This is a genomic window from Leptospira idonii (assembly GCF_004770995.1).
Lineage (GTDB): Bacteria > Spirochaetota > Leptospiria > Leptospirales > Leptospiraceae > Leptospira_A > Leptospira_A idonii.
The window spans coordinates 1-57,671 of the sequence record NZ_RQHW01000028.1; the positions used below are offsets into that span (position 1 = coordinate 1).

51 protein-coding genes and 2 pseudogenes (1 of these 53 running past the window's edge) are annotated in these 57,671 nt (G+C 42.2%); 31 read left to right on the top strand and 22 right to left on the bottom strand.

The genetic code is table 11. The annotated features are described in order from the left end of the window. Window positions 1-65: 65 nt before the first annotated feature. Window positions 66-1,286 (top strand): sensor histidine kinase, encoded by a 1,221-nt coding sequence (locus EHS15_RS07060; RefSeq protein ID WP_167884180.1) that lies wholly within the window; start codon window positions 66-68, stop codon window positions 1,284-1,286. Here the strand turns inward: EHS15_RS07060 and EHS15_RS07065 are convergent. Continuing rightward, complete coding sequence (locus EHS15_RS07065) at window positions 1,283-2,311, bottom strand: zinc-dependent alcohol dehydrogenase family protein (RefSeq protein ID WP_135759860.1); 1,029 nt, start codon at window positions 2,309-2,311, stop codon at window positions 1,283-1,285. The two genes, EHS15_RS07060 and EHS15_RS07065, sit on opposite strands and share 4 nt — an antisense overlap. Window positions 2,312-2,397: 86 nt before the next feature. Between EHS15_RS07065 and EHS15_RS07070 the strand changes: the two genes are divergently transcribed. From EHS15_RS07070 to EHS15_RS07075, 3 genes and pseudogenes are all read left to right on the top strand, one after another. Further along, window positions 2,398-3,204: an SDR family NAD(P)-dependent oxidoreductase gene (locus tag EHS15_RS07070; RefSeq protein WP_135759861.1), complete on the top strand. Its 807-nt coding sequence runs from the start codon at window positions 2,398-2,400 to the stop codon at window positions 3,202-3,204. 86 nt (window positions 3,205-3,290) lie between these two features. After that, window positions 3,291-3,956 (top strand): annotated as a pseudogene (locus EHS15_RS19335) (DUF1295 domain-containing protein); the annotation flags it as partial. 108 nt (window positions 3,957-4,064) lie between these two features. Then, entirely contained in the window at window positions 4,065-5,090 is a 1,026-nt protein-coding gene (locus tag EHS15_RS07075) for an SAM-dependent methyltransferase (RefSeq protein ID WP_246051977.1), read from the top strand. On the opposite strand, the gene EHS15_RS07080 is transcribed toward EHS15_RS07075, so the two are convergent. Further along, window positions 5,069-6,616 (bottom strand): DEAD/DEAH box helicase, encoded by a 1,548-nt coding sequence (locus EHS15_RS07080; RefSeq protein ID WP_135759862.1) that lies wholly within the window; start codon window positions 6,614-6,616, stop codon window positions 5,069-5,071. The genes EHS15_RS07075 and EHS15_RS07080 overlap by 22 nt on opposite strands. An 81-nt stretch (window positions 6,617-6,697) precedes the next feature. Between EHS15_RS07080 and msrA the strand changes: the two are divergent. Both msrA and msrB read left to right on the top strand, forming a co-directional pair. Continuing rightward, window positions 6,698-7,309, top strand: a pseudogene (gene msrA, locus EHS15_RS19490) (peptide-methionine (S)-S-oxide reductase MsrA); the annotation flags it as partial. 39 nt (window positions 7,310-7,348) lie between these two features. Beyond that, window positions 7,349-7,786 carry a peptide-methionine (R)-S-oxide reductase MsrB gene (msrB, locus tag EHS15_RS19495; protein ID WP_425460634.1) on the top strand — a complete coding sequence of 146 codons (438 nt, stop codon included), beginning with the start codon at window positions 7,349-7,351 and terminating at the stop codon, window positions 7,784-7,786. On the opposite strand, the gene EHS15_RS07090 is transcribed toward msrB, so the two are convergent. Both EHS15_RS07090 and EHS15_RS07095 read right to left on the bottom strand, forming a co-directional pair. After that, window positions 7,770-8,576 carry a hypothetical protein gene (locus tag EHS15_RS07090; RefSeq protein WP_246051927.1) on the bottom strand — a complete coding sequence of 269 codons (807 nt, stop codon included), beginning with the start codon at window positions 8,574-8,576 and terminating at the stop codon, window positions 7,770-7,772. The genes msrB and EHS15_RS07090 overlap by 17 nt on opposite strands. Continuing rightward, window positions 8,573-8,779, bottom strand: a complete 207-nt coding sequence (locus EHS15_RS07095) for a hypothetical protein (protein WP_135759864.1) — start codon at window positions 8,777-8,779, stop codon at window positions 8,573-8,575. The genes EHS15_RS07090 and EHS15_RS07095 overlap by 4 nt, the downstream gene beginning before the upstream one ends. A 148-nt stretch (window positions 8,780-8,927) precedes the next feature. Between EHS15_RS07095 and EHS15_RS07100 the strand changes: the two genes are divergently transcribed. Next, window positions 8,928-9,488: a DUF1564 family protein gene (locus tag EHS15_RS07100; RefSeq protein WP_135759865.1), complete on the top strand. Its 561-nt coding sequence runs from the start codon at window positions 8,928-8,930 to the stop codon at window positions 9,486-9,488. Here EHS15_RS07100 and EHS15_RS07105 read toward each other — a convergent pair. Together EHS15_RS07105 and EHS15_RS07110 are read right to left on the bottom strand one after the other, a co-directional pair. Continuing rightward, on the bottom strand, window positions 9,485-10,117 hold the full coding sequence (locus EHS15_RS07105; RefSeq protein ID WP_135759866.1) for a hypothetical protein: 633 nt from the start codon (window positions 10,115-10,117) through the stop codon (window positions 9,485-9,487). The genes EHS15_RS07100 and EHS15_RS07105 overlap by 4 nt on opposite strands. Then, window positions 10,101-11,165, bottom strand: a complete 1,065-nt coding sequence (locus EHS15_RS07110) for a KamA family radical SAM protein (RefSeq protein WP_135759867.1) — start codon at window positions 11,163-11,165, stop codon at window positions 10,101-10,103. The genes EHS15_RS07105 and EHS15_RS07110 overlap by 17 nt, the downstream gene beginning before the upstream one ends. Before the next feature lie 69 nt (window positions 11,166-11,234). On the opposite strand from EHS15_RS07110, the gene efp reads away from it, so the two are divergent. Genes efp through EHS15_RS07135 form a run of 5 tightly spaced genes read left to right on the top strand, consistent with a single transcriptional unit; the run spans window position 11,235 to window position 15,765 of the window. After that, window positions 11,235-11,801 carry an elongation factor P gene (efp, locus tag EHS15_RS07115; RefSeq protein WP_135759868.1) on the top strand — a complete coding sequence of 189 codons (567 nt, stop codon included), beginning with the start codon at window positions 11,235-11,237 and terminating at the stop codon, window positions 11,799-11,801. Window positions 11,802-11,803: 2 nt separating this feature from the next. Further along, window positions 11,804-12,436: a methylthioribulose 1-phosphate dehydratase gene (gene mtnB, locus EHS15_RS07120; protein ID WP_246051928.1), complete on the top strand. Its 633-nt coding sequence runs from the start codon at window positions 11,804-11,806 to the stop codon at window positions 12,434-12,436. Then, a complete protein-coding gene (locus EHS15_RS07125; protein WP_135759869.1) occupies window positions 12,433-13,182 on the top strand; it encodes an SDR family oxidoreductase in 750 nt (249 codons plus the stop codon). Before mtnB ends, EHS15_RS07125 begins: the two co-directional genes overlap by 4 nt. Further along, a complete protein-coding gene (locus tag EHS15_RS07130) occupies window positions 13,183-13,920 on the top strand; it encodes an SDR family NAD(P)-dependent oxidoreductase (protein ID WP_135759870.1) in 738 nt (245 codons plus the stop codon). A 6-nt stretch (window positions 13,921-13,926) separates the two neighbouring features. Then, a complete protein-coding gene (locus EHS15_RS07135) occupies window positions 13,927-15,765 on the top strand; it encodes a hypothetical protein (RefSeq protein ID WP_135759871.1) in 1,839 nt (612 codons plus the stop codon). An 83-nt stretch (window positions 15,766-15,848) separates the two neighbouring features. Here the strand turns inward: EHS15_RS07135 and EHS15_RS07140 are convergent, their stop codons facing one another. From EHS15_RS07140 to EHS15_RS07155, 4 genes are all read right to left on the bottom strand, one after another. Continuing rightward, window positions 15,849-16,805 carry a magnesium transporter CorA family protein gene (locus tag EHS15_RS07140; protein ID WP_135759872.1) on the bottom strand — a complete coding sequence of 319 codons (957 nt, stop codon included), beginning with the start codon at window positions 16,803-16,805 and terminating at the stop codon, window positions 15,849-15,851. Between the two features lie 6 nt (window positions 16,806-16,811). Next, window positions 16,812-18,614 (bottom strand): M61 family metallopeptidase, encoded by a 1,803-nt coding sequence (locus EHS15_RS07145; RefSeq protein ID WP_246051930.1) that lies wholly within the window; start codon window positions 18,612-18,614, stop codon window positions 16,812-16,814. 246 nt (window positions 18,615-18,860) lie between these two features. Then, the gene (locus EHS15_RS07150) at window positions 18,861-20,921 is read right to left on the bottom strand and encodes a methyl-accepting chemotaxis protein (protein WP_135759873.1); all 2,061 of its coding nucleotides are present in this window, start codon (window positions 20,919-20,921) and stop codon (window positions 18,861-18,863) included. Between the two features lie 66 nt (window positions 20,922-20,987). Beyond that, window positions 20,988-21,341: a VOC family protein gene (locus EHS15_RS07155; protein ID WP_135759874.1), complete on the bottom strand. Its 354-nt coding sequence runs from the start codon at window positions 21,339-21,341 to the stop codon at window positions 20,988-20,990. 67 nt (window positions 21,342-21,408) lie between these two features. Here EHS15_RS07155 and EHS15_RS07160 point away from each other — a divergent pair, with 67 nt between their 5' ends. Then, window positions 21,409-21,687 (top strand): TIGR04454 family lipoprotein, encoded by a 279-nt coding sequence (locus EHS15_RS07160; RefSeq protein WP_135759875.1) that lies wholly within the window; start codon window positions 21,409-21,411, stop codon window positions 21,685-21,687. A 35-nt stretch (window positions 21,688-21,722) separates the two neighbouring features. Here the strand turns inward: EHS15_RS07160 and EHS15_RS07165 are convergent, their stop codons facing one another. Continuing rightward, a complete protein-coding gene (locus tag EHS15_RS07165) occupies window positions 21,723-22,010 on the bottom strand; it encodes a hypothetical protein (RefSeq protein ID WP_135759876.1) in 288 nt (95 codons plus the stop codon). A 44-nt stretch (window positions 22,011-22,054) separates the two neighbouring features. On the opposite strand from EHS15_RS07165, the gene EHS15_RS07170 reads away from it, so the two are divergent. The 11 genes from EHS15_RS07170 (at window position 22,055) to EHS15_RS07220 (ending at window position 37,858) form a co-directional block, all read left to right on the top strand. Then, window positions 22,055-22,984: a DMT family transporter gene (locus EHS15_RS07170; protein ID WP_135759877.1), complete on the top strand. Its 930-nt coding sequence runs from the start codon at window positions 22,055-22,057 to the stop codon at window positions 22,982-22,984. Between the two features lie 57 nt (window positions 22,985-23,041). Further along, window positions 23,042-24,169: an Lsa36 family surface (lipo)protein gene (locus EHS15_RS07175; protein WP_135759878.1), complete on the top strand. Its 1,128-nt coding sequence runs from the start codon at window positions 23,042-23,044 to the stop codon at window positions 24,167-24,169. A gap of 93 nt (window positions 24,170-24,262) precedes the next feature. After that, complete coding sequence (locus tag EHS15_RS07180) at window positions 24,263-26,815, top strand: methyl-accepting chemotaxis protein (RefSeq protein ID WP_135759879.1); 2,553 nt, start codon at window positions 24,263-24,265, stop codon at window positions 26,813-26,815. 111 nt (window positions 26,816-26,926) lie between these two features. Then, window positions 26,927-29,476, top strand: a complete 2,550-nt coding sequence (locus tag EHS15_RS07185; protein WP_135759880.1) for a methyl-accepting chemotaxis protein — start codon at window positions 26,927-26,929, stop codon at window positions 29,474-29,476. Window positions 29,477-29,524: 48 nt separating this feature from the next. Next, window positions 29,525-30,049, top strand: a complete 525-nt coding sequence (locus EHS15_RS07190; RefSeq protein WP_135759881.1) for an SRPBCC family protein — start codon at window positions 29,525-29,527, stop codon at window positions 30,047-30,049. A gap of 61 nt (window positions 30,050-30,110) precedes the next feature. After that, the gene (locus EHS15_RS07195; RefSeq protein ID WP_135759882.1) at window positions 30,111-31,121 is read left to right on the top strand and encodes an ArsR/SmtB family transcription factor; all 1,011 of its coding nucleotides are present in this window, start codon (window positions 30,111-30,113) and stop codon (window positions 31,119-31,121) included. Next, on the top strand, window positions 31,105-32,415 hold the full coding sequence (ahcY, locus tag EHS15_RS07200) for an adenosylhomocysteinase (protein WP_135759883.1): 1,311 nt from the start codon (window positions 31,105-31,107) through the stop codon (window positions 32,413-32,415). Before EHS15_RS07195 ends, ahcY begins: the two co-directional genes overlap by 17 nt. Before the next feature lie 59 nt (window positions 32,416-32,474). After that, window positions 32,475-32,774 (top strand): DUF362 domain-containing protein, encoded by a 300-nt coding sequence (locus EHS15_RS07205; RefSeq protein WP_135759884.1) that lies wholly within the window; start codon window positions 32,475-32,477, stop codon window positions 32,772-32,774. A gap of 77 nt (window positions 32,775-32,851) precedes the next feature. Further along, window positions 32,852-36,574: a methionine synthase gene (gene metH / locus EHS15_RS07210; protein ID WP_135759885.1), complete on the top strand. Its 3,723-nt coding sequence runs from the start codon at window positions 32,852-32,854 to the stop codon at window positions 36,572-36,574. 38 nt (window positions 36,575-36,612) lie between these two features. Next, window positions 36,613-36,921, top strand: coding sequence for a hypothetical protein (locus tag EHS15_RS07215; RefSeq protein WP_135759886.1), 309 nt, complete (start codon window positions 36,613-36,615; stop codon window positions 36,919-36,921). A 169-nt stretch (window positions 36,922-37,090) separates the two neighbouring features. Beyond that, window positions 37,091-37,858: an Lp29 family lipoprotein gene (locus EHS15_RS07220; protein ID WP_135759887.1), complete on the top strand. Its 768-nt coding sequence runs from the start codon at window positions 37,091-37,093 to the stop codon at window positions 37,856-37,858. Between the two features lie 44 nt (window positions 37,859-37,902). Here the strand turns inward: EHS15_RS07220 and EHS15_RS07225 are convergent, their stop codons facing one another. Next, on the bottom strand, window positions 37,903-38,691 hold the full coding sequence (locus EHS15_RS07225) for a hypothetical protein (RefSeq protein ID WP_246051932.1): 789 nt from the start codon (window positions 38,689-38,691) through the stop codon (window positions 37,903-37,905). A 125-nt stretch (window positions 38,692-38,816) separates the two neighbouring features. On the opposite strand from EHS15_RS07225, the gene EHS15_RS07230 reads away from it, so the two are divergent. Further along, window positions 38,817-40,124, top strand: coding sequence for an ATP-dependent 6-phosphofructokinase (locus tag EHS15_RS07230; protein WP_135759889.1), 1,308 nt, complete (start codon window positions 38,817-38,819; stop codon window positions 40,122-40,124). On the opposite strand, the gene EHS15_RS07235 is transcribed toward EHS15_RS07230, so the two are convergent. The 3 genes from EHS15_RS07235 to argB are packed head-to-tail and all read right to left on the bottom strand — an operon-like array spanning window position 40,121 to window position 43,358. After that, complete coding sequence (locus EHS15_RS07235) at window positions 40,121-40,711, bottom strand: hypothetical protein (protein WP_135759890.1); 591 nt, start codon at window positions 40,709-40,711, stop codon at window positions 40,121-40,123. The two genes, EHS15_RS07230 and EHS15_RS07235, sit on opposite strands and share 4 nt — an antisense overlap. Window positions 40,712-40,726: 15 nt before the next feature. Further along, the gene (locus EHS15_RS07240; protein ID WP_135759891.1) at window positions 40,727-42,472 is read right to left on the bottom strand and encodes a SpoIIE family protein phosphatase; all 1,746 of its coding nucleotides are present in this window, start codon (window positions 42,470-42,472) and stop codon (window positions 40,727-40,729) included. A gap of 13 nt (window positions 42,473-42,485) precedes the next feature. Beyond that, window positions 42,486-43,358, bottom strand: a complete 873-nt coding sequence (gene argB, locus EHS15_RS07245; RefSeq protein WP_135759892.1) for an acetylglutamate kinase — start codon at window positions 43,356-43,358, stop codon at window positions 42,486-42,488. A 14-nt stretch (window positions 43,359-43,372) separates the two neighbouring features. Here argB and EHS15_RS07250 point away from each other — a divergent pair, with 14 nt between their 5' ends. Further along, entirely contained in the window at window positions 43,373-44,236 is an 864-nt protein-coding gene (locus EHS15_RS07250; protein ID WP_425460632.1) for a carbon-nitrogen hydrolase family protein, read from the top strand. On the opposite strand, the gene EHS15_RS07255 is transcribed toward EHS15_RS07250, so the two are convergent. Beyond that, the gene (locus EHS15_RS07255) at window positions 44,233-45,126 is read right to left on the bottom strand and encodes an alpha/beta fold hydrolase (RefSeq protein WP_135759893.1); all 894 of its coding nucleotides are present in this window, start codon (window positions 45,124-45,126) and stop codon (window positions 44,233-44,235) included. The two genes, EHS15_RS07250 and EHS15_RS07255, sit on opposite strands and share 4 nt — an antisense overlap. Window positions 45,127-45,134: 8 nt before the next feature. After that, window positions 45,135-46,265, bottom strand: coding sequence for an alanine racemase (gene alr / locus EHS15_RS07260; protein WP_135759894.1), 1,131 nt, complete (start codon window positions 46,263-46,265; stop codon window positions 45,135-45,137). 57 nt (window positions 46,266-46,322) lie between these two features. On the opposite strand from alr, the gene EHS15_RS07265 reads away from it, so the two are divergent. From EHS15_RS07265 to EHS15_RS07285, 5 genes are all read left to right on the top strand, one after another. Then, complete coding sequence (locus tag EHS15_RS07265; RefSeq protein ID WP_135759895.1) at window positions 46,323-47,519, top strand: aminotransferase class V-fold PLP-dependent enzyme; 1,197 nt, start codon at window positions 46,323-46,325, stop codon at window positions 47,517-47,519. Further along, window positions 47,520-48,461 carry a bile acid:sodium symporter family protein gene (locus EHS15_RS07270; RefSeq protein ID WP_135759896.1) on the top strand — a complete coding sequence of 314 codons (942 nt, stop codon included), beginning with the start codon at window positions 47,520-47,522 and terminating at the stop codon, window positions 48,459-48,461. A gap of 34 nt (window positions 48,462-48,495) precedes the next feature. Next, window positions 48,496-48,657 (top strand): 50S ribosomal protein L33, encoded by a 162-nt coding sequence (gene rpmG / locus EHS15_RS07275; RefSeq protein ID WP_135759897.1) that lies wholly within the window; start codon window positions 48,496-48,498, stop codon window positions 48,655-48,657. Between the two features lie 9 nt (window positions 48,658-48,666). Continuing rightward, entirely contained in the window at window positions 48,667-49,131 is a 465-nt protein-coding gene (locus tag EHS15_RS07280) for a TraR/DksA family transcriptional regulator (RefSeq protein ID WP_135759898.1), read from the top strand. Window positions 49,132-49,242: 111 nt separating this feature from the next. Then, complete coding sequence (locus tag EHS15_RS07285) at window positions 49,243-51,330, top strand: glycosyltransferase family protein (protein ID WP_135759899.1); 2,088 nt, start codon at window positions 49,243-49,245, stop codon at window positions 51,328-51,330. Here EHS15_RS07285 and EHS15_RS07290 read toward each other — a convergent pair. From EHS15_RS07290 to EHS15_RS07310, 5 genes are all read right to left on the bottom strand, one after another. Then, window positions 51,323-52,483 carry an AMP-binding protein gene (locus tag EHS15_RS07290; protein ID WP_135759900.1) on the bottom strand — a complete coding sequence of 387 codons (1,161 nt, stop codon included), beginning with the start codon at window positions 52,481-52,483 and terminating at the stop codon, window positions 51,323-51,325. The two genes, EHS15_RS07285 and EHS15_RS07290, sit on opposite strands and share 8 nt — an antisense overlap. A gap of 68 nt (window positions 52,484-52,551) precedes the next feature. After that, the gene (locus EHS15_RS07295; protein ID WP_135759901.1) at window positions 52,552-54,525 is read right to left on the bottom strand and encodes an LruC domain-containing protein; all 1,974 of its coding nucleotides are present in this window, start codon (window positions 54,523-54,525) and stop codon (window positions 52,552-52,554) included. A 175-nt stretch (window positions 54,526-54,700) separates the two neighbouring features. Beyond that, complete coding sequence (locus tag EHS15_RS07300) at window positions 54,701-56,530, bottom strand: LruC domain-containing protein (RefSeq protein WP_135759902.1); 1,830 nt, start codon at window positions 56,528-56,530, stop codon at window positions 54,701-54,703. A gap of 86 nt (window positions 56,531-56,616) precedes the next feature. Beyond that, window positions 56,617-56,982 (bottom strand): gamma-glutamylcyclotransferase family protein, encoded by a 366-nt coding sequence (locus EHS15_RS07305; RefSeq protein ID WP_135759903.1) that lies wholly within the window; start codon window positions 56,980-56,982, stop codon window positions 56,617-56,619. Between the two features lie 14 nt (window positions 56,983-56,996). Continuing rightward, window positions 56,997-57,671, bottom strand: partial view of a ubiquinone/menaquinone biosynthesis methyltransferase gene (locus tag EHS15_RS07310; RefSeq protein WP_135759904.1) — the 3' portion only. The gene runs 51 nt beyond the window's last position; the window shows 675 of its 726 coding nt (coding positions 52-726); its start codon lies beyond the right edge, outside the window; the stop codon is at window positions 56,997-56,999.

A 57,671-nucleotide genomic window follows, 5' to 3' on the forward strand; every position in this document is an offset into this window, starting at 1 on the left:
CCCCCGTACGCCTATCAAGCATTAAGTGTTGATCCGACCACCTGCTTCGTATCATGTGGGGGAATATGAATTCTCTTACATACGTATTGTCCCATTTTTCCTATTTGAATTATGTTGCTTTGGATCAGGAAAAGCGAATTCGCGCCTTAGGAGGGGAGGATCTGTCTGATTGGGGAGTCCGTCCCGAGGAACATTTAGGCCAACCTAAAGAAAAACTTTCTGTTCTGAAAAGCAGAGGCATCTCTGAGAAAATCAGGAAGGCCTATTCCGGGGAAACATACGAAAGAGAGATTCAGATTAAAAACCAAACCTTTCATTTGAAATTTTTTCCCTTCGAAAATAAGGAGAAAGGGGAACGATGGGCGGTTCTTACCGTATGTAAAAGGAAAGAGATTACTTGTAAGCCGATCGTCCAAACACAAACTCAGAACAATGTCATTCGATACGAAGAGCAGTTGTTTCGTGAAATTAGAGAAATTTTCGATTGGAGAGAAGAAATCAAATCGAAGACGAAACAAAGTTTATGGATGGATCGAGCCCTTCCTAATTTGAACACTTCTTTGATGCAGGGTTCAGGGTTAGGTGCTTTGATCTCCACGATCAATTCCTTACTGCGTCGTGCGGATGTTCAGGAAGAAAAAGTGGTCATTTCACTTTCCCATTTGAATTTATTGAAAGAGTCTTATCATTCCACAAAGAAGTTGGTTTCCACTCTTGCCAAGGCACAAAGAATTTTGGAAGATTCAATTGCTTCTTTGGAGACTGTGAGTCTGCAAGAACTTTATGATATGGTGGTCTCAGCGACGGAAGAATTGAGTGCGATGCTTCAGATTAAAAATCAGAAGATCATTCTTTCTTCGATTCCTTCTACAAAATCCTTTTCCTTAGAGATTCACAAAGAAGCCATGCGAACGGTGGTACGAGAAATCTTCATCAATGCGATGAAATACACTCCTTCGTTTCAGGATATTATCGTTCTTTTCATTCCTGTCCAAGGGAAAATTGCGGTGAAGTTCATCAATCCTTCCTCATATCCGGAAGTGGAACATTTGAATTTTCTGCATTCCGAAGAGGAAATTCTTTTCCAGCCTTTCTTTCGGCTGATTAAAGCAGTGGAAGAAGGGTATGAAATGGAAGAATTCGGTTTAGGTCTCGGCCTCCCCATTGTTAAAAAGTTAGTCGAAGATATGAAAGGGGAGGTTTATATGAATCTAGTGAAGACAAACATAACGGATGAAAACCGATTGGAAGTTTGTTTTACGATCGAACTTCCAATGAAGGGTTAAGCCCATTGGATCGCGACTTTTCCGAAATGTTTTCCGCTTTGCAGGTATTCGAATGCTTGAGGTACTTCTTCCCATGAGAAACTGCGGTCTACGACCGGAATGATTTTGTTATGTGAAATCGCTTGGTTCATTTTTTCGAAATCGTTTTTGCTTCCTACGATGACTCCTTGCACTTTCACTCCCTGCATCAGTATGGGATAAAGGGAAAGATTCGATTCTCCTCCTGCCAAAACACCGATCAGTGCGATGGTTCCGTAAGGACGCACGCACATCATGGATTTGGAAAGTGTTCCAGCTCCTCCCACCTCTACGATGAGGTCGGCTCCTTTTTTATCCGTATATTTTCTTACCTCTCTTTCCCAATTGGATTTTGTTGAATAATTGATCGTTTCATCCGCACCTAATTGTTTCGCTCTTTCTAATTTCTCCTCGCTTGAGGAGGTAATAATCACTTTGGCCCCCATTGTTTTGGCAAATTGAAGAGCAAATAACGAAACTCCTCCGGTTCCTAAACATAAAACGGAACTTCCCGGCTCGATCCCTCCGAAGCGTACGACTGCATTGTATGCGGTGAGTCCTGCACAGCCCAAAGTCGCAGCTTGTGCATCTGTTAGATGGTCAGGAGTTTTGACAAGACCTGATTCCGCAAAAACTCCGTATTCCGATAAACAACCGTCATTTGGCCCTCCTAGGGTAGTTCTTAAAGATTCCAGATCGGGGCTTCCGTCCATCCATCCTTGTGCGAATATAGGGAGGACTCTGTCTCCCTTTCTCCATTTTTGAACATTTTTACCGACAGACTCCACAATCCCTGCTCCATCGGAGCAGGGAACCAAAGGCAGCTTTTGTCTGGGATTGTACTTCCCGATGACCATAAGATAATCCCGATAATTAAGAGAAGTCGCTGTTAGGCGAACAAGAACTTCATTGTCCCCGATCATTTCGGGAACGGTTCGTTCGTTTTGTTTTAAGTTTTCCAAACCGAAACTATCTTTGATTTCCCAAACTCTATTTCTAATTGCCATTGTTTTGATCCCGGGTATAATAAACTGGTCAAAAGATTTTATATCGATGATACTTTGTCGAGAGAGTTTCTAGTCAGGAGGGATCTATTATGAAAGATTTTTGGAACGATAAGGTGGTTGTGATCACCGGTGCTTCCAGCGGGATAGGGGAAGCTCTTTTAAAAGAAACAAGTAGGTTTGTTTGTACGGTATTTGTTTTGGCAAGAAGAGCAAACGAAATAGAAGAACCTTCTTCCAAACATAAGGAATGTAAAATTATACCTATTGCAGTGGATTTGCAGGATTCATGTTCCGTTTCCGATGCATTAGAAATTCTTCATAGAGAAACGGAAGGGATCGATGTGCTTTTTAATAATGCGGGGATCACTGCTCACGGCCGCTTCGATGAATTATCGATGGAAGTATACAGAAAAACATTCGCTACTAATTTTTTCGGACCCATCCAACTCATCCAAGGTTTACTTCCTCAATTGAAGAAAAAGAAAGGAAGAGTAGTGACTACTTCCACAGTTTCTGCATTGTACGGAATTCCAGGTAGGGCCGCTTATTCATCTTCCAAATCCGCACTGCACGCAGCTTTGGAGGCGATGCGGATCGAACTGAGAGAAGAGGGAGTGGGATCTTCTCTTGTATGCGTACCTTATACGGAAACAGCCCTTCGTAAATCAGGATTAGATGCAAGTGGACAAATATTGGATGAGGGACAGGCGAAGGCGAAACTCAAAACTCCTGAAGAAGTGGCGTTGCTGCTTATGAAAACGGCAATGGATCGGGAGGCAAGGCTTGTGACTTTTGATAGATCCGGAAGGTTTGTAAAATGGATGAGAAATTTAGCTCCCGGCCTTTTGGAGAAAATTCTACATAAAAAGCTATACCACGATTTTAAAAACTGATTCATTGCGTCTAAGTCGGAAAAGAGGTTCCTTTGCACATCCCTGAAAGTTCGTATCTAACGGTTATTTTATTTGTATTTTCGTTTATGACATTGGTTTGGTTCTGGGGAAAATCCAGGAATAATTACGCAGTGATTGATGTGGGATGGGGACTCGTGATTGCGGGAATTTCCACAATCTTCTCTTGGTATGGGAAGGGAAACCTGTTTGCTAAGCTTGCCGTTTTGATTCCCATTTGGATTTGGGCCATTCGCCTTTCCGGGTTTCTCTATTGGACTCGCATTCGAACCGGCCATCCGGAGGACAAAAGATATGCAAACTTTCGTAAGAGCTACGGAAACAATGTGCATAGAAAGTTCTTTACCAACGTTTTTTTACTCCAGGGTTTTTTAGCGCTTTTTCTTTCTTTTCCTGCTTGGGTGGCTTCGGCCGGGGAACTTTCCTTAGATTCAGAGATTCCTATTTCCTTGTTTGCAGGATGGATTTTATTTCTGGTCGGTTTGGCAGGAGAGACTATTGCGGACAAACAACTTCATTCCTTTTTGTCGGATCCGAGCCAGCGAGGAAAGGTATGTGAAGTTGGCCTTTGGAAATACACCCGCCACCCGAACTATTTTTTCGAATGGGTGATTTGGCTGGGGATAGGTATTCTTCCTTTGGGGTTCTTCGGACTTGCTTCCTTAGGATGGGTTTCTATGATCACTCCTTTATTTATGTTCGTATTACTTCGGTTTGTTTCCGGAGTTCCTTTTGCGGAAAGATCTTCTCTTTTGTCAAAAGGAGATTCTTTTCGGGAATATCAAAAAAAGACGAACGCATTTTTCCCTTGGTTTCGTGGATCGGGAGAAAGTTCTTTTTCTTTGAACTCTCTTTTGGAGAAAGATATATTCCCCGATTGGCTCATTCGAATCCGCATCAGACAGTTATTGGATCTGCGATTGAAGCAAGAGACAAAAGAAAACGAAGAACTTCAACTTGCACATAAGATTGATTATGTGAACGAGCTAAAACAGTCTCCAATCGCCGTTCATACGAAGGCTGCTAATGAGCAGCATTATGAGGTCCCCAGTGAATTTTTCACTTATGTGATGGGACCGAGAATGAAGTATTCTTCCGGTTATTGGCCACTGGGGGATCAGACGAACTTTGCCGAGTCAGAAGAGGCAATGTTGCGATTGAGTTTGGAGAGAGCAGAGCTGCAGGATGGAATGACGGTTTTGGATTTAGGGTGCGGATGGGGATCCATTTCCTTGTATGTGGCCGAAAAATTTCCCAAATGTAAAGTGACTGGAGTTTCCAATTCCAAAACTCAAAAGCTATTTATCGAAGCCAGAGCTAAAGAAAGAGGTCTGAAAAACATAACAATCCTCACTCAGGATATGAATGAGTTTACCATCCGGGAAAAATTCGACCGCATCATTTCCGTGGAGATGCTGGAGCATATGAAAAACTACGAGAAGTTATTCGAGAAGCTTGCGAAGTTTTTGAAAGAGGATGGAAAATTTTTCGTACACATATTCACTCATAAAAAATTCGCATATCCTTTCGAAGTGGTGGATGATACGGACTGGATGGCGAAATATTTTTTCACGGGAGGACAGATGCCTTCCGACGATTTGTTTTTATATTTCCAAAAAGACTTTCTAATCGAGAATCACTGGATCGTCAACGGGACACATTATGCTCGTACGAGTGAAGCTTGGTACGAGAATCTTTTGAAACATAAAGATAAGGTATTGGAGATTTTGAAAGATACTTACGGCGAGAAAGAGAAAACCAAATGGTTTGTGTATTGGAAAGTTTTCTTTCTCGCCTGTGCAGAATTATGGGCGTATCGAAACGGGGAAGAGTGGCTTGTGAGCCACTATTTGTTTCGAAAACGATGAGGTTTTGTTCCGCCTTTAGAGCCGGATCCGCCATCTTTGCCGCTGCGGCCTGATCCGGAAGAGGATTCTCTTCTTCCTTCTCCTCTGTAGGAGGATGAGGAAGAAGAATTGGAACTATTGGATCTTCCTCCTCCTCTTCTTCTGTCTCCGCCACCGCTTCCTCTTTTTTTGCTAGGAGGAGGGGTTTCGTTCCATTCAGAAGGATGTTTTCCTATCTTTTCAGGTCCGCTGATTTTTACTTTATCCAAGATTTGAGAAAGTATCTTTAAAGAAACGGCTTCCTTACCTTCTTTTTCACAAAGTGTTTGGAATAAAGCTTCCGCATCCGCGTGGATTTCCGTTTCTAAAATTTTTGTAAGAAAATCTTGATGTCTTCTTGCCTGAACTTCTTTTTTCGTAGGAAGAGCGGCAAAAGTAAGTTCCGTTCCTGAAGTTCCTTTCAAACGAAGGAGGGCTCTGGATTCTCTTGTAGTAACAAAAGTTACTGCTTTCCCGGATTTTCCCGCACGACCTGTTCTTCCGATTCTATGAGTGTAACTTTCGCTGTCGAAAGGAAGATGGAAGTTGATCACTAAGGAAAGATCTTTCACATCCAATCCTCTTGCTGCCACATCTGTAGCGACTAAGATTTTAATCCTTCCGTCATGAAGACTTTTTAGAACGGATTCTCTTTGTTTTTGGCTCAAATCCCCGTGAAGGGCTTCCACCGCATAACCTTTAAATCCTAGATTCGTTTTTAAATCGTCCGCTTCTTTTTTTGTTTTGGTGAAGATGATCGCTTTGAAAGGATTTTCGTAATCTAATACTCGTACTACGGCGTTGTCTCTTTCTTGTTCGTCGATTACGTAATAAACCTGTTCGATGTTTTTGGAAGATTTTTCCGTTGCTGCAATTTTTACGTGAGCAGGATGATCTAAATAGCGACTCGCCAGTTTTTTGATCGCATCCGGCATAGTTGCAGAAAAGAGAAGGGTTTGTCTTTCTTCCGGTAGAAATCCGAATATGGATTCGATATCTTCTAAAAATCCCATATCCAACATTTCATCTGCTTCATCCAGGACGACCATGGTCGGTTTGAAATTTTTAAGTTCTTTTCCTTTGAGTAGATCAAGGAGTCTGCCTGGAGTGGCTACTGCAACTTGTGCACCTTTTGTCACTTGGGAGATCTGTTTGGAGTAGGAGGCTCCACCGTAGATGGTTGTTGTTTTGATTCCGAGATTTTTACCTAATCGGTAGAGTTCATCTGATACTTGCAAGGCTAACTCTCTGGTAGGAGTCAATACTAGAACTTGCATCCCCTCTTTGATTTCGATGCGATTGAGGCAGGGGAGTCCATAGGCAGCAGTTTTTCCCGTGCCTGTCTGTGCTTGTGCGATAAGGTCTTTTCCTTCTAGGACGAGAGGCATTGCTTGCCTTTGGATGGGACTTGGAGTCTGAAAGCCAGCTTCAGCAATCCCCGAAAGGAGCTCCGGACGGAATCCAAAAGATTGGAAATCGTTTCCTGGCTCGGTGTGGTTTGTAGTCATGGAAATAGGATACGATAAAAAAAGGCCTTTTAAAAGAAAGGGAAAAAACCAAAAAAGAAGCGGCCGGGTGTCTAATGAGAAATGGAATATTTACCTCCTCAGAAGACCAAAGCCCGCTCGTTTCTCGCAATTTTGTTCCTTATTCTGTCTTTTGGACTCTCTTGCGGAATCATTGCCGTGGGAAAGACCGAAACAGCCACATTCGCAGGAGGGTGTTTTTGGTGTATGGAGCCTCCCTTTGAAAATTTACCGGGGGTGGTGAGTGTCGTTTCCGGTTATACGGGAGGCAAAGAGAAAAATCCCAGTTATGAAGAAGTATCCAGCGGATTTACCGGTCATGCGGAAGCGATACAAGTCCATTTCGACCCTAAACAAATCTCTTACGACCGATTGGTTTTTATTTTTTGGAGGAATATTGATCCTACCGATCCGGATGGCCAGTTCGTGGATAGGGGCAGTCAGTATAGGACGGGGATTTTTTATCATTCGGCAGAACAAAGAAAGATCGCCGAGGCCTCTAAGGCAGAATTGGAAAAATCGAAAAAATTTAAGAAGAAGATAGTTACGGAGATTCTTCCTTTAAGCGAGTTTTATCCAGCGGAAGATTACCATCAGGATTTTTATAAAAAAGATCCTTCACAATACAAGCGTTATCGATCAGGTTCGGGTAGAGATCAGTTCATCGAATCAGTTTGGGGAAAAGAAAAAAACGTTTCTTATCAAAAGCCTTCTTTGCAGGAGATACGAAAAAAATTGACTACGTTGCAGTTCCAAGTGACCCAAGAGGAAGGAACAGAGCCTGCTTTCGATAACGAATATTGGGATCATCATAGGGAAGGGATTTATGTGGATCGAGTGACCGGCGAACCTTTGTTTAGTTCTAAGGATAAATTCGATTCAGGTACGGGCTGGCCGAGTTTTTCAAGGCCGATTGCTGCGAACAAACAATATATTGTGGTTCGGACGGATCGTTCTTATGGAATGGTTAGGGAAGAAGTCAGAAGTTTAGTCGGGGATTCTCATTTGGGCCATGTATTTTCGGACGGGCCGCAGCCTACAGGGCTGCGGTATTGTATTAATTCAGCCGCTTTGAAGTTCATCTCTAAGTCGGATTTGGAAAAAGAAGGATACGAAGAGTTTTCTTATTTATTCTTTAAGCCCAAAGATTGAGTAGAAACTCTTCATCTTTTCTAAGGGAAATCAATTTATATTTGAGTTCGTGGATTTCTTCCCGGTTGATTTCTCTTTTCCAACGAGCATCTTTCTTTAGTTTTTGCAACTGAGCTTGTACCAGTAAAAGTTCCAAGACCGTTTCATCGATTTCAGAAGAATAGAGCTGAGTGAAAAGGGGATAGATCTGGCTTGGGATGTCCATCATCAATAGCTCAGGCAAAGAAAGATCGTCTATATTTTTGATAGCCCATATATGCAATGTTAACGTACAGATTCTTTCTAATTGGGAGATTTCATCTTTGATTGATTTGGATGTTTGTTGTTTGAAGAACCGAATTCTTTTATCCAGATAATGAGAAAGATCTTTTTTGGAAATTATTTGGTTACGAAATCGTTTCCATTCGGTTTGCAGATCTTCCCAAATTCCTTCTCCGAAAAAAACGGAAGCATTTTCTAGAAGTTGGATCGATCCTGGTTCGTGGATTTTGAATCTGTGCTTGAGAGAATCCGAATCACCAGCGATCATATTGACAGGAGCAACTACTTCCAGTTTGCTGAGAGCCTTTGCAATGGAATCAACGAAGCTTGCTTTCATTTGATCGGTAGAGTGAGCGAGCAGATAAAAATTTAAATCGGAGTCTTCGTTGAAATCTCCCCGCTCTCTCGATCCGTAAAAAAGGACTTGAAAGGGCTTATGAGAATTCACTAATTCTAAATCATCTAAAACCTGAGCGTAGAGAGATGGATTTAAGGCTTCGTATTCTATCATGCGGTTGCTGCGGCTCATTCAAAAAATAATTTCATTCGGGAAAGGTTTTCTAGGATGGCTTTGAAGGCGCGATCCCGTTCCTCTTGGCCGGGGAAAGGTAGTGATTTTACGTTATTGAGGTCTTGGTAGATGATTTCGATCGTAGGTTGGGAGGCATTTTTTTTGATTGATGCAATGTAATCCAAGTTGATTACTTCTGACTCACCTAATTTTAACCACATATCGATTTGTTTGGGGAAACTATTCTAAGTTTCACGGGTCAGCCGGATTTGACCAATCTTTTTTTTGGGTTCAATTCTCCTTCGGAATGAGAAAAATTTCAGTCTGGATGGGGATAAACTACCTTTTTATTTACCTAAACAGATTTGTATGGAAATAATTGATGCCAGTGAATTTAAGAATTATGAATACATTCGTAAGCGAATTTCTGAGGAATTTCCGGCTGAGTCGAAATATGAAATGTATTCACCTTTAAAGGCTGAGATTACAATCACATCCTTTTTAGTGTCGGACGAATTTGATTGGAAAGAAGAAAATCAGCGTATTTCCGGTACTACTATTTTGCGTAATTTATTGGAAGAATGCGCTTATTTTCTATATCATGGTTGCATTCCTGCTAAGAGAATGAAGTTAGCTAAATCGTATCAGAAAGTAAGGCCAGGATTTTCTTTGAGAAAGATTAGTTGTCGGGTTGAGAATAAGACTTTGGTGGAAATGGATTTTCTTGCAGGGGCTTTGGGAGTTTCAAGAAGTCATTTTTTAGCCATGATGTTGCGATGGCGGGACATGGGTTGGTTGGATATGGTGCGCGAGTTTGGTATTGTAAGAGGTACTACAACAATCAAAAGACTCACCTTCAACCAAGAATTCGTATCCCGGCCGAGTCCTAACGTCCGTTTTATCGTATCTCAGGATGCAAATTCATCCTAAAATAGCTCCAAGTTCTGGGTTACATGCTTATGCATTGCTGGTGGGATAGAATTCTCTCCATCGCCTTCTTTGAGTAAGAATTCAGTTTCTACGACTAGTAGAAATCCATTATAGATTCCTTCCCAGCGGCAATACACATTGCCTTTGGGCAAGATTTTTGTTTGTACGGCGCTTCGGCGTCCTTTCCATTGGAAATAAGTTATTTTTACTTCTCCGGTGCTCGTATTTTGAAGATAAGGGAATACTCTTTGGTTGTCTTGGTTCGTTGATGAGATTCTAACCCAAAGCGGATCTTCTGAATTTTGAATGCTTTGATTGATTCCTGTTTTTTCAGTGTATCTAATCAGATACGTGACTCCGCTTTCATGTAAATTTCCTGACTCGATGATGACAAATGGATCTTTGGGTGACCAGACTGCGTCGTATGTAATTCGAAGCTTTTTTGGTTCCTCTGGAATTTGTTTAGTCGGGGCAATTTGAGTAGATGTTTCTTCTGAACTCTTGAGTTTACTCTTAGAGTCTCCCGTAGAGCTACAGTTATAAGGAAATAAAAGAAATAAGAATATCAGGATTTTGTAAATTAATGCAGCTTTTTTTGCAGCGCAAGCCCAATCAATGTCTGACTTCATATCTATCTCCATTGTAGTTTTGAAATATATAACTTGTTCCTTTTTTTTCTAATAGGTAGTCCGGGCTCAATAAAACTTTGCCTCCTCCTCCTGTTAGGTCTTTTACATAATTGGGGATAGTTAGTCCTGAATGTCTCCCTCGTAGAGCAAACATCAGTCGAATCCCTTCTTCAATGGGAACTACGAATTCGGAACTACCGAAAACTTCATCACATTGATGCAGATAATAAGGTTTGATCCCGAATTTTATCAATTTGTAATTGAGTTCGGAGAGAACATTTAAATCGTCGTTCACTCCTCGTAAAAGAACTGTTTGATTGTGAACGGATACGTGACCTATTTTGACAAGTCGTTCCACCGCTAATCGAGCCTCTTCCGTCAGCTCCTTCGGATGATTAAAGTGTGTAACTAAATACATCGGAAAGTATTTTCCTAAAATTTCGCAGAGAGATTCCGTAATCCGCATCGGTAGAGTGACCGGATGCCTTGTGTGAATCCTGACATGATTGATATGCTCGATGGATTTGAGCTTTCCTAAAAGATAATCGATGTTTGCATCCGAGAGTGTGAATGGATCTCCACCGGATAAAATGACTTCTTTTATTTCCTTATGGGTCTTGAAATAATTTAATGCCTCTTCCCATTCCTTACGATTAGGAGTCTCTTCCGGGCTGGATACTTTTCTTTTTCTTGTACAGAATCTACAATAGACGGCGCACACATGAGAGATATACCAAATCGCCCGATCAGGATATCTATGTGTGACTCCTTTCACTGGCATAAATTTTTGTTCTGCGAGCGGGTCTTCTTTTTCGTTCGGCTGTTGTATCAATTCCCCCGCTCGCGGAATCACTTGTTTACGAATCGGGCAAAAAGGATTCTTAGGATCGATCAATTGAAAATAATACGGGGTGACTGAAAAGGAAAATCGATCCTGGGCCGCTGTAAAACTAGCTTCTTCTTCCGGGGTTAACTCAATCGATTTCTGAACTGTGGCAAGTTCCGTAATTCGATTCTGCAACTGCCATTTCCAATCGTCCCAACTCATGCGCTAATGACCATACTTCGGTTGACACTTAGGCAAGTCCCTCGGATTTTGTTTACGAGCATTGAAATTATGACATTAGGCATCACCGAAGTTAAAAAAGGAATGATCCTCAAGATCGAAAATGAGCTTTATTCCGTAGTCAAATCCGAGTTCGTCAACCCAGGAAAAGGTTCCGCCTTCATCCGCACGAAATTAAAAAACATCATCAGAGATTCTTCCATTGAACGCACCTTCAAAGCGGCAGAGAAATTGGAAAGCGTAGATCTTGAAAAAAGAAAAATGCAATTCTGTTACTCAGACGGGGATCAAATCATCTTCATGGATGTAAACGATTACGAACAAATCCCTGTCTCCAAAGATTATGTGGAAGACATCCTTCCGTTTATGAAAGAGGAAACTCAAGTAGAAGTATCCTTCTATGAAGAAAGACCGATCGGAGTAACTCCTCCTAACTTCGCAGTTTTAGAAGTTACTTATGCGGAAGACGGTCTCAAAGGAGACACAACAGGTCTTGCATTGAAAAGAGTCACTGTTGAGACAGGCGGAGAAGTGAATGTTCCTATCTTTATCAAACAAGGCGACTTTGTAAAGATCGACTTGCGAGATCTGACTTACGTAGAGAGAGTCAATAAATAGGATTGGATGAGAAGGATCAGTCATCGATTCGAGAGTTAGTTCGACTTTCGAAAATTTATTATGACCGGCAGTGGATGTTTGCTACTGCCGGAAATCTTTCCGTAAAATCAAATTTAGAAAATTCTTTCTGGATCACTGCATCCGGAAAACACAAAGGGCATTTGACTGAAGATGATTTTGTCAGAACTTCCATCTTTGGCTTAGAATTGCTTGAATCCTCCCAAGGAAACAAAGCATCTGCGGAAACTTCCATTCATGCGAGTATCTACCGATTTCAAAAGAAAGCAAATGCAGCACTGCACGTACATACATTAGATTCCAACTTACTGTCTTTTCATACCACTCAAACAGAAAGATTCAAACTGGTTCCTATCCCTCCCATCGAAATCATTAAAGCATTTGGAATTTGGGAGGAAAGACCCAATTTACAAATGGCTGTTTTTTATAATTTCGGGAATGTGAAACAAATTGCGGAATCTATCGAGCGATTCTTTGAAACACATCCTGACTATCCTCTTCCTTTTGTATTGGTAGAAGAACATGGCCCTACGGTTTGGGGAAATTCAATCCAAGATGCCAACCGTCACTTGGAAGCGGTTTCATTCTTATTTCAAGTTATGACCAGATCCAAATGAAACATCGTAAGATTTTTATTTTCGGAGCCGGTTCGGGGCTAGGTGAGGGACTTTTACTGGAATTCCAACAACGAAACCATATAGATCCGAAAGATTCCTCCGTTGCGGTAGTCGATGTTTATGGGTTCTCTAGATCCGGAAAAGGCTCTATTTCAAACTGGCAATCGGGAACCAATCATCGATTTGATCTGACTTTGGAGGATGAAATTGAATCGTTTCGAAAATCGTGGGAAACGCAATGTTCCGAATGGAAACAAAATCCCGGCTGGGAGCATACGCAAATCATCGTATATTTTGCGCAAGGTGACGGACTTTTTTCCCCCTTGGAAGAACTAAATCTTCTTGAAATTCAGAAACATTTTAGTTTGAATCTATTCTCTTCTATGAGAGTTTTACAAATCATGAGTGACGGATTGAAACAAATGAGTTCTTCTTCGGTCGTGTTTTTGTCTTCTACCGCAGCTAAATTCGGCTTTCCCAATTCTACTGCATATTGTGCTTCCAAACATGCAGTATCCGGGCTTGCCAAATCCCTTAGGGAAGAATGGAAACTTTGGGGAGTCAAAGTCATCAATGCATATTTAGGTGCTATCGCTACTCCTATCTGGGACGATCGTCCTGAATTCTCCAAATCCGATATGGTGACACTGGAAGATGCCTCTCGTTTTTTAGCCGAACTTTCCGATCTACCCGACTCTGTTTATCTAGATGAAGTATACATCACTCCTAAAAAGGGGGTTTTGTAAGTGGAAGTCCCCGAATCGATTGTAATCCTAACAGGTGGTAGTGGAGGGATCGGAAGAGAAATCGTAAGATCTCTCGTTCTTTCCGGTTTTTCCGTTTGGAACTTGGATAAAGTCAGACCGGAGACCCCCGTGCTTCAGGAGACCTATCGTGAGATCGATCTCGCCGAACCTTTGTTTGTATTAGAAAGATCTCTTACTAAAATCATTTCAGAGGCTAGACAAAGCGGCGAGATCTACGGATTCGTCCATTGCGCCGGTTACGGCGGGCCATATCATAAGATCACAGATGTCTCTTTGGAAGAATGGCAGTCCATTTTCAGGATCAACGTCGATGCTATGTATCTTTTATCAAAACTTCTACTTCCTAAATTTAAGGAAAGCGGATTCGGAAGAATCGTATCCATCGCTTCTTCTCTTTCCGTAGTCGGTTCGTCCTTATCAGTCGCTTATTCTTCCTCGAAACATGCATTAGTTGGATTTGTGAGATCCGTAGCGGACGAATGGGGTGAATATGGAATTACCGCCAATTGCGTAAGTCCCGGATATGTGGATACTTCCATGGGCATCCAAGAAGATCAAGTGAGCGGACACAAACAGCAAATCATCTCTAAAACACCCGTTCGTCGGATCGCGGAACCTTCCGAAATTTCCAGAGTTGTGAACTTTCTGATGCAGAAAGAATCAGGATACATCACTGGTGCGAATTGGACCGTGGACGGCGGTCTCACTGCAATCTAAACATTTATGAGATTACATCCTCCTAAAGATGCCTTTCTCACAATTACGACTAAGGAGATGATCGGACGCGCCTCCGGAATCATCCTGCAAAAGGAAGCTTTGTCCATCATGAAGGCGGTCGAAGCCCACAGTACCAGGGAGAATTTCGAACACGGAGGATTGTTTCAGCCTACGGAAAGTGCGTTCGAGAAATTAAAAATTTCCATGGAAGTCGCCTTGGAGCATCTTTGGCAGATCATCGATTACGGAATCGCCACCCAACTCTTCGAGATCAGATACAACCTAACTACGAGCCAGTTGGATTTCATCCCTTTCGTTGTCTCCGTACCGGAAGGCATCCCTACGATGGAAGACGCATTCCATAGACTTTTGAAGAGGTCTTCCGATGCGGTCAAAAAATTCGCAACAGACAAACGAACATTAAATGATGAAGCGTGGAGATCGATCCTTCTTAAGATATCCGACCCTCATTTTATGGAAAATTTTACGGAAGGGGACGAAATCGATTCCTTACTCGATCCTAAATCGTTTCCTTATCCTCCGTCTTTAACCATGCTTCGCAAAGGCAAAGAACTCATCATAGAAGAGTTAGACTCCGAAGTCAAATTGGTAGTGATTCCCCATATTGGAATTTATTCGTTACTTGACAATCAGGCTCAGAATTTCCTTAACATCGCATACGAATTGTTCGTAGCAAAAATCGAACCTTTGGCTAAGTCTTTCGATATGGGATTGAGAGATCGGATCGAAGAGATGAACCTTGAAATAAAGGAAACTTTGTCTTCTTCCGATATAAACGAAATCGAGCTCATCCGAAAAAGAATGGATATCTATCTCGCATACGAACCCATTCTGAAGGAAAAAGGTTATTATCGTATCGTAAAAGTAATACGTAAGTTATGTGATGTCGCTTTTAAAACTTACGAATCTGATAAGAAGGTGGAATTAGATAAACTTCTGCGTGTTTATTTGACGATGTTGGAAAGTTCGTTCGACTTCGACTCCAGACTTCTTAGGATCAACCTGGAAAAAGACAGCAAAAACGATATGGTGATCATCGACCAACTTCGTAAAAATCCAAAAGTGCTTTCTGCTGAGTGGCATGATGCGGATGCAAAGATGGCGATTTTCACTTTGAAACTGGTTTCCAGCATCAAGGAAATCAATTCTTTGATCTATGAGAATTATAGATTTACCACCGAACACATTCTTTATTTAAAAGCAATCGTCGAAGCGAATGAATCAGAAATTAAATCCGTATTCAAAGACGAAGAGTTTCTGAAACTTTACGGTAGAAACCTACAAGCAGTTTATTTCAAATATATCCCTTGGTTTTATAAACTTTTCTACTTTTTAGGGATCACTCCTCTGGTAAATAGCGGTTATGCGAAGGCAAAATCGATCCTTGTTTATTCTCAAATGGATCGACAGTTCTTATACGAAAAAAGAAAAGAAAATGCGATTCGTAAAAAAATCAAAGAGAAAGAGGAAAAGATAGAAAAAGATAAAAAAATCCAAAATAAAAGGGTGCTCGTACAGGCATTGGAAGAGGCTTTTTTTATCAAAGGAACCGTTCCTACCGTGGAATGGATCCAAGCCAATTATCCTATTTTTACTCTGGAAGTTTTAGAAAAGATGATTCCCGATTTCGCGTTCCACAAATTTCCTAATAAACCTTTGGCGGATGACTCGATACTTTCTTTTCCCGATGCTCCCGAGTTCGAGTTCAAAAACAAGCGACTCAAAGATTCTTTGAACAGATGGATTCGGGGAGAAGATCCGATCGCAGAGAATCTTGTCCCTAGATTGCTAGAGATCAGAAATACAATTCATTCGAAGATTTAACTAAGTCTGTCTTTTGGCGGAGCAGGGGCCATCCCAAAAGCAGACTCTTTGCGATTCCATTAAACACTAATTAGTGTTCAGCGTTAAAACCATCTTTTCAATCTGAAATACAACATCATGATCACTCCTGTGGCGAACATGACTCCTAATGTGAAATGATACCCATATTCCCAATCCAGAGTGGGGATATGTTTGAAATTCATCCCGAATATACCTGCAATCAAGGACATTGGCAGCATAATAGCCGTCATAATTGTGAGTATCTTCATGATTTCATTTGTTTTTCTGCTGGATAAGGCAACGTGAGCTTCTAGTGCGGAAGAGATCGATTCGATATTGCTGTCTACAAGTTCCAAGATGCGAATGGAATGGTCTCGAACGTCTCGAAAAAAAGCATCCGCATCGTCGCTGAAAAAGGAACTTTTGATTTTTTCCACATCCTCCAAAACCTCTTTATTCTGATTGATCCCTTTTTTCATATTTTGGAGATAACCTCTTAGGTTATAAACATTCGTTATATCTAAGCGATTCGCATGATTGAAGATTTGATTCTCGAAATGTTCGATTCGTTCTTCCAGTTTTTGTGCAATGGCTAGGGTGTGATCGGTCTCTACGTCCAGAATTTTATGAACGATGAATTCGTATCCTCTGGCAAGAAGTTTGTTATGTATTTTCCATTGTTCGATGAGATCCGCAATGGTTTCCCTGTAATCCAAGGTGATGGAAATAATCTGATTTGTAGTGAGGATGAAATTAAAATTGCGGGAGAGTAATTGGTTTTTATCGAATTGGTATCCTTTGAAAGTGAAGAATATATAATTGGGAAACTTTTCCAATTTGATCCTTCCGTTGGGATTCAGTATGTCTTCGATGGTCAACGGATGCACATTGTGTTTTTGAAGTAAAAAAGTAAGTTGCTCTTCGTTTTCGGCCGTTATATGAATCCATTGTTTCCCCTGCTTCGAAGTAGGCAATGGTTTATCGCAAACGATCTCTTCTTTCGAATTGGGAGTGAGTATGTAATTGAATATACTTGCCATTTTCTTTCAGTCTTTTTTGAAAAATTGATTTTGGATTTCTTTTACTTCCTGAGGGATGATTTCTATATATCCCAATTTTCTGTTCTTATAAGCTCCTGCAACTTCCAAAATAATTTCTTTCATCCTGCCGTATCTGGACAACAAAACATGGATTTTTTCCTTAGGCTGAAGTTGTTTTTCCAGCTTTTGGAGAAGGGAGGAATTCATTCTCTTTCCGTTGATGGCTACGATTTCATCTTCCAATTGGAGATCGGGGACGATCCCATCGTCTTTGTGGGAGATTTTTTGGACGAACAGATTTCCGTTTTTATCTTTGGTTTTGAATCTTAGATCCGCCACCCATTCCGATTCTATCTTTTGCAGCCCGATCCATTTCAGATATTCTTCTATAGGGATTCGTTTTGCGGTCGTTAAAAGGCCGTCGAATTCCTTTTTTAAATCGACCCCTGTGGCTTCTTTTGCAGTATCGAAGAACTCTTGTTTTGTGAACCCTCTTTGTTTCTCCAGATAATATCTTTTGTACAATAGAAGCATGATGTCTCGGAAGGATTTGGTTCCGTTCGTTTCCTTGAGAAGGAAGATCACCATACACAAAACCAAAGCGGCTCCTTTCGTATAATAAGACACATTAATATTGTGGCTGTTCCCGTTTCTTTTGTAATATTTAGTCCAAGCGGTAAAGGAAGATTCTTCCAAACTCATCCAATCTTCCGCATTCGTATCATCCAAGGACAATACGTCGTTCTGAATGCGGGAGAGGTATTCTTCTTTTGTGAGAAAACCCGCAAGATATAAGAAATGGATATCGTAAAAACTGGTCACTCCTTCCGCAATCCATAGTTCTTTTGTTAGGTTGGGAGATTGATAGTCGAAGGGGCCGAGTGCGACAGGACGGATTCTTTTTACATTCCAAAGATGAAAATATTCGTGTGATAAAAGTTCCAAAAGTCTTTTGTAATCTTCATCTTCATGAATCTGATCGGGACTGAAAAAGTTGATGCTGGACGCTTTGTGTTCCAACCCGCCGTAGGCGGGTTGGCTCAAATTCAATACAAAAAGATAATAAGAATTCGGGCAGGATTCCATCCATTCGATTTGTTTGGAAGTGATCTTCTGCAGATCGGAAGCGAGTTTTTCCTTAAAAGAATAGGGGACATTGCCTTCGATCAAAAGTTCATGTTCGCATTGATCGGAGCGGAATCGAATCGATGTTTGGTTTGTCAAATGAAACGGGGAATCGTACAATTCGTCGAAATCTTCCGCCAGATAATGATGGGGACCTTCCTTTCTCAAAGAAGTGAATGTATTTGCGAAAGTATTTTCCGTTTCAAATCGAACGGAAACGGCGGTTTGCAGATTTCCTTCCGGATACAAAAACAGTGCGGAAGGATTGATAAAACCGAATTCGGAGTCCAAATAATTGGTTCGAACGGAATAATCCTCGAAAGCATAAATAATATATTCGGCAACAAATGCCTGTTTATTGTTTTTGACTTTCCATCGGTTCAGATCGATTTGTTCCGATTTGACTTCCTCTTGAGTGAGCGGGTTATAGGAAATAAATTTATGTAGATGAGTGGAGTAGTCCCGAATCATATAAGAGCCGGGAGTCCAAGCGGGAAGTGCTAAAACAGTTTCTTCCGCATCCGTCTCCATTTGCAGTCTGACTTTGAAATAATGTTTATTGAGATCTTGAATTCCAACCGTAAAGGAGCAAGTCGGTATAGACTGTTTTTTTTCTTCCGTTGGAATTCTGTTTGTTTCTTTTTCCTTACCCATCAATTCACTAGTTTTGTTTATTTTTCCCAATTTGCCAAATGTTTTCTTGACATGGATTTCTCAGAGTACTAGAAAAGGTTAGCTAAGGTATAAGCAAAGGAGGTGGTCCATTTGGATAGTAGTTGTTACAACAAAGGAATTTTGACCCGCGAGGTGGCTGGGCAATAAAAGCCTAACAGCATTCGTTGCAAAACCGACCAGTCACAATCTTTCCAAGTTCCGAAAGTTGGTCTCTTTCGGGCAAATCGCAGTCGCTTGGAAAGATTTCTCCTTCTTCTAAAGTTTGAACTTCTGGAGAACATTCCCCAGCTTCGAGCTAATGCCTGTCATGCGATTTGAATTTTCAGTCATCATCGCCGCTTGATCGGACAAAATCTGAGAACCGTTCGAGATGTTCACAGTCATATTCGCCAATTCATCCGTAGCTCTTTTCTGTTCTTCCGTAGATTGTTGTATTGCTTGGACTAAAGCGGAAATTTCTTCGATCTCAGAATAGATCTGATTCGTTTTGGATTTTTGATCTTGGATCATAGGAATGATGTTTTTCGCCTTTTCGAAAATCACCGAAACTTCCTGAGTGATCTCTCTTAATACTGAAATTAATTTCTGAACTTGAGCGCCCCCTCTATCGATGGATTCGAGAGCACCTGCGGAAAGATGGTTGATCTGCGAGACCGATTCTGCCGCTTGAGAAGCCAATTTGGAAATTTCTTCCGCAACGACTGCGAATCCTCTTCCTGATTCTCCCGCTCTTGCCGCTTCGATGGCAGCATTTAATGCAAGTAAGCTGGTTTTTTCGGATATGCTGGAAATGACTTCGGAAAATTCAGTAATTGTTTGCGATTTTTCCTGGATTTCCTCGATGGCTTGGGAAGTGAGAGAAGCCATGTTTTTTCCTTCCTCCGCCTTTTGGTTGGCACCAACCGCAATGTTTCCGAACGCCTCAACTTCTCCTGTGATGTTTTGCACTAAATCTTGGATTTTGACAAGAGAGATATGAATCGATTTCGTATTTTCCACGGCCTGTTTTACGTTTCCGTTGATGGTTTCGCTGGAAGCGTTTAATTCTTCTACTGTGGCGCTGGCCTCTTCCGAAGAAGCTGCTTGGGATTGAGCCAAATCGGAAAGTTCCAGAATCGAATTTTCCATTTGTTTCGTGGTTCCGGAAAGATCTCCTCCGGAAGTTTGCGCTACAGTGAGGATTTGTCGGATATTATCCGTCATGATACCTACGGATCGGACGAGTCTTCCCATCTCATCGTTTCTATTTTCCGTTAGGTGAGTCGTGAGGTCTCCTTTACTTGCTTTATCTGCGAAACGAAGAAGGTCTTGGAGACGGATGTCCACAAATCTGTGGAAGATCATATAATTGGCGACAACGCAGATAAAAATCCCTGCGGAACCTAAGAACAAGGAAAGCCAGAAAATGAATTCGATCTCTTTTGTGATGAGACCTAAAGGATAAGAAATGCGGATGGTCCAAGGTTTGACTCCCGCAACCAAACGAATGGGAGTGCTGATGTGGAGATAATCTCCTTCGATATAGATTCGTTTTTGATCCTCTAACATCGCCTGATTTACGTTAGGATCTAATTCGTTTTTCCATTCCACCGCTCCTTCTTCCGGATGAAATCCGTCGAAAAGAACGATTCCGTTGCTGGCAACGAATGTGATTTTTCCCTGTCCTTCGAACAGACGAATGGTTTTGAAATAAGCCTGAATGGTTTCCAGAGAGATGTCAGCTCCTGAAATCCCTATGAATTTATTTCCCTTTAACACAGGATAAACTAAAGAAACCATCATCACATCTTTTCCGTCTATTTTATAGCTAAAAGGAGGAAGAAGCTCCAGGCTTTGACTTTTTTTAGGAAGGAAATAAAATTCAGCACTTTCTTCCTCGTAACCGACCACAGGTTCTATGATGATTTTATCTCCCGATTTGACGGAATAGGGAATAAGTCTTCCCGTCCTGTCGTGATAGAGAGTGTTCTTGAAGCGTGCATCTTGTCCGTCAAATGCGTTCGGCTCGAAGATTACGTAAGTTCCCAGAATGGAATCATTGGAAGCGGTGAGCACGTTGAGAACTTTAAGAACTTCAGACCGATCCAAAATGCTTCCTTCTTCCAAAAGTTTTTTCATGATATAGGCTTCGTTCAAAGGACCGGAAAGATAGGCGCCCGCTTCCAAACTCATCTTTTCTGAGATGATTGTGAGAGTTTCTATCGCTTCCGATTTGGCATTGCGGTAAATGACGAAAGAAATCGTAGTTAGGATGATGCCGAGGGTCAGCAGAGTGAAAATAGATGTGCCTAAGGCTAACTTCTGTTTAATGGTCATAAATATATAAACTAAAGGGAAAAGTCAGAATAGAATAAATTTTTTCTCGAAAATCTCAAGAAATTTCTATACTTCCTTCCAGAAAATTCGATCAGGGAAATGACTCAATCCCAGTAAATTTCCGTCCGGATCTCTGAAGTAAAGAGTATAATCGGTCCTTCGTTCGATTCTTACCGTTTGGAAAAAAACTTCCCAATCGGGACGATCTTTTTCCTGAAAGGTGAACACAAGCGCCTTCGGGGCTTCTTTTTCTCCCGATTCGATCATAAGTAAAATATCTTCCGACCGGATCCAAACGGAGCGAAGAGATTCTCCTGTTTCCTCCTTATTTTCTCTTTCCAGGCGGCAACCGGGGATTTGGAGGTAGAATTGGGAAACGAAACGGACCGAATCGGTGCCGATGGCAATATGATGTATCATTTTTTTGTTTTCAAATCCCTTTCTTCGGGAGATTGTATCAAGAAAATACCATCCCTCGGAGTTTTTCATGAAAAAATTACTCGTTCTCGCTCTCTTTTTGGGCTTGTCTCTTACCAACTGTAAATCCAAGGTTTATACCCAAGAAGAATGCGATGCAGCTCTTTCTTCCGCTTTCGTTGCAATCGAAGAAGAAGCAAAAAAGAACCCTCAAGCAGCACCTCTTATCGCAGGTTTGCAACAAGGAAAAGTAAAAATGGTGGAGCAGTGCATGGAAGGTAAATTTGACCCGAATTGCATTAAAAATGCTCCTGGTCTAACAGGCATTATGGGTTGCGTTCGCAAATAATCCGATCTTTGCCGAAAGTGGCCTAGGAAGCTAGGTCACTTTTTCTCCCATCCTTCCTCTTCCAACATAAATCCTTCCGGTTCCAAATAACATCCATGCAATCGATACGGACCGTCTTCGTAAAAGAAGATCTTCTGTGCATATTGTTTTCCCTGTGCCAAACATCTTTTGCATAGGAAAGGTAAAATCGCCCAATCTTCACATTCTTCCGGACGAAATGCAGGCCAAACTCTAAGAAGAGGTTTGGAAATTTCTTTTTCCGTTGCGATCAGGATCGAACCGTTTAGAAACAACAAAACCGAAAACAGAAGTGCAGCTTTCATTCAAATTAAGTATCGGGGAATTTGCGCATTTCCAGGATGGAAGAATGAAACGATTCTTCCAAGGAAGTGAAAAAGAATGGACCGGGGCAGCTTTGGTTTTGGTGGGAGCTCTTCTTTTTTCCGCAAAAGCGGTGGTGGTTAAATTGACCTACCAATACCCTTTGGGGGCGCTCACTTCTCTTTTCTTCCGAATGCTTTTCGCCTTTCCTTTTTTGGTTTGGATGGCCTATTCCGAAGGGAAAAAAGAGGGCCCTTCTTCTTTGTCTCGTAAGGAATGGTTTTCCGTCATTTTGATGGGAGTGGTGGGTTATTATCTGGCGAGCCTTTTCGATTTCGTGGGTCTGCAATACATCTCCGCAGGATTAGAAAGGATCATCCTGTTTATTTATCCTACCCTTGTGGTAATTCTTTCCTTCCTCTTTTTGAAAAAGAAAATTTATGCAACGGAAGTGTTTTCTCTTCTTCTGACTTATACTGGCGTGGGAATCGCCTTCAGTCAGGATATGAAATCATCTAACACTGAAAATGTGGCTTTAGGAGGGTTTTATATTTTGCTCTCTGCTTTGACCTATGCGATTTATTTGATGGGAAGCGGTTCCCTCATTCCTAAGTTAGGTGCTAAAAGATACACTGCTTGGGCTTTGGCCATTTCTTCCGTAGCGGTCTTCCTTCATTTTTTGATTTTAGGAAACTGGGAAGAATTAGTACAACCGCTAGGTTTTTATTTTTTAGCTTTTTTTATGGGGACAGTGAACACGGTTCTACCTGCGATTTTTGTTTCGGAAGGAATCAAAAGAGTTGGCTCTAAAGCAGCTGCGATCATCGGATCAGTCGGACCTATGTCAACTTTGTTCCTTGCTTACTGGTTTTTGGACGAAAAGATCACATTATTCCACACAATTGGCACGATTTTCGTCCTAATCGGTGTATTTTGGATCAGTTCTCGAAAAAAAGAAAAACTCCAGGATGTTTAGGAAAGAAATTATTCTTTCAATTGTTGATCGAATGTAGAGGATACTGTAGTGGAAAATATGAAACGGATTGTCATTTCACTCTTTTTTGTTTTCGGGTTTATCATTTCGAACCAAGAGCTTTCTGCTCAATTTACTTGTGAAGGTAGAGTTTGTTCCTATCTTCCTTCCAATATCACTAGTCCTTTCAACGATACTTATGCGAAATTTCAAACTCAATATTTGAATGAAGTGATGAAGACAAATACGGAAGCGGGCTTCCTTGCCAACATCGGAGCCAGCAATATAGGAACCGGAACCGTAAGACGCATTCAAATCGGAGCCAGCCTTTCTGCAGCGGGTTATAAAAAAGACGACATTCAAATCACAGGTACGGATTTAACACTCCCCAAACTTCCCAACGTGGGAGGATCCGTCGTTCCTTCCATCACCTTGGATATCAATCCCGGTTGGCTGCTTGGTTTTGACGACAGACATTGGTCCAGAAGATTCGGAATCTTTTTGCACGGAATGAATGTTGCAGTCAGCAAAAACCAATTGGAATCTCTCTCGAATAACAAGAATTATGAGGGAAGGATCACTGTTAAAAGTTACGGAGGGATGCTTCGTTACCAATTGGTGGAAAAAACGGGATTCTTACAAAACCTTTTCACTTGGGAAGGGATCAACATAGGTGCGGGACACCATGTTATGGATGAAAGATTCTCACTCAGTTACCTGGAAGGAAAAGCCGCCACGATCGAAATGAAAGGTGTTTCCGGGAAATGGGGCGGGGATACTAACTTCCATTATAATACGAAAGTGAGAACCACGAATGTGGACGTTCGAACAGGGATCGGTCTTTTCTGGGTCGCCAATCTAATCGTAGGTGGTGGGTACAGTTGGAACTCTGGAGACAGTGAAATTTCGCTCAGTAGAACAGGGCCTCTGCTTGTGAATACAAGTTTGGCAAACATAGTGGATATTCCCAGAGAATACCAAAGCCAAATCGATCCTGCACTTCTTTCCCAATCCCAATCGGGAGTCTTGGGACTGACGGTAAGCGGCAATGCAAGTTCCAAAAGAAAAATCGGCTATGGAGTCGTAGGATTGGAATTGGACATTTATCTAGTAAAAGTCGTTACAGAAGTGATCTACGGTGGTAAGGACTTGTACTCAGGGAATGTAGGAGTAAAACTCTCTTTTTAAACATTCTAAACAAAAATCAAACGGATTCGTAATTCGTTTTCTCAAAATTCCCTTTCCGAGAACTAGGAATGATCGGAAAGTGGAATCACCACCATGTTTAAAACCTTTTCCAGACGTTTTTTCATCTCTACCGAAATCATCAATTTAGTCTTTCTGATTCCTTTTGCATTTTGGTTTGTGGTTTCTTTTATCGATCCTACACCTAATCAACTTAAGGCGATCATAGGAGGGGCGATTGCATCGTTTATTGTCGCTCAGATCCTTCAAATTTTAGTTTCTATCCAATTAAAACCGATTCAATTGTATTTGGATTTGAGAGATAAAAAAGAACCTTTCTCTCATGAAGTTTATGGCGCCGCAAGAAACCGTCTGGCATCTCTTCCGAAACGAGTCGCTCTCATAGGATTTATCCGATGGACTGTTTCCTCATCCGTTGCATCCATTCCTTTTTATCTTTCTTCAGAAACTTCCGTCTCTCAAACTTTGAATTTCGCAGGGATCGTTCTATTTGTTGCGATACTCAGCATTCTCATTTCTTTTATTTCCGCAACCATCAATACTCGATTCCTCTTTCAAGAAGGAGTTTTTCATACACCTTACGACTATAAGGGGGAACATTCCTACCAAAGTTTAAAAACTTCCCTTCCTATCGTGATTTCTTCTTTGTTTCAATTGTTGTTGATCGGTCTTGTGCTTATCAGCTTCAACTCCATGAAGTCCGCAATCGATGTTTCTTATAAAAACCAACTTTATAATATTAACTTAAACAATTCCGTACATGTGTCTCGTTTTTTCAAAGCAAGAGAAGACTCTATCTTGAATTTTACGAAGAACCCGAAAATCAAAAAACTTGCCGAGTCCAAAAATTGGAAAGAAATGTCTTCCGAATTAGAGAGAGTGTATACGGATCCTTCCGGGTTTTATGAGAATGCATTTGTTGCTTCCGCAGAAGCTCCTTATCCTGTTGTGGCGACTGGAATTGCCAGCGGACAGAGTTTGGGGATTCGATTGGATCGCGAAGATTCTCATGAGAATGTGAAACAAGCATTAAGCGGAAAACTCCATTTCAGTCCTACTTTTCCCTCTCCTTTGGACGGAAGTTCGGTAGTTTTGGTGACTGCTCCTATTTTTTCCGAGTCCGGGAAAATCATCGCAATCGCAGGGTTTCCTTTTTTAGTTGGGGACTACGTAAAACAATCCGTAGGCGAATTGAAATTGGGAGTGAACGGTTATTCCTTTATTTTGGATCGCAATATGGTTTCTATCTGGCATCCGAACCCTAAATACACTTTGTTTGATTTTTCCAAAGTGGACATAGGCGGAGAAATCGCCAAAAAAGAGCCTGAAACTTTGATTCGTTACCAATGGGATGGTGCCGCAAAAGGTATGTTAGTTCGTTACAATGAAGACTACCAATTTTATTTCGCCACAACTCTAGGGGTCGATGATATTGAAAAGGTAGCTGTCCGCTCTTTGATCAATCTAAGCATCATCTCTATGGTCAGCTCCATACTGATCAATTTATTCGTTATTTTCATTTTGAGATCCAGGTTGGCCGGTTTGGATTCCGTAGGAGCCATACTCGGTAGGCTGCAAAAAGGAGATCTTACTACCAAAGCGAACATCGATGCGATGGATGAATTCGGAAAGATGCAGGAAGGTCTGAACGATACCATTGATCAGATTTCAGACGTAGTAGGTTCCAATCAATTGTTCTCGGAAGATCTTGCTTCTTCCGCAGAAGAAATGTCCATTTCCTTGGGAAGTCTTTCTGCAAATGCTCAAACACAAGCTGCGGCGGCGGAAGAAATTTCCGCATCCATCGAAGAAATCTCAGCCGCAGTACAGAACGTAGACGGTCAAGCGGAGAATCAATTCCAGAAAGTGGAATTTCTGAAAAAACAGATGTCCGAACTCTCTCATATCATAGAGTCGATGAACAAACAAGCGGTTCGAGCTTCTTCCGATGTGAAAGATATTACGGATGAAGCGAAAGCAGGGCAAACTTCGCTCGATTCCATGAGAAACAGCATCAGCAAAATCAGCAACAGTTCCCAAGAGATAGGAAGCGTGATCGAGATCATCAATAATATCTCCGAGCAAATCAACTTGCTTGCGTTAAATGCCGCCATCGAAGCTGCAAGAGCAGGTACTTACGGAAGAGGTTTTGCAGTGGTTGCCGACGAAATCGGAAAGCTGGCGGATAAAACGGCAACATCGATCAAAGACATAGACGAACTCATCCAGGCCAACGAAAAAGAAATCAATAATGGAACCGAAACGATAGAAACTACTATCTCCTTGATTCAAAGAATCATCCAGGGAGTGAACAGCTTCCATCAGATGACGGAATCCATCGAAACGAATACGAAAGAACAATTGGTGATCAATAATAAAGTGAGTGATGAGGTGGAGAAGGTCAATCAGATCAGTCGAGGAATTAAGTTATCGATGGAAGAACAAAAGAATGCGATCGGAGAGGTGGCACAGGCGATTTTCAGCATCAACGATTTGACTCAATCCACCGCAGCCGGACTGGAAGAGATGACCGCCACATCGAACGGGATTGCCAACCTAGCCGAGACCTTGAAGAAAAAAATCAATTTCTTTAAATTGAATCATACTGTCTCTCTGCCTAAAAGATAAACCGGGTCCGTCCGGAGCAGGGAAATCTCTTCTCACTCCGGGGGTTCTCTTTCGGTTTTAAATGTTGCCTGCCGAATCAGAATCGTTCAATTTGACCTCAGGTCATTGGACATGAAATTATTCAAACGATACAATCGGCAGCTTCTTTTTGCCTCGCAAGGGCTTTCTTTGGGACTCATCGTTCCCATTGGTGTTGCGATCACTTATCTCTTATTGGAACTTAGGCCCAAACAACTCAGCTCTTTTTTGATTTCCGTATTGGTTGCCAGCGTAGCCAGCCAAATCATTAATTTTCTAATCGTTCCCAAGAGAATCAAACAGATCAAAAACTATTTGGTGAGAAAGGAATCGGGAGAAGTCATTTCTCCCGAAGATTATCTTTTCGCTTGGAATACAGTGACGAAACTTCCTTTCATTTCCGCCTTTGCCGGGGCTTTGCAATGGATTTTGGCATCTGCCATCATATTAGTTCCTTTTTATATGCTGGAAGATACGACAAAAACCCAGTCATTTTATTTGGAAAACATACTTATCTTTTTAGCACTTTTGAATGTGATTTCCTCCTACGTATTTTTGGAAAACGCTTCACATTTTTTATTGAGAGAAGGCGCCTTCGATAAGGAATTCACACCTAAGGAAGATCCTTTTTACAGAAGATTGGGAACAACGATTCCGATCATGTTTTCTATCGCTATCATATTGTTAAGCGATGTATATATGATGGTATCTTTTAAGATCAATGCCAACGCATTGGAGAAGGCATATTCGAACCAATTAGGAAACTTCAATTCCAGCAACGAAGCGGCCATGGACGTTATGTTCAATGCGGTGGAATCTAATATTCAGGAATTCGCATCCAGGCCTGAGGTCAAAGAAGCAATTCTTTCCGGTAAATATGACCGCCTGACGCCTGCTTTAAGAAAGATTTTGGAAGTCCCCTCCAGTTTTTTGGAAAACACTTATGTGGCGAGTATGGAAGAGGGGTATCCCATTGTAGCTTCCGGCTCTGTCAATCGGGACGGATTGGGATTTAAATTGTCTACGAATCCTGTTTTGAAAGAAAATTTGGCCAGTGCCCTCGCAGGCAAAACACATTTCGGAGTCGCCGAAATTTCTCCTGTCACCAAAAAGATAGTGATCTTTATTTCCACACCCGTTTTGGATGAGAAAGGAAAAACCATAGGAATTGTAGGGTTCCCTTTTCTGATCGGAGAGGCGATGCAGTCTCTTCTAAAAAGCGTAAAAATCGGTAACACTGGTTATTCGTTTATGATGGATCGAGCGAATCGTATGGTTTGGCATCCGAATCCTAAATATCTGATGATGGATTTATCCGATTCCGATTTTGAAAAAAGAGCCGATGAGGCGGGGGAGAACGGTTCTATAGAAAACGACTGGGAAGGTTCCATTTTCCTCATCCGTAAAAAAACAAACCAGAAACACGGATTTCAATTCTATTCCACAATCGATTTGAATGAAATCGAACAGGAATGTTACGATGCTTTGGATGACCTGATGTACTTAAGTATTACGGGAGCTTTGGTCATCGCTTTTTTTATGTATTTTCTATTCTATATCCGTTTTAAGCCCATCCGTGCCATAGAACTTGCGTTAGGGAAAATGGATCAAGGAGACTTAAGGGAAAAGGCGTTTTTAGAATCCGCAGACGAATTCGGAAAACTGGTCCAAGGGCTCAATCGTACGATCGGGCATGTGGCGGAAGTCGTTTCCGTCAATCAGGCGATTTCTGACGATATGGCAGCTTCCGCAGAAGAGATGTCCATCGCTTTGAATAATTTGTCTTCCAATGCTCAAACACAAGCTGCGGCAGCGGAAGAAATTTCCGCATCCATCGAAGAAATCTCAGCCGCAGTACAGAACGTAGACGGTCAAGCGGAGAATCAATTCCAGAAAGTGGAATTTCTGAAAAAACAAATGTCCGAATTGTCCCGCATCATAGAATCAATGAACGCTCAAGTAGGTAAAGCTTCATCCGAAGTGAAACATATCACGGATGAAGCGAAATCAGGGCAAACTTCACTCGATTCCATGAGAAACAGCATCAGCAAAATCAGCAACAGTTCCCAAGAGATAGGAAGCGTGATCGAGATCATCAATAATATCTCCGAGCAAATCAACTTGCTTGCGTTAAATGCCGCCATAGAAGCTGCGAGAGCAGGTACTTACGGAAGAGGTTTTGCAGTGGTTGCCGACGAAATCGGAAAGCTGGCGGATAAAACGGCAACATCGATCAAAGACATAGACGAACTCATCCAGGCCAACGAAAAAGAAATCAATAATGGAACCGAAACGATAGAAACTACTATCTCCTTGATTCAAAGAATCATCCAGGGAGTGAACAGTTTCCATCAGATGACGGAATCCATCGAAACGAATACGAAAGAACAATTGGTGATCAATAATAAAGTGAGTGATGAGGTGGAGAAGGTCAATCAGATCAGTAAAGGGATCAAACTTTCGATGGAAGAACAGAAGAATGCGATCGGAGAGGTGGCACAGGCGATTTTCAGCATCAACGATTTGACTCAATCCACCGCAGCCGGACTGGAAGAGATGACCGCCACGTCGAACGGGATTGCCAACCTAGCCGAGACTTTGAAAAAGAAGATCAATTTCTTTAAAATCAAAGTCAAAGCTTGAGAAATAATTTCTTGACTGTCCGTAAAAAAGAAGAACACTAATCTGCTTATGAAGTTCTTAAAATACTTTCTGATCGGACTGACCGCCTTGATCGTCTTATGCTTGTCTGCCGGTATTTTTCTGCCTACAGAAATGACTCTTTCCCGCACAATCGTAGTCATCGCTCCTCAGGATAAAATTTTTGACCTTATCAATGATTTGGAAAAAGCCCAGCTCTGGTCTCCTTGGAGATCGCAAGATCCTGATATGAAAATTACTTTCGGGGAGAAAAAAGCAGGATTAGGCGCTGTTTATCATTGGGAAAGTGAAACATTAGAAGCGGGTTCCATGACCATCACCAAATCCTTGCCTTTCAGTGAAATTCAGGCACACCTGGATTTTGGGGAGATGGGGCAGGCGGAATCAGGATTTTATCTGAAACCTGACGGAAAAGGTGGAGTTGCAGTTACTTGGGACTACAGAGGAAAGGCGGAAAGTTATTTTGATCGTTATTTCGGTCTAGTGATCGATGCACTTTTAGGGCCGGATTACGAAAAAGGCCTCTCCAAATTGAAGGCAGTCGCAGAAGAATAATTCAGAAAACGGTTGCCCGAAAAGAGATATCAAGATTTCTTGATATCTAGATATCTCTTTTATGAACCTCAGCACCCTTCGTCCTCCCCATTTTGCCGATTCCAGGCAGGTTTTGACTGCTTTGAAGGCAGTTTCAGACGAAACCAGGGTGCGTATCCTCCATATTCTGAGTTTCGGAGCCTTCTCCGTCAATGAAGTGGTGGATATTCTGGAGATGGGGCAATCTCGTATTTCCAGACATCTTAAGATTTTAACCGATGCCGGTTTGATTTCTTCCCGAAGAGAAGGTTCTTTGGTTTATTCCTATCTTCCTCAATCCGTTTCCTTCTCTGACGAATCTCAAAATTTGGCATTCCCTTCGGAACTCACTTCTCTCATTCTTTCTTATAAGGAAGAACTACCGGAAAGGGAAAAAGATCAGAAAATGGTCAGTTATATTTTGGAGAATCGGGAGAGAAAGTCCAAGGGCTTTTTCGATAGAGTGGCGGAGAATTGGGAATCCCTTCAGGAAGAGATTCTGAATCCTAAATTGTACCGCTCTTGGATTTTGGATCAACTTCCATCTAATAGTCAACAGATTATGGATCTGGGCTGCGGTCCGGGAGGATTAATTCCCTACATCCTACCGAAGGCCAAACGAGTGATAGGTGTCGATTCTTCTACGAATATGATCGATACCGCTTTGGCCGTTTACGGAAATAATCCGAGTGTTCAATTGATTCAGGCTCAATTGGAATCACTCCCGATCGAAAATGAAGCCTGCGAAGCGGTGGTAGGGTCTATGGTGATGCATCATATTTCTCATCCACCTGCAGTTTTGGAAGAGATCCATCGGGTTTTAAAACCGAACGGAGTCTTCTGTTTTGTGGATTTATTAAAACATAATCATGAAATGATGCGAGATAATTTTGCGGATTTATGGTTGGGGTTCGATCCCGATCTGCTCGAGTCTTGGATGACGAACTCGGGTTTTGTGATCGAATCTCAAAGCGAAATTCAAACCGAATCAGTTTTCAAAATTTTAACAATCAAAGCAAGGAAAAAAGGAGGACTGAATGTCCACAGCAACTAGCACACAAAATCTCCCTTACAAAGTGAAAGATATCTCTCTCGCGGATTGGGGAAGAGAAGAAATCATTTTGGCAGAAAAAGAAATGCCAGGTCTAATGGCTCTTCGTGAAGAATTCGGAAAAACTAAACCTTTGAAAGGTGCACGTATCGCAGGTTCATTGCACATGACCATCCAAACTGCGGTTCTTATCGAAACATTGATCGAGTTAGGTGCCGAAATTCGTTGGTCTTCTTGCAATATCTTCTCAACACAAGATCATGCAGCGGCTGCGATCGCTAAAGCAGGAATTCCTGTGTTCGCTTGGAAAGGCGAAACGGAAGAAGAATACTGGTGGTGTATAGAACAAACCGTTTTCTTCGGAGATAAAGGACCTAACATGATCCTTGATGACGGAGGAGATTTGACTCACTACGTTCACGATAAATACCCGCAATTTCTTGCAGAAATCAAAGGTGTTTCCGAAGAAACAACTACAGGCGTAAACGCTCTTTATAAAAAATTGAAAACGGGAGAATTGAAACTTCCTGCCATCAACGTAAACGATTCCGTTACAAAATCCAAATTCGACAACCTTTACGGATGCCGTGAGTCTCTTGCAGACGGTATCAAAAGAGCAACTGATGTTATGTTGGCCGGTAAAGTTGCTCTTGTTTGCGGATACGGAGACGTAGGAAAAGGCTCTGCCGCTTCTTTGCGTAACTTCGGTGCTAGAGTGATCGTAACTGAAATCGATCCTATCTGCGCTTTGCAGGCTGTGATGGAAGGTTATCAAGTTCTTAGAGTAGAAGACATCATCGAAAATGCCGATTTAGTTGTGACTGCAACAGGAAACGACGACATCATCACTTTGGAACACATGAAGAGCATGAAAGACGGAGCGATTCTTTGTAACATCGGTCACTTCGATACTGAAATCCAAATGTCTCGTTTGAACTCCGAAAAAGGCGTAACTAAAAAAGAAATCAAACCTCAAGTAGACAAATATACTTTCCCTAACGGAAGATCGATCATCGTTCTTGCAGAAGGTAGATTGGTAAACTTAGGTTGTGCTACAGGTCACCCTTCTTTCGTAATGTCAACTTCTTTCACAAACCAAGTATTGGCTCAAATCGAACTTTGGACCAACAAATACGAAATAGGTGTCTACAGACTTCCTAAAAAATTGGATGAGAAAGTTGCTGCTCTTCACTTGGAACAGTTAGGTGTAAGACTGACGAAACTCAATGCGAAACAAGCAGAATACATTGCAGTACCGATCGAAGGTCCATACAAACCGGAACACTATCGTTACTAAAAAATAAATCCCGTCTGGTAAATGTCAGGCGGGGACACCTATCTTTTAAGGAGAAATTCATGGCCTACGTAGTTACAGAAGCTTGTGTCGATTGCAAATACACCAGCTGTGCCGCTGTTTGCCCTGTGGAAGCTTTCCATGAGGCACCGGACACTCTCTATATCGATCCGGATACGTGTATTGACTGTAATGCATGTCAATACGAATGTCCTATCGATGCTATTTTCCCCGATTATGACGTTCCTGAAAAATTTAAAGAGTCGATCGCCATCAATCAGAAAGAAGCAACCAAGTATCCAGTGATTGTGAATACAAAACCCCCTCTCAAGGGACCTAAATGTTCTGATCCAAGCAAGTAACCATCTTATTTCACGAGAGACTTTCTCTCTCGTGAACTTTTTCCTTGAAATAATTATCTAATATATAAGTAAACATTATGAAATTTGAATATACCAACCCTGCCGGCAATCGAATCGTCCAACTTTTGAAAGAAAAAATTTTGGTTTTGGACGGTGCGATGGGAACCATGATCCAAAGACATTCCCTTCAGGAAGAGGACTTCAGAGGGGAGAGGTTTAAGGATTGGTCTCTTTCCGTAAAAGGAAACAATGATATGCTGGCGATGACAAGACCGGACATCATCGAAGGGGTGCATCTGGAGTATTTGGAAGCAGGTGCGGATATCATCGAAACGAATACCTTTAGTTCCAATTCCGTTTCCCAAGCGGATTATAAAATGGAATCCGTCGTAAGGGATTTGAATCTTGCCGCAGTGGAATGTGCCAAAAAAGCGGTTCAAAAATTCAAAGACAAAACGGGCAAACAAGATGTTTTCATCGCAGGTTCGATCGGACCTACGGTCAAAACTGCGTCCCTTTCGCCGGATGTGAATAATCCTGCATTTCGCGCTGTCACATTTGACGAGTTAGTTGATAGTTTTTACGAACAAATTTCCGCATTGATAGACGGGGGAGTCGACTTACTTCTTCCTGAAACCAATATCGATACTTTGAACTTAAAGGCATGTATCTTTGCGATCGACAAGATCTTCGAAGAAAGAAACATCCGCATTCCCGTTATTTTATCCGTAACCATTACGGATGCTTCCGGAAGAACTCTTTCCGGGCAAACGGGAGAAGCTTTTTATATTTCCGTAAAACATGCAAAACCTCTCGCAGTGGGAATCAATTGTGCGTTAGGTGCAGGAGAGATGAGACCCTATATCGCAGAACTTGCGAGAGTGGCGGATTGTTATGTTTCTTGTTATCCGAATGCCGGTCTTCCGAATGCTTTCGGAGGTTACGACCAAACTCCTGCGGAATTCGGCTCTTGGATGGAGAATTTCGGGGAAGCAGGTTTTCTCAATATCGTGGGTGGGTGCTGCGGAACCACTCCGGACCATATCAAAGCGGCTGCAAATGCGGTATCGAAACTTCCTCCCAGACAACTCATCGTGCAACCTGCGTTAGGAAGACTTTCCGGTTTGGAACCTTTGATTCTTACGAAAGAGCAAGGTTTCATCAATGTAGGAGAGAGAACAAACGTTACCGGATCTCCTAAATTCAAAAAACTGATTTTAGAAGGCAATTTCGAAGAGGCAGTGCAAGTGGCTTTGCAGCAAGTACAGGCGGGTGCGAACGTAATTGATATCAATTTCGATGAAGCCCTTCTCGACGGGGAAGGCTCCATGACCAAGTTCCTCAACTTGATCGCAGGAGAACCGGAAATCGCAAAAGTTCCTTTTATGATCGACTCTTCCAAATGGTCCGTATTGGAAGCCGGTTTGAAATGTGTTCAGGGTAAACCCATCGTAAACTCTATCTCTTTGAAAGAAGGAGAAGAGGTGTTTCTGAAACATGCGAGAACCATACAAAGATTCGGTGCTTCCGCCATCGTGATGGCTTTCGATGAACAAGGACAAGCTGCGACAAAAGAGGATAAAGTTCGCATCTGTAAAAGAGCATACGATCTTCTTATTTCCAAATTGGATTTCGATCCTAACGATATCATTTTCGATCCGAACATTTTGACCGTTGCTACAGGGATCGAAGAACATAACAACTATGCCGTCGATTTTATCGAAGCGACTAGAGAAATCAAAAAGGTTTGTCCAGGTGCGAAAGTTTCCGGCGGTTTGAGCAATATCTCATTCTCTTTCAGAGGGAACAATCCTGTGAGAGAAGCGATGCACTCCGCATTTTTATACCATGCCATCCAAGCGGGAATGGATATGGCCATCGTGAATGCAGGGATGTTGGAAGTGTACGAAGAGATCCCTAAAGATCTTCTGGAACTCATAGAAGATGTGCTTCTCAACAGAAGATCTGATGCTACGGAAAGACTGATCGATGCGGCAGCTTCCTTTCATGGAGAAGCTAAAGTCCAAAAGAAAGACGATGCTTGGAGATCTCAAACCGTAGAAGAACGTTTAACATATGCTCTAGTAAAAGGAATCGATGAATTCGTTACGCAAGACACGGAAGAGGCTCGTAAAAGTTTTGCGAAACCTCTAGAGGTGATCGAAGGTCCTCTCATGAACGGAATGAAAGTCGTGGGAGAACTTTTCGGTGCAGGAAAGATGTTTCTTCCTCAGGTAGTGAAGAGTGCTCGTGTAATGAAAAAAGCTGTGGCCTATCTTCTTCCTTTTATGGAGGAAGAAAAGAAAAATCAAAAAGACGAATCCGCTCAATCCAAGTTCCTCATCGCCACTGTGAAGGGAGACGTACACGATATCGGTAAAAACATCGTGGGTGTCGTGCTTGCATGTAATAATTATGAAGTGATCGATTTAGGAGTGATGGTTCCTGCGGAAAAGATTTTGGAAACTGCGAAGAAGGAAAAGGTAAAAGCGATCGGATTGTCCGGACTTATCACTCCTTCTTTGGATGAGATGGTGCATGTTGCCAAAGAGATGGAAAGACAAGGTTTCCAAGTTCCTCTTTTGATCGGAGGGGCGACTACTTCTCCTGCGCATACCGCAGTTAAAATAGCGGAACAATATTCTCATCCTGTCCTTCATGTTTTGGACGCCTCTAGAGTAGTGAACGTAATGAACGGGGTTTTGAATCCTGCCACTACGGAAGTCTATATGGCGAATGTCAGAGAAGACCAAGCGAGGATTCGAGAAGAGTTTTACTCCAGAGAAAGTGAAAGAAATCTTTTGACCTTCTCCGATGCGATTGCGAATAAAACCAAAATCGATTGGCCGAATTATTCTCCGCCTAAACCTTCTTTTACGGGAGTGAAAACAATTACGGATGTGACTTTGGAACAATTGGTTCCTTACATCGATTGGTCTCCTTTCTTTTTAGCTTGGGAATTGAAGGGACGTTTCCCTCAGATTTTGAAAGATCCTGTGGTTGGTAAAGAAGCCACTCAGCTTTACAACGATGCGACTGCGATGCTTCAGAATATGCTTTCCGACAAACGACTGGCTCCTAAGGCAGTTGTAGGTGTTTTCCCTGCGAAGGCAGTGGGAGAGACTGTGGAAGTGTACGAGGATGAGGCGAAAACGAAACTTTTACAGAAATTCCCTATGCTTCGTCAGCAAACCACAAAACTTCCAGGACAACCTAATTATAGTTTAGTGGATTTTATCTCTCCGGAAGAATTTTCCAAAGAAGATTATCTAGGCTTTTTCGCCGTAACGACCGGACATGGAATCGATGAAATCGCGAAAGCTTACGAAGCAAAACAAGACGATTACAATTCGATCTTGGTTAAAGCTCTGGCGGATCGTTTTGCAGAGGCGTTTGCGGAATACATGCACCATTGGATGAGAGTAGAATGGGGTTTCGGAAAAACGGAAAATCTTTCCAACGAAGATTTGATCCGAGAGAAATACCAAGGGATTCGTCCTGCTCCGGGATATCCTGCCTGCCCGGATCATACGGAAAAACCGAAGATTTGGGATCTGCTCCAAGTGGAAAAAAATACGGGCATCATCTTGACGGAAAGCTGCGCTATGTGGCCTGCGAGTTCCGTAAGCGGTTATTATTTTTCTCATCCGGAATCCAAATACTTTGCGATCGGAAAGATGAATGAGGATCAAATCAACGATTATGTGGAGAGAAAACAAATGCCTAAATCGGAAATCGAAAGATGGCTCTCTCCTTATTTGAATTATGATCCTTCCAAAAGACCGGTGAATGCAGGTTAAATGAAATGATTTTCCTTGATGGTGGAGTTTGATTCGGTATGGGCGAAGATCATACGATAAAGGCACATCAGCATGGATGGAATTCTGTCGCTAAAATTAAGTTAAGCGACGGATTCCCTTTTCATCCCAAACTTTCTTCTTGGTTCAGTGACTACAGCAAAATCCCCGCTTCCACGGAAATAGAAGTGTTAGAAGTGAGCTGTGGAGAGGCAAGTTGTCCCACGGAAGAGACTTTATTCGTTTGGGAAGAAAGCGGATTCGGCAGAAGGGAATTTCGGATCTCACGCAAAAAAGAAAAAATTTCCAAAATGGATATGGATTTGTCTTGGAAAAAATTTAGTTCTTAATCTTCTCTATTTTAGAATCTTTTCGCTTATTGAAAATAATAATGAATAAATTACTTGACTTCGGCAAGTGATTTATTCATTTTCCAATGATAATTGGAATATTTTAATTTTCTAAAATAAGGCTTTTTGCGTATTCTGATTCTAAACTTAAAAACGAGTCAATTTTCTTATGAGATATTCTATTTATTTAATTCTGCTGTTTTGTTTTAGCTGTACTATCTTTCAGACGATAAAAGTTCCTGAAGATAAAATCGGTAAACTTTCCGACTCTAACACAAAGCTAAAAATAGCTCTCGTTGGTTTTTATCCTGTTACCGTATCTTATCGATACGAGGGAAGATATTTCATTTCTACTGCAAGTCTTGATTATGATCATCCGATGAAAGATGCATTTCCCATAGGTCAACCTGTGGAACAAATTCCTACTAGTTCCATTGATTCAACGATACCAGCCGCTAGATGTTATCTTTTTGTTTCGAATTATCTAGAACTTGTGAAGAAGACAGGTATCACTGAGTTAAATAAAGTGGTTGATTTTGACATAACTTCGGACAAAGAAGAGTTGGATAAAACGAAATGTTTAGTTAAAAAGAGAGATGTAGACTATTATATTGTAGGAATAAACGGTCCTTCTTTTCGCAATAATAGAACTGGAATCCGATTACTTTTTAATTTGCTACTATCGGTATCTACAGCTTTTACTTTTCCTATATTTGAAAAATGCGAAGCATATTCTATTTTTATGATTTATGATTCTAAGCTTAATTTGATTAAAACTGTCAAGTATGATAAGGATATGACTGCTATTGCCAGTTGGTGGTCGATTCTTCTCACTTTTGGTGAAAACTATAACACTAATTATAAAGATTCTCTCAAGCAGTCACAAGAGAATATGATTCGCGAGTTTCAGGTGGATTTTCTTGAAACAAATAAATAAGCCGAACTTCTTATATGGTTTTGCGTGGGGTAAATCCAGTTCCCTTAATTCGAAGATTTAACAGGGATAAAGTATTTTAGACCCAAGTTCCCTTGCACTTCCGGAGACCAAAGCTCGTCCAAGGTGCGGTTTGCTTCTCTTGAATTGATAGGCACTTTGACCATACCTTCGAACACCAAATTGCTGTTAGAAACACTGATTCCGGGAGTCACATAGATTTGACGGCCTACGAAATTGGTTTTAGCAGGATCTTGTACTTTGAGGGCTGTGTTGAACTGTTTGGAAAAAGAATCTGCATCAAACCTATGTATTTCGGACAATTGTAAAAACAATTCCCATCTTGAGTTCTTCAAATAAGAAAAAATATTTCGATTTAGGCGGTACTTCAATCTCATTTTGGTTTCCGCAACATCTACATAGGCAAGTCCACCCTGACCGAGGGACATTCCGAAACTCAATCCCATATCGAAACTGAATCCCCGTCTATAGCTGACATAAGTTACGTTAGGTTGGTAAGAAAGAAGAGCCGCATTCGGACGAGAATGGGCGAAATCAAAATTCCCTTCGGGGTTTCTGTTCGGATAAGCAGTCGAAAATGGAATGATCGGGGAAAAAACCTGCACTTTAGAAAGAGGATCGGTAAATAAATGAGGAGTAGGTTGAGGAGAAGGGCGTCCCAATTCCAATTCGGCAGGGAAAGCGAAGGGGATCGAAAGAACTTTCAAATCATTTCGGTTAGGTGCCGAGTTCACTTCGAACAAACTGGGTCTGGGATCCGTAAAGGAATAGCTGGAAAAAAAAGGAAGGCCCTGAGAAAAGATGGCAATCGTCATTCCAGGCAAGAGCACCAGAGCAATTATGAATTTATTTACCATCTATAGGGAATCACACTTAAAATTCCTATAATTGCAATGAAATTTGCTTTCTTGTTCCCGTTTTTTTGCTATAAAAATCCTGAATGAACCAAAACGACACGAAAGTAGAACAATTCGGGGAATGTATTTATCCGAACCCTGCCGGTTACGATTACTGGACGGAAGAAAGTTCCGTCGTCCTTTTCCAAACTATTTTTTCAGGTCAAAAAGAGGCTTTGGATACTGTCTCCAACAGCCCCGTTTTTTTCGAACAAGCAGGCCCTAGGGAAAAGATTTATTTCCAACCTCAGGAAGTGACTGCCGGCATCGTGACTTGCGGAGGGCTTTGCCCCGGGATCAACGATGTCATTCGTGCCCTCGTGATGGAACTTCATTACAGATACAAAGTGCCTAGAATCTTGGGTTTTCCTTTCGGATACGAAGGATTGGTCAAAAAATCGGGACATCGACCGGTGGAGCTGACGCCAGATAAGGTGGCTCATATTATGAATTTCGGGGGATCCATTTTGGGTTCCTCTCGAGGGAACCAATCCATCAACGATATGGTAGACACCTTATGTCTGTACGGTGTAAAGATGTTGTTTTGCATCGGAGGAGACGGAACTCTTCGAGGCGCTCAGGCGATCCAAGAAGAAGTCAAAAAACGAAAAGAAGACATCTCCATCATAGGCATTCCCAAAACGATCGACAACGACATCAATTATGTCCAAAAAACATTCGGATTCTCGACTGCTTTCAGTAAGGCGGTAGAAGCGGTGAACTGCGCTCACGAAGAAGCTAAGGGAGCACCGAATGGAATCGGTTTGGTCAAACTGATGGGACGTCACTCTGGATTCATCGCGGTGAATGCGGCACTTGCTTCTAAAAACGTAAACTTTGTTCTCATCCCCGAATCGGATTTTGATTTGGAAGGGAAGGGTGCTTTTTTTCCCACTCTGAAAGATCGAATCCAAAAGAGGGGGCATGCCGTTATCATTTTGGCGGAAGGAGCAGGGCAGAAGTTCTTCGAGGATAAGGGAGAAAGAGATCCGTCCGGAAACAAGAAACTCTCCGATATAGGTCTATTCATCAAAGATCAAATTTCGGATTACTTCAAAAAAGAGAAGATGTCCGTGAACTTGAAATACATCGATCCAAGTTACATCATTCGATCGGTTCCTGCCAATGCGGAAGATTCCGTTTTCTGTGGATTTTTAGCACAGAACGCAGTACATGCGGCCTTCGCAGGAAAAACGGGATGCGTTGTGGGAATTTGGAACAATGTGTTTACTGTGATGCCCATCTCTCTTGCGATTGCGGAAAGAAAAATTCTAAGGCCGGAAAGAAGCACTCTTTGGAGAGCCTTACTTTCCTCGACCGGGCAGCCTAATTCTATGAAGGCGGAAGACTAAGCGTTTTCCACTTTTTTCTGGAATTTGAGGATATTGTCCCTAATCTCTTCCTCTTTCTGATTCAATTCTTGTAAAAATTCGGAATCGATGATGACGGCAGGTTTTTTGATAAACTTGCTTTCATCATAATGATCTATTTCATAAAGAAGGTCTTCTATATTGGATTCTACTTTTACAAGGTTTTGAATGGATTCGACAACCTTCTTATTGATGAAAAGGATTTCCTTAAAACGAAGTATGTAATGTTGAAAACGATTTTCGCGAATCATCGCTTGTCTTTGCATTTCCTTCACCACTTCTCTTTCTTTTAAAACTTCTTTTTTTTCCATCAGGATCTGATTCTTAAAACTGTGGATCAGGTTTTCCGTTTCCATTTTATAATGTTCGAAACTGGTATCGTGGGACTTTTGAAGGTTTTCTATCTTCTTTTTGAATTCTTTATCTTTGAGTTTGTCTTGTTCTTTTCTCAGTTTATCAGCTTGTGCAAACGCCTGTTTGATTCTTGTCTCGATGACTGCATCTAACATAGCTTTATTGAGTTTATCCAGGCGTAAAGCTACCGCTAGAGAGTGTAATAATCGGGTCATGTTTTTTTCCCTCTGTTAATTTAGACGGATGATGAACAAGGAAATGTCATCATGCGGCTCCGCATCACCGATAAATTCGCTTACTTTTTGCAAAATTGCCTGACGGATGATTTCAGGAGGATCGTTGATATGGGAAAGTACGACTGATTCCAATCTTTCTTCGGAAAAAAGTTCTTCTTTCGAGTTCATCGCCTCTGTGACTCCGTCCGTGTAAAGCACGATCAAATCTCCAGGTTCGTAGGAAACCACATGTTCCGCAAATTCGCATTTGCTGATCCCCATCGGTTGTCCTTTTCCGGAAAGATGTTGGATCTTATGTGCCTTTTTACGGTAGATCAACTGCATATTGTGACCGGCAGAAGAGAATGTGATGTCTTTGCGAGTCATGTTGATGCGAACGAGCATCGCGGTCACGAACATCAAAAATCCGGACTTGTCCTGAATGATTTCATTGGCGCGCATCAAAGCTTCTCTTGTGGAAGGAGTTTTTGCGACTTCCTGCTGAAGCACCGTTTTGGAAAGTTCCATAAACAAAGCGGCAGGAGTTCCTTTCCCGGAAACGTCCGCAATGATTACGGACACTTCGTCCTTACCGTGGATGACCATATCGTAGAAGTCTCCCCCGATCTCTCTGGAGGCTTGGTAGTAAGTGTCGAATTCAAGAAGAGAGTATTGTTTCGGAATGACAGGTAACGAGTGTTTTTGTATCATCGCCGCCACTTGCATGTCTCTGTCTATGTTTTTGAGTCTTTCGCTTTGGATCTTTACTTGTAAAGCGGTATAAGCCTCTCCTACCTGATTGGAAAGAGTTCGGAGAATTTTGATGTCCATCTCGTCGAATCGTGTCCTGGACGTTTTGTCCGATACCGTAAGAGCACCTAGCCATTGTTTGTTTTTTAGAATGGGGAGGAGCATTAAGCTGTGTTGGAAAAGACTTTTTTGAGTGAGTATGAGTCCTTGAGGGGAGTCGGCAGGAATGATTTTATAACCTTTGTACATCCAATCCGCTTTGTCCGCAAATAGAAGAGTTTGTACATCTTCATCATGGAACTGATCGGAGAAACCTTTCGATTTGGATCTGGGCAGACCTTTCTGATCGATTTTTTCGAATTTTAATGCGATTCGATCTACCTGCAAAACGTCGGAAATGGTTTTGACTGCAAGATCCATAAACTCTTCCGAGTTTTGAATGTTCGAAAGAGCTTGGGAGATTTGATAGAGACAGTTCAATTCGTTCGCACGCATGTTCAAACGATCGATTAGGATTCTGTTTCTGACGGCAATGGCCGCCAAATTGGATAAGTATCTTAATATTTTAATGTCGGATTGATTGAATTCTCTTCCGTCCACGGAATTGACCGCTTCCAGTACACCTTGTACTTCGTCTTGAGCGATCATCGGAACGCAAATTAGGTTCCTTGTTACATAACCTACTGTTTGGTCGATGTCTTTGAAGATTCTAGGATCGTTGGCCGCATCGTTTACGATTTCAGGCTTCAAAGTTTCCAGAACCATACCTGCGATCCCTTTTCCTCTCGGAACGGTGAGATCTGCCAATGATTCTTCTTTTAAGCCGCTCGTCGTATTGAAAACGAGAACGTCTTTTTCTTTATCGTAAAGAAGTAGGGAAGAACCTTCCGTCTGCAAAACATCTCTTGTGATTCCCATGATTTCACTGAGGAGGCTTTCTAAATCTTCCGTTGAGTTGATTCTGCTAGTGATGTCTGAAATCAGGTTCAGTGTAAGTTGTTTTGTCGGCATATTTATTATGTCCTTATTCGATGAGACTTCCGATTCCTTGGTTTGTCAAGACCTCAATTAATACGGAATGAGGAACTCGACCGTCGATGATATGGGCGCGTTTGACTCCGCCATGGATGGCATCCAGGCAGCATTCCACTTTCGGGATCATTCCGCCTGAGATTTGACCGGATCGTATATGACCGTCAATCATTTGTTTGTTGAGACCGGTCACTAATTTTCCGTCGATCAGAATTCCCGGGGTGTCTGTAAGTAGAATCAATTTTTCTGCGGAAAGTGCTGCAGCGATCGCTCCGGCCATTGTGTCCGCATTGATGTTCAATGTTTTTCCTTCCTGAGAAACTGCTACAGGAGAAATGATCGGTATGAAACCTTCCGCTTGCAGAGTGTAGATCAAGGTAGGATTGACGGATGTGATCTTTCCTACAAGGCCCAAATCCAAACTTTGTCTTTCTCCTTTTTCATCTTCGAATTCCATGAGATATTTTTCGGCAATGGCAAGTCCTCCGTCTTTACCGGAGAGTCCCACCGTTTTGCCTCCTTTCTCTTGGATGAGGGAAACGATTTGTTTGTTTACCTTTCCGGTAAGCACCATCTCCACCACTTCCATGGTGGCTTCGTCCGTGACTCTATGACCTCGAACGAATTGGGTGTTTAGATTGAGCGATTTGATCAATTGATTGATCTCAGGTCCCCCTCCGTGTACTACAACCGGATTGATTCCTAAGTATTTTAATAAAACGATGTCTTCAGCAAAGGAAGCTTTTAAGTCCTCCTCGATCATGGCAGCTCCGCCGTATTTGATGACGATGGTTTTGCCGGAATATTTGATTAGATAGGGAAGAGCTTCCAGGATATGATTGATTTTTTCAGCTTGGTTCGGCATGAATTTCCTCTATTATGGACATGGAATCCGCACTGGGTTTGGAAAAGGATCGTTTTTTTATGATGGATATATTTAAAGCAGCAGTAGTGCAAGTTTCTAGTAACGCTCGTGTAACAAACAACCTAACTCAGTGTAGACAATTTATCGAAGCTGCCGCAAAAGAAGGCGCAAAATTAGTCGGTCTGCCTGAGAATTTTTCCTTTATGGGGAATGAGCAGGAAAAAAGAAATCTGATCGGACAAATTGAAGAGGAAACCATTTCGTTCCTTTCTGAAACTTCCAGGGATTTGGGAATTTATCTTTTGGGAGGAGGATTCCCCACGAATGCAGGGAACGGGAAAGTCTATAATACCGCTCTTCTTTTTGATCCGGAAGGAAAGGAAATTTTTCGGTATTACAAGGCTCATCTTTTCAATGCGGAAGTGGGGGACGGTTTCAGTTACAGCGAATCCAATTCCACGGAAAGCGGAGGTAAGATCCCCGATGTAGTATCTACCACACTCGGACAAATCTCTTCCGCCATCTGTTACGACATACGTTTTCCTGAACTATTTCGAGATTTGTCCAAAAACGGATGCGAGATTTGTTTTCTTCCTGCAGCATTTACCACACCGACGGGAGAAGCTCATTGGGAAGTGCTTTTACGTGCCAGGGCCATAGAAAATTTTATGTATGTGATCGCTCCCGGACAGACAGGAATTCATGATCCTCATGGAACAAGAAAAACCTACGGTCATTCTCTCATCGTATCTCCTTGGGGAGAAGTGCTGGCGGATGTAGGAACTGATCCTGGTTATGCGGTATGCGAAATCGATCTGACGAAACTGCACGAGATCAGAGCGAAATTACCCAGCCTCAAACACAGATTGTTTTCTTAGAAAAAACTTTTTTTCTTAGTCGCTTTTTTCGCGGTTAAAAAGTCTCTCATTACTTTCTCCGCAGCTTCTCTTTTTTCCAAGTGTACGAAATGTCCGCATTCTGCGAATCGAACCGCTTTTACGTTCGGAGTGGTTCTTTCGATTTCCGCCACATCCTTTCCGGGAATCACGGGATCGTCTTCTCCTCTCATAATGAGAGTGGGAACTTCGTTCCCGAATACTATCGGACGAATGTCCGCGCGGTCCAACATTTCCAAAATCATTAGAGCGTTTCTAGGATTCAAATGATCGAACTGAGGATAGTAGTCTGCGATGAATTCCTGAATCTCCGGTTTGGAATGAAATTCTTTCGAGTTATAAACTCCGAAGGAAAATCCCAAATTGAGCGCCTTGGGGATGTTTCTTCCCAGTTTGAAACCCATATCGAAAAAAATTCCCACATTGGCACGAAGTCCCATCACACCTAATTTTAAAGGTCCTCTTACCGGGCCGTGTACATAAGGAGCGATGGAAATCACCTGTTTGATTTTTCCGGGAAAAAGTGCCGCGATGGCAAGAGTCGCCATGCCGCCAGTAGAGTGACCCACTAAAGTGATGTCTCCCGTTCCGGCACATTCCCAAATCGCATTCGCTTGCGCTTCCAAAAACTCTTGTAAGGTGAGTTTCTTTTGATGGTCTAGTATTTCCGCAGGATAATGACCGATTAAATCCAATTCGATCACTTCTCCGAATTCCTGAAAAAAGGGAATATTCAATTTCCAATACCCAGCAACGGAACACCAGCCGCCGATCAGAACGATTTTTTCCTTTAATTTGGGAGAAGCAGCAGGATGTTTTACATAAGTGATTCTATGATTTTTCCAAGTGAAACTTTGTCTTACAGCGGTCATTTTTTCCTCTAATCAACGATGGTTCTGGGAAATTTATCTAGGATGTTGGTAACGATTTCGTAATTGATCGTGTTCGTCCACATAGCATGGTCGTCCGCGCTGACTGTTTCTCCTTCGGAGGATCCCAGTATCACCACTTCATCGCCTAATTTTGCTTTGGGGATATGAGTGATTTCCAACATGGTCATATTCATACAGATCCTTCCCAGGATTTTGGCTCTTTCTCCGTGAATGAGCATATAACCGTGGTTTGAAAGTTTTCTGTCCAAGCCTTCGTAGTAACCTACTGGAACGACTGCGAGTCTGGTAGGATATGTGGTTTTGAAAGTGGAACCGTAACCGATAAAAGCGCCTGCATCCAGATTTTGGATGTGTTGGATTCTTGTTTTCCAGGAAAGGGCAGGTTTCAACATTCCCACATCCTTCTTCATCAAAGAAAGGGAAAGTTTCGTTTCCAAACTGGGCCAAAGTCCGTAGAGGGAAATTCCCACTCTTACCAAATCCATCCTTGCTTCTGCAAATAACATAGCTGAGGCGGAAGAAGCACAATGGCAGAGAATATCCAAAAACCCGTAGGAATAAAAAATTTCGATCGCTTCCTGGAACAGGCTGAGCTGCATCATCGAGTAGGAATGTTCCGTAAAATCTTCCGTACTTGCGAAATGAGTACAAAGTCCTGCCAAAGGAATTTTTTCTTCTTTGATTTTTTTAGCAAGAGCGTCCCATTCAGGACGGGATTGCCCGAGCCTTGCCATCCCGGTATTCAATTTCAGATGGATTTTAGGAGCCGGATTCAGACGAGACAACATCTGCATTTCTTCGAATCGGGAAACCATCACCCAAAAATCTTCGTCGGCTAACAAATGTTTTCTTGATTCCAGTTGGGGAATGCTTCCCATAATTAAGATGGAAACGGAGGGGAACGCTTTTCGTAAGGCGAGGGCTTCCTCCAGAGCATTGACTGCCAAAAGATCCGCACCTGCGGAAAGAGCGATGGACGCAGTTTCTAAAAGACCATGCCCGTAAGCATTGGACTTCACCACTGCGGTGAATTTCGTTTTCCCACCCAACAACTTGCGGTAGAGCGCAATATTGTGTGCGAAAGCGGATCGGGATAGGGTTACCTCGGCAGATAACATACTCTTCCATAATTTTTTACTTTTCTCATCTGTCGCTACAGATATTTCTTTCTTTGCATGTCTCTATCCGAACAAAATCTACCAGAATTCAGGCTTCCCGCAGATTGGCAGGGAATTTCCGAACTTTTCCCCGTACAAAAAGAATCCATTTGGCTGAATTACTGCGGAACCACTCCTATTTCCAGTTTTGCTTCTTCCGTAATGGCGGATTATTTCGACGAATATTCCCGTTATGGGATTTTTGCCCCTCGTTATTCCGAGCCTAAAATCAAGGTGATTTTGAGAAATTATTTGGCGGAGATCTTATCCTGCTCTCCCGATTCCATCGGACTGGTTCACAACACTTCCGAAGGGATGAATCTTTATTCGCACAGTATCTCCCTTCCGAAAGGAACCAGAATTTTGGTCATCGAAAACGAATATCCTTCCAATGTATATCCTTGGGAACACTGGAAAGAAAAGGGAGTCGGATTGGGGTTTGTTTCCGTAGGAGACACTCCGGATGAGTTCCTCCGAAATTTGGAAGACGAAGCTAAAAAAGGAGACGTGTCTCTTCTCAGTTTGTCTCCCGTCCATTGGTGCACTGGAATGCCTCTGGATCTGAAAAAGATTTCATCCATCTGCGAAAAGTATTCCATCAAATTGATCTTAGACGGAAGTCAGGCGGTAGGGCATATTCCTGTTCCGCTAAACGAAGTAAAGGTGGAGTTCGCCGCATTCGCCGCATGGAAATGGCTTTTAGGTCCCTTGGGTTTGGGAGTGATTTATCTTTCTCCTGAAGTTCCTAAAGATTTCAGAATTCTTTTTAAGGGACAGGCGAGCGTAAAAAATGACGGTTCTTATTTCCCTTACAGGGACGAATGGAAACCTCCCGCAGATCAGTTCGAACAAAGCACTTCCAATTTTAATGACTGGATTTATTTTTTCGCATCCTTGCGAATGCTTTCCACAATCGGTTTTACCAAAACCAGAGAAAGGATCTACGAAGTTTCCAATCTAATGTCTGATATGTTGCGAGGTTTGGGATTTCGATTGGATCGGGATGTATTTCCCGATGTGAAAACGGGGATCATCGCAGTGAACGGATTTCAATCCGGGAAAGAATTCAATCCGGAAGCCATCCAGGCATTTTTAAGATCCAAAAATATCTATGCGGCGGTACGTTTGGGAAGATTGAGGCTTGCTCCTCATATCCCTGTAACAGAGTCGCATATCAGCCGTTTGGAATCAGTTCTGAAAGAGTATCTAAAGTAAGTGAAGTCCTTCTTAGAAAAAGCGGTCAATTCGTTCCCTTGGATCCTTCTTGCATTTACGGGAGTGGCGCTTCTAGTCCCTAAATACTTTTTATGGTTCCAAGGCTCTTGGATCACCTACAGTTTGGGACTGATCATGCTCGGCATGGGACTCACTTTGAAGGCGGAAGATTTTATAAGAGTCCTTCGCCTTCCCGGTCAGATCTTTGTGGGAACATTTCTTCAGTTTACCATTATGCCTTTTTTAGGTTGGTCGATCGGAATTCTGTTCCAGCTTCCGGATGTATATGCTGTCGGTTTGATTTTAGTGTCTTGTTGTCCGGGAGGAACCGCTTCCAATGTAATCACTTATTTGGCAAAAGGGAACCTGCCATTGAGCGTAACATTGACTTCCGTATCCACACTTCTTGCCGTGGTGGTTACCCCTTTGTTGTCTTCCTTTCTGATAGGAAGTCGTTTGGAGGTAGATACCACATCTCTTCTCTGGACTACTTTTAAGGTGATCCTGCTTCCCGTATTTTTGGGAGTAGTGCTTCAGTCTTTCTTTCCTAAGTTCGCAGCGAAAACGAATCAATACTCTCCCATTGTTTCCGTCCTCCTTATCGCCATGATCGTATCTGCCATTATTGCTGCAGGAAGGGAAGAAATCCTAAAATCGGATTTTCGGATCTTCTTTGCCGTCTTTTTCCTCCATGCAGGGGGATTCTTCTTAGGGTACGTTCTGTCCAGAGGGTTGTACAAGGATTTGGTGGTTGCCAGAACCATCTCTATCGAGGTCGGGATGCAAAACTCTGGATTAGGAGCAGTACTAGCCAGAACCCATTTCCCTGACCCGAACACAGCCATCCCTTGCGCCCTTTCCAGTCTGATGCACTCCCTGATCGGAAGTTTTTTGGCAGGAGCCTTTCGAAAATCGAAAGAAAACTTCCATATTGATCCTTGACGATTGGGGTGGCTGCTACGTAATGGCATAAATTATGAGAGAAATCATAAAACTTACATGCGTTCCTTGCGTTGTTCCAGGGCGTTCCAACTACTTCTTAACTAAAAATAAGAAGACAAAAACAGAAAAATTGCTCACAAAAAAATACTGCAAATTCTGTAAAACGCACACAGATCATAAGGAAGCTAAAGTCTAACAAATTAGAATGGCAAAACCAGCTGCAAAATCTGCCGAGAAGGGCGTTGATAAAAAATTCATTGAGGAAGTAAAAGAACTTCTTCAAGAGAAGAAACAGTCGCTTCTGATCAAACTCAACCAATGGGAAGACACTAGTTCTCCGTCCGGTTTGAAAGAAATGGGAGATATTGCAGACATCGCTTCCGAACTGAACTCTGAGGCTCTTAGCTCTGTTCTGACCGAGAATGAGATCGAAACTCTGAAAGAGATCGAACTCGCTTTGGAAAAGATCGATAACGGAACCTACGGAATCTGTGAAGGCACGAAGAAGAAAATTCCAGTGGCTCGTTTGAAAGCGATCCCTTGGACTCGCTTCACTGTAGAGTTTGCAGAACAAATGGCTAAAAATAGATCCAGAGCAGGTGCTTACGGAAGGATGGACACTCTTTCCTCTTACCCGAATGCCTCTATGGATATGGATTCCCTCGACTAAAATCCTTTCGATCTTTTTCTAGTTTCCATTTCCATCTTTCCCTTTTTTACAGCTTCTATCGCAATAAATTTCATTTGCAGTCCTTGGCAGTTTGCGATTTCCTAAGGAATCGTGAAATTTCTCAAGCGGCTTAAAAACCTTCCTTTCGAGAGCTTACTCTTTTTCCTCTTTTTATCTTATCTATTTTTCGAACTCTACCGCTTCGTTTATCCCGTTCCTAAAGATTGGTTTTATCCCGGTTTTTTGATTCAATTTTCACTTACCTTCTTTGCTCAATTGTATGCCAGAAAATGGGGGAGGATCTTTACCGCATTAGGCGCCATTCTTCTTGCCAGAGTCTCTTGGATTGCGGAACCATCTTTGCCTTACCATTTAGCAAATAACGTAGGTTTGTTTTTAGGTTCTATCTCCGGGATTTGGATGAGAGAGATCTTAATGGTGGTGCTAGGAAGAAGTGAAACCATTCTTCCCAAACAGTCGGATCGTTTTTTGACACAGTGGATGATTCGTAATCCCAGTGCTATGTCCCAAGGAAGCATTTTCTTTCAGACGCCGTTTTATCTTTTGTTCTGGTGTTTGATTCTGCTTTTGACCGCTTTTATTTCCCTTTTCGGCTTTTCTACGTTTTACGGTCTCAAAATTCCGGAGTTTATGTATCTTCCCGGCCTTTCTTCCAGAGAGGCATTCGCCTTCCCTGTAGGATTTGCAGTGAGCATTTGTTTGCCGATCCTTTATTTTTTTTCCGAGGAAAGGTCTTCCCCTGTTTTTTCGAAAGAGGCGATCCTCAGCCATTTGTTCTTCGGTGTGTTTGTGGGTTTATTCGTACAAATCGTAGTGATTCTGATTCAGTTTTTTCTGCTTCCTGGTTTTTTTGCCGCAGGAACCGGAGACTCCTTGTTAACCGGTAGAAACCCGGGACTTTTTATAGACTCAGGGTCTTCTTCTTGGATTTTACCTTCTTTGTCCGCGGTTTGGATTTTGGTGAGTCATCAAAGATACAAACAGACGAAAGAAAGATTCACTTTCTTATGGATTTTATTTTTAATCTTTTTGGTCTCCATGTTAGGAGCCAGACAAGGAAAAACATTCTGGTTCGTTTGGTTGGGATTTTTGTCCGTTTGGATTGTCATTGCGGTCACTTCCCACTGGATTTCCGATAATAAAAAACTTTGGACGGCAAGAGCTGGTCTTTTCGTTCTCATTCCTTTGTTATGTGGTTCTTTCCTTTGGGGAGTTTCCAAGATGGATTCTCATTCTTCTTTGGTGACTTTGGGAAAAAAATATTCCGAATTTCAGTCGGAGTTTTTCAAAACAAAAAGTTTAAGCTCCTTACGAGCCATAGATGAAAATAGATACGAACTCACTCTCATCACCTGGGAAGGGTTTCGGGAAAATATATGGCTGGGAAACGGGTTTGCCAGTCTACCTGTTGCTCTGAAGGATGCGGATAAAAAAGGAACGAAACTTTCCAATCAGAAGCTGATCGATCTGGCTCCGAATTTTTATCTGGGTGTTTTGTACGATTTAGGAATTTTCGGTTCTCTTCTTCTGTTTCTGTTAGTAGGGCTTTTGGTTTGGGAAAGAGGGACATATGCAGGATTATTTCTCTGTGCGATTCCTTTTTTATTCGGAATGCAGATGCAGCATTCGGACGGAGCATTCTTAGTCGTTTTACTTTTATTGTATCCGGTTCTTCCTATGAACTTCGGGGATAAGACCAAAAGAAATTCGAATTGGTTTCGTTATACGATACTCATTCTAAGCATAGGTCTTCCTCTCCATTATATGATTTTATTTTCACAGAGGATGATGGGAACAGGGATCGGTTCTGAATTCAGAAAAGAGGTTTTCGGAAACTATCAACTTCAGGCATCCGTTCCTTTTGTAAACGGTACAAATTCACACGAATTCCACGGAAAGGTTTGGGAATGGAAAATCACGAGTGAATCTTTTTCCAAAACGGGAAAATTCCGTGCAGATTCGAAAAACGAGAAATTACAAACGGAGCTGCTTTGGTTCAATGACAGAAGACTTCCTATCTCCAAGGTTTTAGTTCCTTGGAAAGGGAGTGTTTACGAATGGAACGGTTCCATTCCTGATGGGGCACAGTATGTTCGTTTGGTGACAAGTTCCCGTTCGGAACTGACTATATCCCAATCCCAGTTTGACAGAGAAAATCGATTTCGTTTGGTTAGATAGGATTTTCCAAATCTTTTTTGATTCGTATATAATCCGTTTTTTGGTTGGCCAGTTTTGGCAGAGAGTTAGAAAAACGGATCGTATCCGGGATATGGCTGTGAGGAAAACTTTTGACCATTTCCGATTTGACTTCTTCTTCGGTTTTTCCTTCTTTTAATACCACATAACAGCCTAAAATCGAATTTTGATTTTCTTCGAAACAAACTACTGCCGCTTCTGAGACGGAATGCAAGGAAAGAAACAAAGACTCTACCAAATCCATAGCAATTCGTTTGCCTTTGATTTTGGCGATCCTGTCCACTCTGCCTATTTGATTCCATCCTAATGTCGAAAAATCCCCCCAGTCTCTTGTGGGAAAATATCCGTCTTCATCCGTGAGTCGGATGGTATCCCATCTTTCTTCTACAAATTCCATCGCAGTTTCGGAAACGAGTTTGCTTTTCACTTCCAAACTGTGTCCTCCTTCTTCCTGACTCAATCTGGTTTCTACGAAAGGGAGGATGGTGAATCTGGATTTCCAAAAAGGATCTCTGACTCCCATCGCTCCCGTTTCCGTGGAGCCGTAGATCTCTCTAACATTTGTTTTGCCTTCTTCCCGCAAGACTCTTGCGAGTTCAGAGGGGAACTTGGCTCCTGAAGAGAATATATGTTTTGGAAGGATCTTTTTTTGGGAATGAAAGTTTCGAATTTGATTCGGAGTGCTGATTAAATATGAATCTTCTATTTCATCCGAAGTCAGTTCGGAGAGTCGTTTCACAGAGATAGGATTCCATCCCATTTGCAAAGGGAAAAGAAATCCCCAAATGAGTCCGTAGAGATGGCAGAGAGGCACTGTTACGATCCATTTAGGGTTTTTAGGAAGATCCCATCCGAATGAGGAATGAAAATGAGACTTCCAAAAATACACTTCTTCGGACATTTGTTCCCAGGATTTTTGAACCAATTTCGGTTTGCCTGTGCTTCCGGAAGTGGCGACCCAGAAGAGATTGGGTTTTTTGATTTGGATGGATTCTTTTTTACGGGAAAGTATTTCGGATAGGATCGTATTCTGCCAAGCAGGATCGATCAGAACAGGTTCGCTTCCTTCCGACAGATCTTTTTGGAATTGTCCCTTTCGGAAATAATCTTCATCTGCATATCGTAAACTGCTCATAGAACAAAAAAACCCTCCCCGTTTGATTTCGGGAAGGGTTTTCTTTCGGTAGGCTGAAGTGAAAAGGCTTAGTTAACCGCTTTTTTTCCGATTCTTTTTTTCATTAAGAATCCTAAGGCGGCTCCGATTACCATCAAACTTGCAGATACTTCGAAGATATTCTTGCTAACCGCTTTGATGAGGTAAGCAGAGAAACCGTTGTCAGTATAGAAGTCTTTGATTCGCACAATGTAAACCGGATTTGTGATTTGTGTGTACCAGTCTTTGTGTTGAGATCCGTTGGATTCCGCCCAAGTATTGAAATAAGCATAACCTGTAGTGGATGCTTTTCTTATGTCGGAACCTGCAGTAGGATGGTTGAACACTCCCGGAACGATGATTGCCCAAGGGAATCCTTTAGAATCGATGTAAGTGTCTTTACCGTTGGATCCGAACACATAACCAGGTCTGTAGATTTGTCTATAGACTCCGTTTGTCTTTTGGTTGAATGCAAGGAACCAGTTGAGGTGACCACCCACCATGTTTTTGGCAGTGCTTAGATCCACAGCTTCATCGAAAGTGATTGTGACGTGTGCAGTCACTCCTCTTACGAAATCTTTTGCAGTGAACGCAGTGCCTGGAGCAGGGGAGTTTTGTTTTCCAAAAAGAGTTTTGTCGGAGCTAGGAAGAATGAGAAGTCCTCTTTTTAATCCTGCTGCTGTGATGTTTCCACCTGTACAGTCTCCTGTAGCACCTGCTACGTATTTGGTGGCTCCCGCACAACCTGTCCAAGCTTTTCCGGAACCGTCCACATAGGAGATTTCGAATTTCGCTGTTACAGGAACGTCAAGAGAAAGTCTGAGTTCGTGATTGTAACCTGCACCTTTACCTACGTGAGTGAAAACTCCTCGGAGCACCTTCACTTTGTTTGTAGGAGTTTTATCCATCTCAGTGCTGAATACAGTAGTATGGTCGTTTAAGTCCGCATCACCCGCATCCGGGAATAAGTCTTCGAAAGCGATAGTGTATCTTCCCGATCTAGCAATGAAGGCCAATGCAGGATTCTCCGGGAATTCATCGTATTGGTTGGCTACTCCGTCACAGTCGGAATCCACAGCAGTCACACAACCGTTTACTGGTTGGAAGTTATTTGCATTTAAGTTCGTTGTAGGAGCTACCACAACAGTTCCTGTGGTACCTGTAGGAGCAGGAATTTGTACAGGAACACTTCCTGTTACTTCTTGCACTTCTCCGTTCGTAGGATTCACACCCACAATGCTTACGTTGACTTGAGTCACAGTAGGAGGTACGGAGATCGGGATCACCGCTGTTCCGTTGGTATCTGTAGTTCCTTGTCCTAAAATGTTCGTCTCTCCATTGGATTGATTTTCCGTAACTGTCACTGGAGCATTCGCTACAGGACCGGATTCATTCACCAAATGGACAGTGACAGGAACGGTTACGTTGGTTTCGAAGTTAAACCCTCCGTTCGCATTTGTTTGGTTTACTACAGTGGTTGTTGTATTAGTAGAAACTGTGGTATCTGCCACAACTGGTGCAGGAGTTACCACTTCAGGAGTTGTAGTTGCAGGAGGGTTCGTGGTAGAGGAGGAGTCTCCGCTTCCATTGGAAGAATTGTCGTTTCCTGCTGTAGAGGAATTATCTCCACTGCTTGTTCCTGTTCCCGAACCGGAGGAATCAGAAGAAGAGCCGGAACCGGAAGAAGGTGATCCGTTATTTGCACTGGAATCGGAGCTGCCGGTTGATGTGCCGCTTCCGTTAGAAGAGTTTGAGTTACCGCTGTCTGTAGGGGCAGATGTATTTGTATTTCCTGAGTTAGTAGAGCTGTTTCCTGCCCCAACTTGGTTTTGGTCGGTTGCATCTAAACTGACAACAGTGAACGAACTAGTTCCTGTGTCCGTTTGTCCGGCCGCCGGGGTTTGTGTTGCTGCGCTATTGTCACCGCCCAATGCGGCAAATAGCGGGAGAAGTAAGCCTTTCTTTTTGTTCGAACAATCGAGGACAAGAAGAGGGATGGCTAGTAAAATAATCCACTTTTTCATGATCAAAGTTCCTACCTTTTATAGGTATTATGACGACAAATTCCGAAAAAAAGCAATTTTGATTTTTAAAATTTTAGGGAAATGGAGAGGGTTTACTGTGGTAAGTACTATGAGAGAGGAAATTTTTTATAAATTCCCCTCTCATTATGTCAGAAAGACGATCGTTAAATCAATATTAAGCGGCTAGTCTGGAAAGTAGAACCCTTCTAAAGTAATATCCCAGACCGGCTCCGATCAAAATCAATAGGAAAGAGATTTCCCAAATATAAACTTTCACGGAATGGATTAGATTCGCAGTGAACGGTTGTGGCAAATAGTTCGATTTGATATCGATTACGTATTTTGCTTGCTCCGTAGTTTGAATTTGTTCAAACCAATTTCTGGATTTTGTTCCTTTGGAAGTCGCCCATTCTTTGAAAGCAGGGTAGCCTGTTTTTCCTTGGTTGTTCGGATCCAAAATGTTCGTAGATTCTCTTGGATAATTGAACACCCCTGGAACGATCACTCCGAATGGGAATCCACTCACTCGATCGATATAAAGATCGTATCCTTCGGAAGCGGATTTCACAAATCCAGGACGATAGATTTTTTCTCCCGTGCCGTTCACTGCTAAGAAGTAGTTGAGGTGACCACCGGAAATATTTTTTCCCGCTTCTTCTAAGTTTATAGGTTCTGCAAATGTGATCGTGAATTGAGAAGTCATTCCCAATACGAAGTTCAATGCTCCCCCGACATTGGGTGCGTTTTTAGAATTATACAATGTGTTTTGTGAATTAGGGAAAATTAAAATCCCTTTCTTCAATTGAGCGGAAGTTAGGTTTCCTCCCACACAATCTCCTGCATTCGATGCGGAAGAAAGTGCCAATCCGCAATTCATGGAAGAAATCGTTTGCCCATTGTTTCCAGTGAAGGAAATGGAAAGTTGCGCAGAAGTAGGGACATCCAAAGAAAGACGCAAGTCATGATTGAAACCTGCTCCTTTTCCTACATGAGTGAAAATCCCTCTGATTTCTTTTGCTTTTCCTTGGGGAGTATAATCGATTTCTGTTGAGAAGACAGATACGTGGTCGTTCAAATCCATATCATTGCTAGGATTCACTGTTCCGTTGAGGATATAAGAGGATTGGTAATAATCTTCCCAAGCAAGAGTGTGTCTTCCTGTGCGGGAAGTCCAACCTAACTCTGCGTTATTTGGGAATTCATCGTCTGCATCCAAAACTCCGTCACAGTCCGCATCTAGCTCTTGCAAACATCCTGCAACTGCTCCGAAATTTACAGTGCTGAGGTCGATTTCAGGAGCAACAACTACAGTGCCGCCGCCTCCACCGTTGCCGGAGCCGCCGTTGTTATTTCCACCACCACTGTTGCCGGATCCACCATTTCCTCCACCGCTTAGAAAGCCGTCAGGAACTTGGATTGGGATGCGACCAGTGATTTCTTGGGCTTGCCCTGTCTTAGGATTGATTCCGTAAATAGTGACGATGATTTCGCTCACAGAAGGATGAACTGTCACTCGGATCGTAACAAGTCCGTCCGCAGCTGTTGTACCTTGAGATAGGAATTGAACCACTCCGGGTGTGGATTGGTCTTCCGCCGCTTTTACATTGATTCCGGATAAAACTCCGTCTTCATTGGAAACTCGGATTGTAATTTCAGTGCTGATCGTATTGTCCCAAAGGAAGGTATCGTTCATCACTTTGAAAACGATGTTGGAAATGATTTGAGTGGGACCTGTAGGATTGGTAAAAACTCCATCCCCGGAACCGCCTCCGTTTCCTCCTCCGTTGTTGTTTCCGTTTCCGGAATCGTTGCTGTCAAGAGGGACAACAGTGAAGCTGTCTCCCGAAGTGGCATTTGTCAGAGTGTCGGAGGACGCTGCCACGGATGCGGTAGAGCCGGATCCACCACCTAATAATAAAAAGAACAGAGGAAGGCCCTTCTTCTTGGAAGAACATGACGCTTGTAACCCGATCATAAGGACGATCAGTAGTATTTTTTTCAACATAGTATAACCTCGCTTAAAGGACGAGACATAAAATTTGTAGCAAATTTTATGCGCTTACTACAGCATCGCAGATTTTTAATTAAAAATCAAGGGGAATCGAAAAAAAATGACCGATTTTTCCAATCTCCCGAAAGAACGCGATTCTCTATTGGTAGACGATTTTTCGCGGAGATATAAATAAAAAATTGATAACGATCATCGAACACGCGTAAGTATTCGTTTTGATCAACTTCTTCGTATACGTCTAGTTCTGCTAAGATTTTGTCATCGACCTTTAGTATGTCCCCCCAAATAGACCCTCCTTCATCGGCAATGACGGCAGGATAGTCTCCTTGTATAAACATTGAGTAGCCATAAATATGGCAATTTTGTCGAACGAGTGTCGATTCTTTCATTCGAAAATGAGCTTCTTCTCCCACTCGTAAGGAACCGTAAACGAAGATATGATACATAAAAAATTTAAAATTTATTTTTTAGAAACGTGTGCTACCGCATTCCCGAAGACAAAATTTTTAAATTTTACTTCTCTAAATCCCAATTCTTCCAGAATTTTCTGCAGAGTTTCCTGGTCCGGGTAGGCTTTGGAAGAGTGAGGAAGGTAGTCGAACATCTCGTGTTTTCTTCCGTAAAGAAGATATCCGAACATAGGAACGATCCTGAAAAAATAAAAATCGGCAAAAGGTTTCAGAATTTTGGGGCGAACTCTTCCTACATCCAGATTGATGTAGATTCCCTCCGGTTTAAGAACTCTTTTGATCTCCAAAAGGCATTTTTTCAGATCGGAAACATTTCTCAAACCGAAGCCCATTGTGATGATGTCGATGGAATGATCAGCAAACTGATTCAGATTCATCGCATCTCCTGTGATGAGTTTTACTTTGGAATTACCATCTAACTTCTTTTTTGCGAAAGAAAGCATGTTTTCCGAAAAGTCTAGTCCTGTGACCGAGGTTAAGTTCGGCTGTTCGGAAAGTCTGGCTGTGATGTCTCCAGTTCCACAGCACAAGTCCAAAGCGGTCGTTGCATGAGGAACTTCCTCGATCGCTTTGGAAACAACCCAGTTTTTCCAAGCTCTGTGCAGAAAGAAACTGTTCCAATCGTTGAAATTGTCGTAAGCTTTGGCAATGTGATCGAAATTGGA

Bases quoted from the DNA above. Each gene is read 5' to 3' on its own strand.
- EHS15_RS07060 (WP_167884180.1), top strand. From the start codon at position 66: ATGAATTCTCTTACATACGTATTGTCCCATTTTTCCTATTTGAATTAT.
- EHS15_RS07065 (WP_135759860.1), bottom strand. From the start codon at position 2,311: ATGGCAATTAGAAATAGAGTTTGGGAAATCAAAGATAGTTTCGGTTTG.
- EHS15_RS07080 (WP_135759862.1), bottom strand. From the start codon at position 6,616: ATGACTACAAACCACACCGAGCCAGGAAACGATTTCCAATCTTTTGGA.
- EHS15_RS07090 (WP_246051927.1), bottom strand. From the start codon at position 8,576: ATGAGCCGCAGCAACCGCATGATAGAATACGAAGCCTTAAATCCATCT.
- EHS15_RS07095 (WP_135759864.1), bottom strand. From the start codon at position 8,779: ATGTGGTTAAAATTAGGTGAGTCAGAAGTAATCAACTTGGATTACATT.
- EHS15_RS07100 (WP_135759865.1), top strand. From the start codon at position 8,928: ATGGAAATAATTGATGCCAGTGAATTTAAGAATTATGAATACATTCGT.
- EHS15_RS07105 (WP_135759866.1), bottom strand. From the start codon at position 10,117: ATGAAGTCAGACATTGATTGGGCTTGCGCTGCAAAAAAAGCTGCATTA.
- EHS15_RS07110 (WP_135759867.1), bottom strand. From the start codon at position 11,165: ATGAGTTGGGACGATTGGAAATGGCAGTTGCAGAATCGAATTACGGAA.
- efp (WP_135759868.1), top strand. From the start codon at position 11,235: ATGACATTAGGCATCACCGAAGTTAAAAAAGGAATGATCCTCAAGATC.
- EHS15_RS07125 (WP_135759869.1), top strand. From the start codon at position 12,433: ATGAAACATCGTAAGATTTTTATTTTCGGAGCCGGTTCGGGGCTAGGT.
- EHS15_RS07135 (WP_135759871.1), top strand. From the start codon at position 13,927: ATGAGATTACATCCTCCTAAAGATGCCTTTCTCACAATTACGACTAAG.
- EHS15_RS07140 (WP_135759872.1), bottom strand. From the start codon at position 16,805: ATGGCAAGTATATTCAATTACATACTCACTCCCAATTCGAAAGAAGAG.
- EHS15_RS07150 (WP_135759873.1), bottom strand. From the start codon at position 20,921: ATGACCATTAAACAGAAGTTAGCCTTAGGCACATCTATTTTCACTCTG.
- EHS15_RS07155 (WP_135759874.1), bottom strand. From the start codon at position 21,341: ATGATACATCATATTGCCATCGGCACCGATTCGGTCCGTTTCGTTTCC.
- EHS15_RS07160 (WP_135759875.1), top strand. From the start codon at position 21,409: ATGAAAAAATTACTCGTTCTCGCTCTCTTTTTGGGCTTGTCTCTTACC.
- EHS15_RS07165 (WP_135759876.1), bottom strand. From the start codon at position 22,010: ATGAAAGCTGCACTTCTGTTTTCGGTTTTGTTGTTTCTAAACGGTTCG.
- EHS15_RS07170 (WP_135759877.1), top strand. From the start codon at position 22,055: ATGAAACGATTCTTCCAAGGAAGTGAAAAAGAATGGACCGGGGCAGCT.
- EHS15_RS07175 (WP_135759878.1), top strand. From the start codon at position 23,042: ATGAAACGGATTGTCATTTCACTCTTTTTTGTTTTCGGGTTTATCATT.
- EHS15_RS07180 (WP_135759879.1), top strand. From the start codon at position 24,263: ATGTTTAAAACCTTTTCCAGACGTTTTTTCATCTCTACCGAAATCATC.
- EHS15_RS07185 (WP_135759880.1), top strand. From the start codon at position 26,927: ATGAAATTATTCAAACGATACAATCGGCAGCTTCTTTTTGCCTCGCAA.
- EHS15_RS07190 (WP_135759881.1), top strand. From the start codon at position 29,525: ATGAAGTTCTTAAAATACTTTCTGATCGGACTGACCGCCTTGATCGTC.
- EHS15_RS07195 (WP_135759882.1), top strand. From the start codon at position 30,111: ATGAACCTCAGCACCCTTCGTCCTCCCCATTTTGCCGATTCCAGGCAG.
- ahcY (WP_135759883.1), top strand. From the start codon at position 31,105: ATGTCCACAGCAACTAGCACACAAAATCTCCCTTACAAAGTGAAAGAT.
- EHS15_RS07205 (WP_135759884.1), top strand. From the start codon at position 32,475: ATGGCCTACGTAGTTACAGAAGCTTGTGTCGATTGCAAATACACCAGC.
- metH (WP_135759885.1), top strand. From the start codon at position 32,852: ATGAAATTTGAATATACCAACCCTGCCGGCAATCGAATCGTCCAACTT.
- EHS15_RS07215 (WP_135759886.1), top strand. From the start codon at position 36,613: ATGGGCGAAGATCATACGATAAAGGCACATCAGCATGGATGGAATTCT.
- EHS15_RS07220 (WP_135759887.1), top strand. From the start codon at position 37,091: ATGAGATATTCTATTTATTTAATTCTGCTGTTTTGTTTTAGCTGTACT.
- EHS15_RS07225 (WP_246051932.1), bottom strand. From the start codon at position 38,691: ATGACGATTGCCATCTTTTCTCAGGGCCTTCCTTTTTTTTCCAGCTAT.
- EHS15_RS07230 (WP_135759889.1), top strand. From the start codon at position 38,817: ATGAACCAAAACGACACGAAAGTAGAACAATTCGGGGAATGTATTTAT.
- EHS15_RS07235 (WP_135759890.1), bottom strand. From the start codon at position 40,711: ATGACCCGATTATTACACTCTCTAGCGGTAGCTTTACGCCTGGATAAA.
- EHS15_RS07240 (WP_135759891.1), bottom strand. From the start codon at position 42,472: ATGCCGACAAAACAACTTACACTGAACCTGATTTCAGACATCACTAGC.
- argB (WP_135759892.1), bottom strand. From the start codon at position 43,358: ATGCCGAACCAAGCTGAAAAAATCAATCATATCCTGGAAGCTCTTCCC.
- EHS15_RS07250 (WP_425460632.1), top strand. From the start codon at position 43,373: ATGGACATGGAATCCGCACTGGGTTTGGAAAAGGATCGTTTTTTTATG.
- EHS15_RS07255 (WP_135759893.1), bottom strand. From the start codon at position 45,126: ATGACCGCTGTAAGACAAAGTTTCACTTGGAAAAATCATAGAATCACT.
- alr (WP_135759894.1), bottom strand. From the start codon at position 46,265: ATGTTATCTGCCGAGGTAACCCTATCCCGATCCGCTTTCGCACACAAT.
- EHS15_RS07265 (WP_135759895.1), top strand. From the start codon at position 46,323: ATGTCTCTATCCGAACAAAATCTACCAGAATTCAGGCTTCCCGCAGAT.
- rpmG (WP_135759897.1), top strand. From the start codon at position 48,496: ATGAGAGAAATCATAAAACTTACATGCGTTCCTTGCGTTGTTCCAGGG.
- EHS15_RS07280 (WP_135759898.1), top strand. From the start codon at position 48,667: ATGGCAAAACCAGCTGCAAAATCTGCCGAGAAGGGCGTTGATAAAAAA.
- EHS15_RS07290 (WP_135759900.1), bottom strand. From the start codon at position 52,483: ATGAGCAGTTTACGATATGCAGATGAAGATTATTTCCGAAAGGGACAA.
- EHS15_RS07295 (WP_135759901.1), bottom strand. From the start codon at position 54,525: ATGAAAAAGTGGATTATTTTACTAGCCATCCCTCTTCTTGTCCTCGAT.
- EHS15_RS07300 (WP_135759902.1), bottom strand. From the start codon at position 56,530: ATGTTGAAAAAAATACTACTGATCGTCCTTATGATCGGGTTACAAGCG.
- EHS15_RS07305 (WP_135759903.1), bottom strand. From the start codon at position 56,982: ATGTATCATATCTTCGTTTACGGTTCCTTACGAGTGGGAGAAGAAGCT.